The following is a 56,612-nucleotide window of genomic DNA, read 5'->3' as shown; positions in this document are numbered from 1 at the left end:
GTAGCAAAGGGCGCAGGAGTCGGCGCGACCGCAGCAGCGGCGGCCGCGACGACTTCGTCGACCGGCAGGGGCGCGAGCGTCGCGGCATCGATGCCGCGGTCGGCTTCGATTTCGGCGACGACCGAGCGGACGTTCTGCGCGGTGATGCGGGTCATCTGCTCGACCGCACCGTACAGCAGCAGGCGGCTCACCAGCACGTTGAGCTTGCGCGGCACGCCTTCGCTATAGTCGAAAATTTCCTCGAAGGCGTCGGGGCTGAAGCTGGGATTGCCCGTCCAGCCCACCTTGCGGAGGCGGTGCAGGATATAGGGTTCGACCTCTTCGGGCTCCATCGGGTCGAGATGGTGCGTCGCGATCACGCGCTGGCGTAGCTGTTCGAGCGTCGGCGAATGGAAGAGAGTCTGGCGGAACTCGGGCTGGCCAAGCAGGAAGATTTGCAGCAGCGAGTGGCCGCCGAGCTGGAAGTTCGACAGCATGCGCAGCTCTTCGAGCGCCGAGATGGCAAGATTCTGCCCTTCGTCGACGATCAACAGCGTGCGGCGGCCGGCGCGGGCCTGTTCGCGCAGATATTGTTCCATCGCGCGGAGCAGTTCGGCCTTGCTCTGCCCCTCCCACTCGATGCCGAACTGTTCGGCAACGAGGCGGAGAAGGTCATCGCCTTCGACCTGCGTCGACACCAGCTTGACCGCGGTCAGGCGGTTCGGGTCGATCGTGTTCATCAGGTGGCCGACGAGCGTCGTCTTGCCTGCCCCCACGTCGCCGGTGATGACGATGAAGCCTTCGCCCTGAGCCAACCCATAGCCGAGATAGGACATCGCCTTGCGGTGCGTTCCGCTCTCGAAATAGAAATGCGGGTCAGGCGTCAGCTGGAACGGACGTCCGGTGAAACCATAGAACTGATCGTACATCGTAATATTTCCCGTTGCTTGGTCAGAAGTTGTAACGCAGTCCCACCAAAGCTGAACCGATAAGCTGGCTGTCGAAGCCTTCCTGATCATAGGCGTTGAGGCTGGCCGCGGCCGTCCCCGTCAGGCCGCGCCAGAAGCGCCGCGAGTAAGCGGCCGAAAGCCCGGCCGACTGGACGTCGCTCGCATTCGGCGCGCCATTGTCGAAATAATTGACGTAGCCCGACAGGCTGAGGTCCGAATCGACGTCGAGCTGGCGGCCCGCCGACAGGAAGAGATAATAGCTCTCGTCCTTGATGCCGTTGAGGTTGGCGATCGGCGACAGCTGCGGCACGAGCAGCTTGCGTTGGTCGTAACCGAGACCGATGCCATAGGCCCAGCCGCCGAAGCGCGACGACAGCGTCGCCTGCACACCGCGGCTGCGATATTGCGCCGAGGTCGCATTGCCGAGTTGGTTGTTGAGGCAACCGCCGCCTTCCTGCCCAAAGACGCACGGATTGATCGTGCCGCCGATCGGGTTGCGCGTCGGGTCGAACTGCGTCGGCAGCGCGGCGAGCCCGCCCGACAGCCCGCGGCCCAGGCTCGACAGCCCGTCATAGACGCCGATCTGGATCGAGGTCGCATGATCGGCGCGATAGGAAAAGCTGCCCGTATAAATCGTATCGCCATAACGGCGTCCAACGCGCGCGGTCAGCGAGGTGCGGCGGCTGGGCTGCCACATCACGCCCGCGTCCCAGATCAGGCCGTCGGTATCGAACGACAGCCGGCGCGGCTGCGACTTGTCGGTGACGAAGCGGCCACTGGCGTCGCGAACGGGAACGCCATTGGTGTCAAGCACCGGATCGCGCTGCCCGATTTCGATATCTTCGTAACCGACGCCGCCGAGCAGCGCGACCGTCGGACCGATCGGCATCGTCACATCGGCGCGGGCATATTTGCCCTCGAATTTCTGATCGAGCTGACTCGCATCCTCGCGTTCGTAGCCGCCGGAAAGCTGCCAGCCGAACGGCAGGTCGCCCGGCCGCGCGCCGACGCTGGCCCATGCGATATGGTTGGTCGAGCTGTCGAAAATATCCTGCGGCTGGCTGCCGGGACCGAGGATCGCCGGCTCGTCGACATCGACCTTGGTATAGCCGAAGCGATATCCCGCCCCGACGTCGAGGCCACCGATACGTCGGGCAAAAGTCGGCCCGGCATAAAGCGAATAGAGGTTCGCGACGTTGCTGGCGTCGCCGATGAACAGCCCGCTGTCGGCGCCCTGACCATCGGCGCGCGTCCGTGTCGCGAGCGCGCCGCCTTCGAGGTTCAGCCCGCGCGTCAGTTCGTAGCGGCCGCGTGCAAGGCCGCTGATGACGTCGGTGTCGCCCTGCCGGCCCCAGCCGAATTGATGTTCGTAGCGCAGCGTCGCCGCCAGTTCGGCGCGGCGCGTGACGATCGCGGCGTCGACCCCGGCCGCCACGGTCGAATAGGTGAGGACGTCGCCGCCATTTTTGAGGTCGGCAGTCAGCACCTGCCCGACTTCCAGATAGGGGCTGACATCGACCCGGCGTTCCGTACGCCGGCCTTCGCGCTTGCCCGAACGGCCGGTTTCGGATCCCGCGGGGGCGCCTGCCGAGGGCGCATCGCCCCCGCCGGAAGCCGGATCGCCCGAGAATTGCGCATGCGCGCCCGTCGCCGTCCCGGCGAGCAGCAGGGCCGCCAGCGTCCCCACATGACGCATGGTGGTTGTGGTGCGCATCACGCGCCTCCTTGTCCGTAATAGGTCCCGAAGCGGCGACCGCCGGGCGAGTATTTCACTCCGTTGAGGAGCAGCTGGATATGCGGGCACGCGCCCATCAGGCCGATCGCATCGCGCAGCGCGGATTCGAGCGTCGTGTCGGCACGCACGACCATGATGGTCTGGCCGACATGGCCGGCGAGCACTGCAGCGGGCGACGCCGCAAGCACCGGCGGAGAATCGAGGATCAGGATGCGCCCGGGTGCGCCGGCCTCGAGCTGCGCCAGCAGCGCTTCGGTCCGCGCCGAGGCGAGGAGTTCGGTGTCGTGCATGTGACCGGTGCCGGCGGGCATGACCTTCAGCCCCGGAATATCGGTCTGGATCAGGCATTCGCCGAGCGGCAGGTGCGGATCGGCGAGCGCGTCCATCAGGCCGGGGCCATCCTCCAGCCCCAGCGCTTCGAGCACGCTCGGTTTGGCGATGTCGGCATCGATCAGCAGCACGTCGTGATCAGCCTCGACCGCAAGGCTGAGCGCGAGATTGACGGCCGAGAAGGTCTTGCCTTCGCCCGGATTCGCTGACGCGATCAGCACGCGGTGTCCGCGCGGCAGGATCGGGCGATTGCCCGTACCGCCAAAGTTGCGGATCAGCTCGCGCTTCACGATGCGATATTCTTCCGAAATGCCGGTGACGGGCGTGCCGGGCACGATCATGCCGCGCGCCGCGAGACGGTCGCGGTCGATCGTTCCCTGCCGCGCGGGTGCGACGGCGGGCGCGGCCTTTGCGATATCCTTGCGCGGCGACGGCTTGGGCGCAGGCGCCGGCTCGACCGCGGGCGCAGCCTCGACGACGGGGTCGAGGATTTCGGGAAGCGGCGCTTCGGCTGCGGGCTCGGCCTTGACCCTTTTCGCCTTCTTCTCGGGTTCGGGCGGCAGGTTCGACAGATCGATCGTCGGCGCATTGGCTGCGGGATCGAGGCCGAACATGTCGGCCGCGCGTTCGAGGAGCGAGGGCGGGCGCTTGACTTTGCGTTGGTCGTTCATGTCATCGTCCCCCGTCACGCAACCATGCCGCGCTGGATGAATTCGGCGACCAGCAGCAAGGCGTAGAGGCCGACAAGCGCGCCCCCTCCCCCGGCCAGCCAGACGAGTTTCTTGCGCCGGTCGAGGTGACGTTCGGGCGTCACCACTTCGGTGATCGAACCGATGACCGGCAGGCCGCTGGCGCGTTCGAGCTTGGCCGCGGTCGCATAGCTGGTGCGCACCTGGCCAAGACCGAAGGCAACGCCGATCCCGCCGCCGATGCCCGCGAGCAGGACGAGCGTCAGGAACAGCGGACGGTTGGGCGCCGCGGGGCTGGTCGGCTTCGACGGCGGATCGAGCAGTTCGACCTTGATCGCGTCGGTTTCGGTCTGCACCTCGCCGCGCAGGCGAACCTGTTCGCGCTGCGCGAGCAGCTTGTCATATTGGGCCTTGAACGCCGTATATTCGCCGTTGATCCGGTCATATTCGGCGGCAATGCCGGGATTCTGGATCTGCTGCGCGGTGATCTTGGCGATATCGCCCATCAGCTGGCTCTTGCGCGACGACAGCGCGCTGACCGTTGCCTGCCGCTCGGCGCGCATCGCGGCGAGCGAGGCATAAGCGGGGTTCTGCATCCCGCCGCCACCGCCGCCATTACCTTCGCGGTCGGCCATGGCTTTGAGCGACGCAATCTGGCTCTTCAACGCGATGACGTCGGGGTGCGCATCGGTCAGGCCGCGCGAACGCATCGACGAAAGTTCGTTCTGCGCGCCCGCGAGCTGCTGGCGCGCGACGCCACCACCGACGCCGCCACCGCCGCCTGGGATCGACTGCGGCGTCGAAGCAAGCTGGCCATTGGCGGCCGCAAGCTGCGCCTGCGCCGATACGAGCTGCGAGTCGATCTGGCTGAGTTCGGCGCGCGCGGCTTCGACGCGCTGCGCCGGCGAACCCGAACCGCCAGGGATCAGGCCGATATTCTGCGCCTCGAACGCACCGCGGCGCGCCTCGACTTCGCGCAGCGCCTTTTCGCGGTCGGCGATCTGCGCGTCGAGGAACTTCAGCCCCTCGCGTGCATTCATCCGGCCGCCGCGCAGCTGGTCGTCGCGAAACACGGTGATCAGGCTGTCGAGCACGCCCGATGCGAGCTTGGCATTGTCGGCGTCCGAGAGACTGCCCACCGCGACGCTCGAGGTGATTTCGAAGATGTTATCCTGCTGCGGAACGACCTTGATATTCTTTTGCAACATCGCGACCGCGCCGGCCTTTTCGCGCTCGCCGGCGCCAGCGGGAAGCAGGCCGGTGGTCGCCGCGACCTTTTCGAGGTTGCGCGCGCTGGTCAGCGTTTCGCGGATCTGGTCGATCTGCTGACGCCCGCCCATCGATCCGCCCTGCACATCGTCGGGCAGGATTTCGTTGATGTCGACCAGTAGTCGCGCCCGCGAGTCATAACGGTTGGGGATCGAAGCGATCGCGAGCCATCCGAGGATGCAGATACCCCAGGCCACCGCGAGCACGAGCCACCGGCGCGTCCAGACGCTGTGCAGCGCCACCCGGAATTCGTCGTAAAGGCTGGTCATCGCTTCGTTTCAGTCCTTGGGAGATGGTTGATCGGCCGCCGGCAGGTCAGAACATGCTTTCGGGGATGATGATGACATCGCCGGGCTGCAACCGCACATTCGCCTTGATATCGCCGCGCTTGATCAGGTCGTTGAGCCGCAGGCCGAACTCCTGCTGCTTGCCGCTGCCCTTGTCGAAACGGACGAGTCGCGCCTTGTTTCCAGCCGCATATTCGCCAAGGCCGCCCACCGCAATCATTGCGTCGAGCACGGTCATGTTGGCGCGGAAGGGAATCGACGCCGGTTTCTCGGTCGCGCCGACGATGCGCACCTGCTGCGAGAAGGTGCTGTTGAAGCTGGTGACGATCACGCTGACGATGGGATCGGTGATATATTGGCTGAGCTGCAGCTTGATATCCTGTTGCAGCATCGTCGGCGTCTTGCCCACTGCCGGCATGTCGGTGATCAGCGGCGTGGTGATCCGGCCGTCGGGCCGCACCTGCACCTTCCCGCCGAGTTCGGGGTTGCGCCACACGAAAATCTGGAGCTCGTCGAGCGGCCCGATGATATATTCCTCGCCGGGCCCTTCCTGGTTCTGGACGAAGGTCGCGCTGGGCAGTTGCGGCGCGGGGCCGCCGGCGCCGGCGCAGCCGGTCAGCGCGGTCGCGGCGATGCCCGAAACGAGCGCGGCGCGGGCAACGCGGAGCGAGGAGAACGAAGCCATAATCAATCAACCTTTCGAGCCGCCGGGGGTTGCCGCGGTCCGCATCCCCGCGACGACAGCTGTTGCGTCAGCATCAGCCATTGCTCGAAAAGGGTGAACATAATGTTAGTATTGACCTAAGTTTGGACCGCGCTGTCACAAAAATGTCCCGATAAGGAACAGGTTTGGCGGCGTCAGACGAGCATTTCGCGCGCCGGCCCCTGTCCGAGGAACGCCGCGGGGCTCGCGCTCGCACCATAGGCGCCCGCCTGGAAGATCGCGATCAGGTCGCCGACGTCGGCGTGCGGTAGCGCCACCTGGTCGCCGAGGCGGTCGAGCGGGGTGCAGAGGCAGCCGACGACCGAGACCGTTTCGGTTGCCTCGGCGCCGAAACGGCCGGCGACCGCGATCGGATAATTGCGGCGAATGACCGTCCCGAAATTGCCGCTCGCGGCAAGCTGGTGATGGAGCCCACCGTCGGTGACGAGGAAGGTCTCGCCATGGCTGGTCTTGCGGTCGACAATGCGCGTCAGATAAACGCCCGCCTCCGCCACGAGCCAGCGGCCGAGTTCCATCGCGAAATGGCTCTTGGCGAGGATCGGATCGCGCGCTGCCAGGGTCTCGGCGAGCGCGGCGCCGACCGCCTGCACATCGACCGGCGTGTCGCCGGGGAAATAGGGCACGCCCATCCCGCCGCCGAGATTCACCAGCGGCGGCGGCGCGCCGATCCGGTTCGCGAGACGGGCTGCGAGTTCGACGGTCTGCGCCTGCGTGTCAGCGATTGCGGTGGCGTCAAGCGCCTGTGACCCCGCAAAAATATGGAATCCCTGCCAGTCGGCACCGGCATCGATCAGGCGGCGGACGAGCGCCGGCACCTCTTCGGCGTCGACGCCGAAGGGCTTGGCACCGCCGCCCATTTTCATGCCCGATCCCTTGAGATCGAAGTCGGGGTTCACGCGCACGGCAAGACTGGGCGCGATGCCGAGATGCTCCGCGATCGACAGCGCACGTTCGGCTTCGCCGGCGGATTCCAGATTGAGCGTCGCGCCCGCGGTGATCGTCGCCTCGAGTTCGCGGTCGCGCTTGCCGGGACCGGCGAAGCTGATGTCACCGGCGGGCATGCCGCTGGCGAGCGCGGCCTTGAGTTCGCCGCCCGATGCGACGTCGAAACCGTCGACCAGCCGCGCCATGAAAGCGAGCAGCGGCGCATAGGGGTTGGCTTTCATCGCATAATGAAGCTGGACCTCGGCGGGCATCGCGGCGCGCCATTCGGCGACGCGCGCAGTCAGCATCGCGCTGTCGTAGACGAACAGCGGGGTGTCGCCCGCAGCGTCGACAAGCGCCTCGGCGCGATCTCCTCCGATCAGCAGCATGCCGCCCGCATCGGCCCGGAAACCGGGTGGGACCGGACCGTGGGGCTTCATACCGTCACCTCGTGCGCCCAATCGGCGGCGATCGCCACGCGATCGAGCTTGCCGTTCGGATTGCGCGGCAGTTCGCCGCGCCATTCGATGACCTGCGGCTGCATGAAATTGGGGAGATTCTGGCGAAGATATCCGGCCAGCCCCTCTTCATCGGTCCCGCCGCCCTTGCCGCGTACGATCAATATGATCGCGGCGCCGAGCCGCGCGTCGGGAACGCCGAACGCCACCGCTTCATAGATCAGCCCCGACGCGACCGCGACATCCTCGACCTCGGTCGGGCTGACGCGGTTGCCCGCTGTCTTGATCATCGCATCGTCGCGGCCGACGAAATAGAGCAGCCCGTCCGCGTCGCGGCGCACCGTGTCGCCCGACCATACCGCCGTGCCGCCATAACGCGATGCGTGCGGCGCAGGTTTGAAGCGCTGCGCGGTGCGCTCCTCGTCCTGCCAATAGCCCTTAGCGACCAGCGGGCCGCAATGGACGAGTTCGCCGGGCTCTTCGTCGGCGGCGATCGTGCCGTCGGGCCGACATATCAGGATTTCGGCATGCGGGATCGCGCGGCCCATCGAGGTCGGATGATCGGCGACGAGCTTGGGATCGAGGTAGGTCGAACGGAACGCCTCGGTCAGCCCATACATCGGGTAGATATCGGCCTTCGGAAAGGTCCTTCGTATCGCTTCGATCAGCGACGGCGTGAGCGCGCCGCCGCTATTGGTCAGGCGTTTTAGATGCTCCGCGGTTTCGGCGGGCCATTCGGCCTCGACCAGCTGCACCCAGAGCGGAGGCACCCCGGCGAGCGTCGTGACGCCATGCCGCGCGACCGCCTTCACGACGTCGCGCGCGGTCAGATAATCGAGCGGCGCCACCGCGGCACCAGCATACCAGCTCGAAAGCAGCTGGTTCTGGCCATAGTCGAAACTGAGCGGCAGCACCCCGAGCACCCGGTCGCCGGGCGTGATTTCGAGATAGGACGCCACGCTTTCGGCGCCGAGCCAGAGATTGGCGTGGCTGAGCATCACGCCCTTGGGGCGGCCGGTCGAGCCGCTGGTGTACAAGATGGCGGCGAGGTCGCCGGACTCGGCGATCGACGGCGGCAATCCCTGCCCACCCGAATCAATCACTTCCTCGCCGACCTTCAGGTCCTGCAACGCACATTCGACCGGCAGTGCATCGCCCAGCATGTCGGCACGCGCGCCGTTGGTGACAAGCAGCCGTGCGCCGCTGTCGGCAAGGATATGCAAGGCCTGTGGCCCCTTGAGCAGCGGGTTGACGGGCACATGGATCAGCCCGGCGCGCGCTGCGGCGAGCGGCATCAGGCACGCGAGCCGCGTCTTGGCGCTCCAGCTCGCAACGCGCTCGCCGGGACCGCCCACCTGTTCGAGCAGCCAGGACGCCAGCCGTCCGACGCCGGCATCGAGTTCGGCGAAGGTCGTGACCTTCTCGCCGGTCAGCAATGCAGCCGCATCGGGCGCGCCGCGGCGGGCGAGATGGTCGATCGGCATCGAGGATGGGTTTTCGGCTTTGGTCATCGGCTGTTAGGACAAGAGTGATAGAGGGCCGCACCATGCAAGGGAACGGTGAAGATCAGGCTAATGATATTGTGGCGCGTGCCGCAGGCTTTGCCTCGCCCTTCGATCGCGCGTCATGGTTCGACCTGCTCGCCGCGCACGGATTTGCCGGCGACGGCCGGGTCGACGCGCTCGGGGAAGCCGGCGCGACGACCGCCCACCTTCCGCTCCGCATCGACAAGCCAGGGCAACTCGCCGGCCTGACGAACTGGTACAGCTTTGCCATCCGGCCGCTTTACCGGGGCGAAGGCGATCGGGAGGCCGCGCTCTGCCGCCTCTTTCGCGACCTCCGCACACGCGCCGCGCGGCTTTCGCTCTATCCGGTACGCGACGAGGATCGACCGGCCATCGCGTCGGCGCTGCGCGCCGCCGGCTGGTGGATGAAGGAAAGCCGGGCGGGCGATCGTCACTGGCTCGATCTTGGCGATATGGATCAAGATGGCTGGTGGGCCAGCCGCCCCGGCGCGCTGCGCAGCACCGTCCAGCGCAAGGCCAAGAAAGGCATCGTCGATCTCCAGCTCCTGACCGCCTTCGACCCCGGAAGCTGGGCCGCCTATGAACAGATTTATGCGGCGAGCTGGAAACCCGAAGAGAGCCACCCCGCGCTGCTCCGCGCCTTTGCCGAGGTCGAGGGCGCGGGCGGGCGACTGCGCATGGGGATCGCGCGGATCGACGGCATCCCCGTCGCGGCGCAGTTCTGGACGGTCGAGGACGGTACCGCCTTCATCCACAAGCTCGCGCATGTCGAGGACAGTTTGAAAGCCTCCCCCGGCACCTTGCTGTCCGCCGCGCTGTTCCGCCATGTGATCGATGTCGATGGCGTCCGGCGCGTCGATTTCGGCACCGGTAACGACGCGTACAAGCGCGACTGGATGAACCGGCACGATCCGCTGTGGCGTATCGAGGCTTTCAATCCGTCGCGTGTCGCGGCATGGGGACCGGCGTTCAAGGCATTTGCCCGTTCCCTGTTGAGGAAAGAAAAGTGACTGCACCCGATACCGTCGATGCCACCCTCCGCGCCCTGCTCGCCGATGTGCTCGGGCTGGGCGAAGCACGCGCGGCGGCGCTGACCGAGGACAGCGGCCTGTTCGGCGAATTGCCCGAGTTCGACTCGATGGCGGTCGCGACGGTGCTGACCGAGATGGAAGACCGGCTGGGCATCCTGATCGACGATGACGAGATCGACGGCGAAATATTTGAAACCTATGGCAATTTGCTGGCCTTTTCGCTGCACAAAGTGACCGGCTGACCGTCGATGCGCGCATGAGCGAACATCGATTGCATATTCATTCCGCAGGCGCGCCGCGCGCCACGGTGCTGATCGTGCCGCCGCTGTTCGAGGAAGCGAACCGCACGCGCCGCACGTTGGTGCTGGCGATGCGTGCGCTCGCGGCCGGAGGATTCGCAGCGCTGCTGCCCGACCTGCCGGGGCAGAACGAGAGCCTCGTTCCGCTGGCCGAAGTGGATCTGGATCGCTGGCGGGACGCGCTGGCCGAGGTCGCGGCCGAGATTGAGGGACCGGTCGTCGTCGCATCGGTTCGTGGCGGCGCGCTGATCGATCATCGGGCGCAGGCAGCCGCATGGTGGCGCCTCGCCCCCGTCAGCGGCGCGTCGCTGCTCCGCACCTTGATGCGCGCACGCGTCACCGCCGACCGTGAGGCAGGGCTGGCATCGTCGCTCGAGAGCCTGCAGGAAGACGCGAAAGGCGCGCCGCTGCTGCTCGCCGGTAACGCGCTGTCGCCGGCGATGGTCGCGGGGCTGGCGAGCGCCGAGGCGCAGCCCGTCGAACTGCTGCGCAGCGTCGCCCTTGGCGCCGAGGGCATCATGGGTACCCCACTCTGGCTGCGCGCCGAACCCGGCGAGGACGCGGCAATGGCCCAAGCGATCGCCGCCGACATATCCGCATGGAGCACAACATGCGGCATCGGTTGAGCTTTACCTGCGAAGGGGTCGTCCTTGCCGCGACGCACGACGATGCACCGGGCACGGCAGGGTTGCTGATCGTTTCGGGAGGCAACGAAATCCGCAGCGGCGCGCATCGCGGCATGGCGATGCTGGCACAGCGTGTTGCGGCAGCAGGGCATCCGGTATTTCGTTTCGACCGGCGGGGGATCGGCGACAGCGAAGGTGCGAACGGCGGCTACACGGCCAGCGGCCCCGACATCGCGGCCGCCATCGCCGCCTTCCGGCAGGCAGCGCCGCAGGTGACGCGTATCGTCGCCTTCGGCAATTGCGACGCCGCGAGCGCGCTGTTGTTACACCAGCCGCTAGCACTCGATGCGCTGATCCTTGCCAATCCGTGGACCTATGAGGACAGCGAAGAGGAGGCCGACGAGCCGGCGCTACCGCCCGCTTCCGCGATCCGCGCACGATATCTGTCGCGGCTGAAAGACCCCAAGAGCCTGCTGCGCCTGCTGAAGGGCGAGATCGACGTCCGCAAACTGTTCCGCGGCCTTTCCGCGCTGAAACAGGCGCCGCAGGCCCCTGTCCCTGACGGCCTTGCCGACCGGCTCGACAGCACGCTCGCCGAACTGCTCTGTCCGGTGACGATCCTGCTCGCGACAGGCGACCGGACCGCGCAGGCCTTTATGGAGAGCTGCGGCCCGTCGCTCGCCTATATCGACAAGAACCCCGGAACCGTCCGCGTCGAGCGCCTCGCCAGTGCGTCGCACAGCTTTGCCGGCAACGATGGCGAATGGCTCGCGGTACGGATCCTGGCGGCGCTCGCCGCCTAGGCGGTCGCCATCGCGTGATATTCGGCTTCGGCGAGGAAGCGTTCGGCGTCGAGCGCGGCCATGCAGCCCATGCCCGCTGCGGTAACCGCCTGGCGATACACCTTGTCGGTGACGTCGCCCGCAGCGAACACGCCGGGGATCGCCGTCAGCGAGGTGCCCGGGGTCACCTGAAGATAGCCATCATCGTCCAGCGGCAGCTTGCCCTTGAACAATTCGGTCGACGGGCTGTGGCCGATCGCGACGAAGCCGCCGTCGGTGGGCTCGTGGCTCGCCGCGCCGGTGACCGTGTCGATCAGGTCGACGCCGACGAGGCCGATCAGGCCTTCGCCCGCGACGAAGCGCTCGACGCGCTTGTTCCACAGAACCTTGATCTTCGGATTGACCATCAGCCGGTCCTGCAGGATCTTTTCGGCGCGCAGGTGATCGCGGCGGTGGATCAGGGTCACGTCGTCGCTGTGGTTGGTGAGGTAAAGCGCTTCCTCGACCGCGGTGTTGCCGCCGCCGATCACCACGACCTTCTTGCCGCGATAGAAGAAGCCATCACACGTCGCGCATGCCGACACGCCCTTGCCGCCGAGTTCCTGCTCGCCCGGAACGCCGAGCCATTTCGCCTGCGCACCGGTCGCGATCACCAGCGTTTCCGCCATATAGACGTCGCCGCCGTCGCCGGTCAGCTTGAACGGGCGGCGCGACAGATCGACGTCGACGATCGTGTCCCAGATCATGCTGGTGCCGACGTGCATCGCCTGTGCAGTCATCTGTTCCATCAGCCAGGGGCCCTGCACGACTTCGGCAAAGCCCGGATAATTTTCGACGTCGGTGGTGATCGTCAGCTGGCCGCCCGGCTGGAGCCCCTGCACGACGATCGGCATCATGCCCGCACGCGCGGCGTAGATGGCGGCCGACAGGCCGGCGGGACCGGAACCGAGGATGAGCATCTTGGTGTGATGGACGGCAGGCATGGCGATCTTTCATTGACTGTGCGGACAGGCACAGATGGGTGTTGCCAACCGCGCTAGCAAGGCTCACCTTCCGCGCCAAGGGGGAGACCGCGTGACAACGAACGATATGCCGAACGAAACGGCACCGCGGAGGCGTGACAGCTGGAAATTCGTTGCCGCGATCATCGTCGCGCTCGCTGCGGCGCTGGCGGTCTTCATCCTTGCCGAGGCGGGATCGGGTGGGGCCATCGGTTATGCGCTGATGGTCGTGCTGCCCGCTGCGCTGACCGCCTTCATCGCCTGGACCGGCAGCATGGGCCGCAACTGGCAGCGCAGCACCTTCCTGCTCGTTCCCATCTGGCTGGCGCTCGCCGCCACGGTCATCGGCGCCGTTTTCCTTCGCGAAGGTATCGTCTGCCTTGTGATGGCGCTGCCCTTCTGGATCGCCTTCGGCTATCTCGGGCTCTGGCCCGTCTATCTCTATCGGCGCGACCAGCGGCAGGTCGATCCGGCGACCTTTCGCGCCCATGCCCTACTGTTGCTGCCCTTTCTCGCGCTGCTGATCGATCAGCAGGTGCCGCCACCGCGCGAAACGCGCACCGTTGTTCGCGAGATCGTCGTCGATGCCCCCGCGACCGCTGTCTGGCCGCGACTGCTTGCGATCCCGGCGATCGCCGAGGACGAGGGCCGCTGGAACGTCAGTCAGGACCTGCTCCGCCTGCCGCGCCCGGTCGCCGCTCATCTCACGGGCGAAGGCCCCGGCGCGGTGCGCGACGCATACTGGCAGGACGATATCCGCTTTCAGGAAATCATCACCGACTGGCGGCCGGGCGAGGCGCTGCAATGGCGTTTCGCCTTCCCCGACCCGTCGATCCACGAACGCACCGACCGGCATATCGAACCGCACGGACGCCATCTATGGATCGACTCGGGCGGATATCGCCTGATCCCGCTGAGCAATGGCCGAACGAAGATACGGCTATGGACGCACTATCGCCTGAACACCCCGTTCAACGCCTATGCCGGCTGGTGGGGCGAGCGCATATTGGGCGATATTCAGGACAATGTGCTTGCGGTCGTTGCTAGGCGCATCGAGAATGAGGCGGGAGGGACAACGCCATGAGCAGCTGGTGGGAACGTAACGGGGCACCGCGCCTGATCAAATGCGCCTGTTCGCAGGGGCAGATCATGAAGGTGCGCAGCAAGGTCGTGCCCCATGCTCGCGGCCATGTCCTCGAACTCGGCTGCGGCGGCGGGATCAACATGGAATTTTACCGCCCCGGCCAGATCGAGAGCTTCAGCGGGCTCGACCCCTCGCCCGAATTGCTGGCGATGAGCGTCGCGGCGGCGGCGGCTCGCGGGATCGATGCCAATATTCGCGAAGGCGTCGGCGAGGCGATGCCGTTCGAAAGCGGGCAGTTCGATACCGTCGTCACGACCTTCACGCTCTGCTCCGTGGCCGATCAGGCTGCGGTGCTCAGCGAAATCCGCCGCGTGCTGAAACCGGACGGCACCGCGCTGTTCCTCGAGCATGGCGCCGCGCCCGATGCCGGCGTCGCGAAATGGCAGCGGCGGATCGAACCGGTGTGGAAACGCATCGGCGGCAATTGCCACCTGACCCGCCCGATCGCCGATGCCTATGCCAAGGCGGGCTTTGCCGTCGACCGGCAGGCCGCCGCCTATATCCCCAAAACGCCGCGCCCGTTCGGCTGGTATGAATATGGAGCCGCGCGGCCCGCCTGACGAAGAGAGGATTGCGAGATGATCCGTTTCTGGCTGCTCACCGTCACCCTCCTGTTCCTGTTCGCGCCGTCGGCGGCCGAAGCACGCAAGGTCGCGCTGGTGATCGGCAACGGCGATTATGCGAACACCGGCCGTCTGGCGAACCCCGCGAACGATATCCGGATAATCGCGGCGTCGGCGCGGCAGGCGGGGTTCGACGACGTCACCGTCGCGTCGGACCTCGCGGTCAACGATTTCCAGAAGGCGATGCGCGATTTCCGAGCCAAGGCCGACGGCGCCGAGGTCGCGATGGTCTATTATGCGGGACACGGGATCGAGGCGCAGGGCAAGAACTGGCTGATCCCGACCGACGCGCAGCTGAAATCCGACCTCGACCTGCCCTATGAGGCGATCAACCTCGACCGGATGATGGAGGCGGTGTCGGGCGCGCAGATCCGCATGGTGATCCTCGATTCGTGCCGCAACAATCCGTTCGGCCGGTCGTGGCGGTCGGGGACGCGCGCAGTGATGACCGGGCTCGCGGGAGTCGAGGCCGACGATGTGCTCGTCATCTTCGCCGCCGCGCCGGGACAGACCGCCGCCGACGGGACGAGCGGCAATTCGCCCTTTGCCACGTCGCTCGCCAAGCGCCTGCCGCAGCCCGATACGCCGGTGCAATTGCTCGGCGGGCTGATCCGCGACGACGTGCTCGCGGCGACGGGGGGCAGCCAGCGGCCGTTCGTCAGCGCGAGCATCACAGGCACGCCCGTCTATCTGGTCCCGCGCGCGGCGCAGCCCCCGGTGGGTAATCGCGGCCCACTCGAAGACCTGATGTGGAAGGGCGCGGTCGCCGAGAATAATGAAAGTGCGTTCAAGGCCTATCTCGCCGAATTTCCGGCCGGGAAATATGCGGCGCAAGCGAACGAAAGCGTCGCGCGGCTCGCCAAGGACCCGAAGGCGCCGCCGCCCGCCGCGGCCGCGGTGCTGGCGAGTGCACCGGCGTTGAAGAAATATATCCTCTCGAATGTCCGCGTCGAGGCGGTGAAACTGACGGGCCGGCTCGGGCTCGGGCTGCCCGACCAGCTGTTCCTGCGTTTCAACACCGGCGAACGCTTTCCCGAAGGATCGCGCGAAATCTTTTCGATCAAGCGCGGCGAAAGCTGGGTGGTCGACCGCAATTTCGCTTTCGAACAACCGGTGAGCTTCCAGCTCCGCGAGTTTGACGACATCGGCGGCAGCGACAATATCGGGACGATCGATCCCGGCGATACGCCGGGGACCTTCACCAAGACGCTGGACGGCGATGCCAGCGACTATCGGGTCACCTATACGTTGACGGTGGGCTAGCGACCGGTTGCTGCAGGTATAGATGTGCACCCCGGCGAAAGCCGTCTGGCGCTTTGCCTTCGCAGCACCTTGTCGAATTCGCCGCGATGCGAAATAGATAGGGCGCATGTCCGAATCCGTCCCCACCCTGCATCTCCACGACTTCCTCGGTTCTTCGCACGACGAGAATGCGAAGCGGACGCTGTGGGTGGTCGCGCTGACGGCGGTGATGATGGTCGGCGAGATCGCGGCGGGGTATTGGACGGGCTCGATGGCATTGCTCGCCGACGGCTTCCACATGGCGACGCATGCGGGCGCGCTCGGGCTCGCGGCGCTCGCCTATCGCTATGCCAAAAAGCATCGCCACGACCCGCGCTACAGTTTCGGCACCGGCAAGGTCGGCGACCTCATGGGCTTCGCCTCGGCGCTGATCCTCGGCATTTTCTCGATCGGGATCGCGGTCGAATCGTTCCTGCGCCTGATCGATCCCGTGCGCGTCGATTTCGCGAGCGCGACGCTCGTCGCGGTGCTCGGGCTTGTGGTCAACATCGTCAGTGCGCTGCTCCTGATGGGCGGGCACCACCATGGTCACGATCACGGGAATGCGCATGTGCATGATCATCATGGCCATGCCCATCATCATCACGGCCACGACAATAATCTCCGCTCGGCCTATTTTCATGTGCTGGCCGATGCGCTGACCTCGCTCTTCGCCATCGGCGCGCTGCTCGCCGGCCGCTATCTCGGCTGGCACTGGATGGATCCCGCGATGGGGATCGTCGGGGCGATCGTCATCGCGCGCTGGTCGTGGGGGCTGATGCGCGACACCGCCGCCATTCTGCTCGATACCAATGACGACGAAGCCGCCACGGCGATCCGCGCCCGCGTCGAAGCGGCCGGCGCCACGCTGACCGATCTCCACGTCTGGCGCGTCGGCCCCGAAGCGCGCGCCGCCATCGTCGAGGTAAGGGGAGACGTGTCGTGCGAGGAATTGCGCGACCGTCTGAAGGATATCGTGACGGTCGCGCATCTGACGATCGCGCTGCGCTGATCGACGACGGGGATTGCGTCACGGACAAAAGTATATAGAACATAAAGGGTACAAATGGAGCACCCACCATGTCCGCCGCCGTCGATTCCGCCTATCGCCATTATCCGAAGAGGGCCCGCTATCATGCGTGCGTCGATGCGGGCGGTGCAGCGCTCAAGCTGTATCACCTGACCGCCGCCGATGCGCCGGTGCCGGACGATGTCGCGCTGTTATGCGACGCCTGGTTCGCGGAGCGGGCGCACGAAACGCTCGTGGCGGGCGACTGCGGGTTCGTCCTTCTCCATCGCTGCGGCGCCGATTTCTATTTCCTGCTCGTCTCGGTCTGGCGCGGCTCGAACGAGCTGTGGGAGGCGGTCTGGTATCGCGACGGCGACATGCCAGCCTTCGCGCCCTTCGATCCGGCCTGTCCGCCGCAAACGGGTGTCCTGCGACCGACCTTCTGCGTATGGGAGCTCGGAATCGTCGCGCATGAAAGCGGTGCGTGGAGCCGCTATCTGATGTCGCCGCGCGACGATGCAGCGCGCTCGCGCTGGCTTGAGGATGGTTTCGAAGGCACGGTATAGGGCGGCCTTGGTTTACAGGAGTTTTGACGTGCAGATTGCGGTGCTGACCTTTGACGGCTTCAACGAACTCGATTCGTTCGTCGCCGCCGCCATCCTCAATCGTTTGCGGGGACAGGGCTGGGAGGCGCATATCACGTCGCCAACGCCGCAGGTCACATCGATGAACGGCGTGACGATCGAGCGCCAGCAACCGCTCGACTTCGCCGCCAAGGCGGATGCGGTGATCATCGGCAGCGGTATCGAAACGCGCGAGATCGCGGCCGATCCGCTGATGCTCGGCCGCATCCGGCTCGACCCCGCCCGCCAGCTCATCGGTGCGCAATGCTCGGGAACGCTGCTGCTCGCGAAGCTCGGGCTGATCGGAGACCTTCCGGCGTGCACCGACCTCACGACCAAGCCCTGGGTGATCGAGGCGGGGGTCGAGGTGCTCGACGCCCCCTTTGTCGCGCATGGCAATGTCGCGACCGCCGGCGGTTGCCTCGCGTCGCAATATCTAGCGGCGTGGATCATCGCGCGGCTCGCCGGCACGGCGGAGGCAGAAGAAGCCCTCCATTATGTCGCGCCCGTCGGCGAAAAGGCCGCTTATGTCGACCGGGCAATGGCCGCGGTGCGGCCCTTCCTGCCGGTCGAGGCGCTGGCCCGGACCGCATAACTGGCGATCCCGTACAATACAGCTTGCCTGTCCCCGCTATAGCGCGGCATTTTGCGGCGTGCGCAAACAGGGGGCAGGCAATGACGGCACCGTTCAATTTCGGGCAGCTCAGATTTTTGAAAGCGCTGACCGAGGCGCTGTTCCACGGTGCGGACATGGCGATCACGCCCGATCAGGTCGTCACCAACGTCTGCGACCTGTTCGCCAAGGTGGGCGGCACGAAGCTCGACGAGATACGCCTGTCGCTCACCGCGACCGAACTGGTGCTCGGCGGCCCCTTCTTTACCGAGGACGATGTCGCGGGGCGTGCCGAAAAGCTCCGCGACCGGCTCCAGAACAGCCAGATCGACCTGTTTCAGGACATGGCCCGGCTGCGCGGCATCATCTACGCCTGCTATTATGGCCATTGGCAGGCGGGGCTCGAACCCGGCGACCAGGACGCAAACGCCGCCAATCCGGTGCATCGCCAGATCGGTTTTACCCTGCCCAAATTCCGGCAGCGCGGCACCGCAGAGGTGCCGTTGACGCCGGTGCGCGATCGCGAGATCGACCCCACGCATATCCTCGACGCGAACAGCCTCGATGACGAATATGATGTGATTGTCATCGGATCGGGCGCGGGCGGCGGCGTTGCGGCCCATAATGTCGCGGCACAGGGCTATAAGGTGCTGATCGTCGAGGCGGGGCCTTTCTATCCCAGCCATGCGATCACGCATCACGAACTCGACATGATTGCCAATCTCTACAAGCATGGCGCGCTGCAAACCTCGACCAACCGCGATTTCGTGGTGTTTCAGGGGCGCTGCGTCGGCGGGTCGTCGACGATCAACAACGGGATATGCTTGCGCGTCAACGAAGCGGGACGCACCCACCCCGACGCGCAGGACGTGCTCGCCAAATGGGCGAGCATCGGCGCGCCGGTCGACGTCGCCGCCTTTCACGCCAGCTATGATGCGGTGCGCGAACGGCTGGGCATCGCGCCGATCGAACCGCGCAGCGGGCGGCACAATGGCCCGCATCTGATCGAGGGGTGGCGCGCCTACGCCGCGGCATCGAGCGACCCGCGCGAACAGCGCGCCGTCACCGACTGGTTCGCCAAGAATTTCGGGCCGCCAAACACGGTGAATGCCTGCGCCTATTGCGGCTATTGCAATTCGGGCTGCGCTTATGGCCGGCGGATGGGAATCGCGCAGACCTATCTGCCCGATGCGTGCCGCGATCATGGCGCGCGCATCCTGCCGAACACAAAAGCCGACCGCATCGTCTGGCAGACCGCCTATGACGGCCGGCGCGAGGCCGAGGCGGTCAAATTGATCCTGCCCGACGGATCGAAGACGCTCGTGCGCGCCCGCGTCGGCGTCGTCGTCGCGGCGGGGACGATCGCCTCGTCGAAACTGCTCGACCGCAGCGACATCGACGGGACGGGCTACCAGGTCTCGCTCAACGTCGCCTCGCCGGTGGTCGCGCTGATGCCGGGCGGCGTCGGTGGTGACGCGTGGGACGAAGACCAGATGTCGAGCTATGTCGATTGCGGCGACTTCCTGCTCGAAAGCCATTTCCAGCCGCCGATGTCGATGGCGTCGCTGATGCCGGGCTGGTTCGGCGACCATGCGGCGCGGATGAAGAATTTCGGCCGCGTCCATTCGGCGGGCATCTTGTTCCCCGCCGACCGGCGCGGTCGCGTGAAGGACGGAAAGCTCGCCTTCCGGCTCGATGTGCAGGACGATCTCCCGATGCTGCGCCGTGCGATGGCGACGCTGACCAAGGTGCATTTCGCCGCGGGCGCGCTCGAATGCTATCCCGCGCTGGCCAAGGGGCAAAAGATCACGCCCGACATGGACGTCGATGCCTTTTTCCGGGGCGCGATCCGCGAACAGGACGATGTCACCCTGTCGAGCAGCCATCCGCACGGCGGCAATGCGATGAACGAAGATCCGCAGCACGGCGTCGTCGACCTCGATTGCCGCGTCCATGAAACGACCAATGTGTTCGTCACCGACGCGAGCGTCTTCCCGAGCTGCATTCGCGTCAACGCGCAATGGACGACGATGGCGATGGCGCAATATGCCACCGGTCGGCACGATCCCTTTCGCTGAGCCGTAATCGCGCCTATGTGGCGCGCGCATGTTTCAGGTTGCCGCCCTCTATCGTTTTGCGTCGTTCGACGATCCCGCCGTCTTGCGCCAGCCGCTCGTCGACCTGTGCGCCGATCTGGGCGTCATGGGCACATTGCTGCTCGCGCGCGAGGGTGTGAACGGGACGATCGCAGGCAGCGAGGCGGGAATCGCAGCGGTACTGGAGCATATCCGCGGCCTTCCCGACTGCGCCGAACTCGACGTCAAATATTCGACTGCCGCCGCCATGCCGTTCCAGCGGATGAAGGTGCGTTTGAAGAAAGAGATCGTCACGATAAAGGTGCCGGGGCTCGACCCCGCGCGCAATGCCGCGCCCTATGTCGACCCCGCCGACTGGAACGCAGTGGTCGACGATCCGGACACCGTGCTGATCGACACGCGCAACGGCTTCGAGGTCGGCTATGGCAGCTTCGCGGGGGCGATCGATCCCGAAACGAAGAGTTTCGGCGATTTCCCCGACTGGTGGCGCGCCAACGCCGACCGCTTCGCGGGCAAGCGCGTCGCGATGTTCTGCACCGGCGGCATCCGCTGCGAAAAATCGACCGCCTTCCTGCGTCACGAGGGCGTCGAGGATGTCGTTCACTTGAAGGGCGGCATCCTCGCCTATCTGGAGCAGGTTCCTGAAGCCGACAGCCGCTGGCACGGCAGCTGCTTCGTCTTCGACGAGCGCGTGAGTGTCGGACACGGGCTCGTCGAGGTGGGCGAGAAGAAATAGATGGCGGCTTTGGGGTAGTGAGCTTCCCCTTCGTGCACCCCGACGAAAGCCGGGGCCCACTGCGGCAACATTAGGGTCGCGTCGGAGTTCTGGGCCCCGGCTTTCGCCGGGGTTCACATCTCTGTCGGCCGCAACCGATCGTGAGCCGCCGCTCAGGCCGCTTTCTTCATCTGCCGATATTTATGGAGCAGCGGCTCGGTATAGCCCGACGGCTGGGTCACGCCCTCCAAGATCAGCGCGCGCGCGGCGCGATATGCGATGCCGTCGGGGGTCAGCTTTTCGTACAGCGCATCGCCGGCATTCTGCGCGTCGACCTTTGCCGCCATGCGCACCAGCGCAGCGTCGACCTGTGCCTCGGTGCAGACGCCGTGGAGCAGCCAGTTGGCGAGCGCCTGCGAGCTGATACGCAGCGTCGCGCGGTCTTCCATCAGGCCGACATCGTCGATGTCGGGTACCTTCGAGCAGCCGACACCCTGATCGACCCAGCGCACGACATAGCCTAGGATGCCCTGGCAATTATTGTCGAGTTCGCGCGTGATTTCAGCCTCGCTCCAGTTGCGCCCGGTGGCGACGGGGATAGCGAGCAGGCGATCGAGGGATGGCACCGCCTCACCCGCGATTTCCTTCTGCCGCGCGAACACGTCGACCCGATGATAATGAAGTGCGTGGAGCGTCGCAGCGGTCGGCGACGGCACCCATGCGGTGTTCGCGCCGCTCTTGGGATGACCGATCTTCGCGTCGAGCATCGCTTTCATGAGGTCGGGCATCGCCCACATACCCTTGCCGATCTGCGCCTTGCCGCTGAGCCCGCAGGCGAGCCCGATGCGGACGTTGCGATCCTCGTAGCTGGCGATCCAATCGCTCGCCTTCATCTCGCCCTTGGGAATCATCGGCCCCGCGCGCATCGAGGTGTGGATTTCATCGCCGGTGCGATCGAGGAAGCCCGTGTTGATGAAGACGATGCGGTCCTTCACCGCCTCGATGCACGCCGCAAGGTTGGCCGAGGTGCGGCGTTCCTCGTCCATGACGCCGACCTTGATCGTGTGGCGCGCGAGGCCGAGCATATCCTCGACCGCGTCGAACAGGCGGTTCGTGAAGCCGCACTCCTCGGGTCCATGCTGCTTCGGCTTGACGATATAGATGCTGCCCGCGCGGCTGTTGGTGCGCGTGCCGAGCCCCTGGAGATCGTGGAGCGAGCAAAGGCTGGTGATGACGGCGTCGCACAGCCCTTCGGGCGCCTCGGCGCCGTTCGGCAGCTTGATCATCGGCGTCGTCATCAGATGGCCGACGTTGCGCACGAACATCACGCTGCGGCCGTGGAGAGTGAACGCGTCGCCCGACGGCGAAGTCCATTCGCGGTCGGCGTCCATCGCGCGGGTGACGGTCCGACCGCCCTTATCGAAGCTTTCGACAAGGTCGCCGCGCATCAGGCCGAGCCAGTTGGCGTAGCCGAGCGTCTTGTCCTCGCCGTCGACCGCCGCCACACTGTCCTCGAGGTCGATGATCGTCGTCAGCGCGGCTTCGAGCAACACGTCGGCGATGCCGGCGGGGTCGGTCCGGCCGATCGCGCTCGCCGAATCGATCACCAGCTCGATGTGCAGGCCGTTGTGGCGCAGCAATATGCCGCCGGGCTTGCTGCCAACCCATTGCGCCGGATCGGCAAGGGTCAATTGGCCGCCCTGCCAGTCGGCCCAGCTTCCCGATGCGAGCGGCACCGCTTCGTCGAGGAAAGCCTTGGCGCGCGCGATCACCGCCGCGCCGCGCGCTTCATCATAACCGCCGGGCTTCGCCGGCGGCACGTCGAGCGCGTCGGTGCCGTAAAAGGCATCGTAGAGGCTGCCCCAGCGCGCATTGGCGGCGTTGAGCGCGAAGCGCGCGTTCAATGCCGGCACGACGAGTTGAGGCCCCGCCATCGTCGCAATCTCGGGATCGACATTCTGCGTGCCGACCTGAAACGGCGCGGGTTCGGGGACAAGATAGCCGATCTCGCGCAGGAGGGCCTGATAGGCGGCGGCATCATGCGCCTGCCCCTCCCGGCCCTTGTGCCAGGCGTCGATCTGCGCCTGTAAATCCTCGCGTTTTGCCAGCAGGGCCGCATTTTCGGGTGCAAATTTGCCCAGCAGGTCCGCAAAATCATTCCAGAATTTGGTAGCGTCCAGCCCCGTGCCGGGCAGTGCGCGCTGCTCGACGAAATCGGCGAGACGCGAATCGACGGACAGGCCGGAGCGATCGAGAAATTCTGTCATGTAAACACCCTCTGGTCGGCGCGGCTGCGCCAGTGGATCCGGGGAGGAAAGGGCCGCCGCGCTATGCCGCGATTGGTTTTAATTGGCAATGGGTCCTTTCCAATCGCGCCCGTATACAATATGCTGCGGCGCACAACATAACATTCTCTCCCCAAGAACGATCCTGGAAACCATGGACGACACACGATTGAAACTGATGGAAGCCATCGCGCGCAAGCGCATGGTCACCGCCCATTATAACGGTCAGATCCTGACGCTGGCCCCGCACCTGCTCTTCGAACGTCACGGCGACCTGTTTATCAGCGCCCTGAATCTGAACAAGAATTGGCGGTCGGACGAAGATCCGCGGCTTGGCCATTTCAAGCTTGGCGGGCTGGCATCGATCGAATTGACCGAAGAGACGTTCGATCCCCTGCCCGGCTTCGAAGCCGCAGCCCCCCGCGAAGAAGACACGCCGCTCCTCGCCGTCTGAAATCAGGCGACGCCGAGTGCGGGCGCCGGGGCAAGTTCGGCAATCGCAACGCGAACCTGATTCCGGCCACCCGCCTTGGCACGGTAGAGCGCCGTGTCGGCGCGGTGTAGCAGGTCGGGCAAATTTTCGGGCCGCATCAGCTGCGCCACACCGAACGAAGCGGTGAAGTGGCGATCGACGCCGAGCACCGGCAACTGCACCTGTGCAAAGGTCGTGCGAACCGCCTCGGCATAGAGGCGGCCATCGGACAGCAGCGCAGCGGGCAACAGGACCGCGAACTCCTCGCCGCCGACGCGGCCGACGATCGCATCGGGAGGCGCGACCTTCGTCAGCATCGCGGCAAAATGCGCAATGACGCCGTCGCCCGCGGCATGACCGAAGCTGTCGTTGATCTGTTTGAAATGGTCGAGGTCGGCGGCGATCAGCACCATATCGTCGTTGCCGCGCGCGAGCGCGCTTTCGGCATGGCGTTCGAAGCCGCGGCGGTTCAGGACACCCGACAGCGGATCGGTTTCGGAACGGGCGATCATCTCCGCCGTGGTGTCACGCATCGTGACCAGCAGCATAACGAGCCCGGTCGCCATCAGTACCACCACGCTGCCGCTTTGCGAGATGGCCGCATAGGTTGTCTCCATATAGCCCTGCGGCGTTCGGGCGGTTCCCACCATCATCGCGAACAACGGTTTCAGCAGATAGATCAGCGCCGATACCGCCTGAAGCGCCGCCAGGAGCAGATCGAGCGGCTGCCGGCGTCCCGAGCGCCAGATCATGATTCCGAACAGCCCCTGCATCGCGAAATAGGGCAGCTGATAGAGCGCAAGCCGTGGTAGTGTGCCGTAGGTCATGCTGAAGATGACGGGCACCAGCAGTACCGTCGCGATCCAGATCGCGGTCATCGCGGTCCAGGGCGGCTCGACGCGATAGTGACGCGCGACGCCGATCAACGCGAAACTGAGCGCCGACAGGAAGACCAGGAAAATGCCGACACTCACGGGCACCGGGTCCGCCTGTTGTCGAAGCAGGAATTCGAGCCCGACGTTCACGATGCCCATGCTGCAGCCAAGGGCGAGCCACCAAGCCCCGCGGGCCAGACGATTGGTTACGGCGACCACGGCAAAGGCCACGGCAAAAATGCCGGCGACGGACATATTGATGCCAAGCACAAAGGCGGCAGTCATCGGCTCACTCGCTTATCGGTTAAGGCACGGTAACCAAGCGGTTCCGAACTTTTGGTTAATGCGCTGCGCATTGGCGAAATTCGACCGCGTCCCTATCGAAATGGCCGCCAGCGGCAGTGACCTGCCGCACCCCAAAGACAAAAGTGCCGGCCGGGGGTGCCAAAGCCGCTCCCCGCTCGCTATAGCCGCCCGATGACCATTTTGAAGGCGACCGAAATACCGACGCTCGAGCGCGCCGCTGACGCGCCGATGCTCGCACAGGTCGAGCAATGGGCCGCGGTGAACAGCGGAACGGGCAATCTGGCGGGATTGAAAACCGTCGCCGGGTTGCTCGCCGACGCATTTGCCGCATTGCCCGGCGATGTCCGGCTCGTGGCGGCCGATCCGGTCGAGAGCGTCGACAGCGCCGGCCGCGTCAATACGATCCAGCGCGGCGACCATCTGCACGTCCGCGTGCGCCCCAACGCGCCGGTGCAGTTGCTGCTGACCGGGCACATGGACACGGTGTTCGCCGCCGACCATCCGTTCCAGACGCTGAAATGGCTGGAGGACGGCGTACTCAACGGCCCCGGCACCGCCGATATGAAGGCGGGCATTTCGGTGATCCTTGCGGCGCTGACCGCGCTGGAGGCATCGCCGCTCGCGAGCCGCATCGGCTATGACGTGATGATCAACAGCGACGAAGAAACGGGGAGCCAGGCATCGGCGCGGCTGATCGCCGAACTGGCGAAGGGCAAGACCGCCGCGCTGACCTATGAACCCGCGCTGCCCGACGGCACGCTGGCGGGGGCGCGGCCGGGTAGCGGCAATTTCTCGGTGATCGTCCACGGCCGCGCCGCGCATGCCGGGCGCAACCCGCAGGACGGCCGCAACGCGCTGCTCGCCGCCGCCGACCTCGCGTTGCGGCTCGGCGCGCTCAAGTCCGACGTGCTAAAGGTCAACCCGGCGAAGATCGACGGCGGCGGGCCCAATAATATCGTCCCCGATCAGGCAATTCTCCGCGTCAACATGCGTCCGATGACGCCCGATGCGATGGCAGCGGCCGAAGCCGCGATGCGCGACGCGATCGCGGCGATATCGCGCGAGCATGATGTGCATTGCCACGTCCATGGCGGCTTCAACCGCCCGCCCAAACCGCTCGATGCCGCGGCGATGCGCCTGTTCGAACTGGTGCGCGACTGCGGCGCGGCGCTCGGGCTGCCGCCGATCAGCTGGAACGCGACCGGCGGCGTGTGCGACGGCAACAATATCGCCGCGTGCGGCGTGCCGGTAGTCGACACCATGGGTCCGCGCGGCGGCGCGATCCATTCGTCAGACGAATTCCTGATTACGGGCAGCCTCGCCGAACGCGCGCAGCTGTCGGCACTCACCATGACAAGAATAGCGGAACGGGGGACTGTGTGAATTATGTGATCCGGGCGGCCAAGCCGGGCGACCTGCAGAGCATCTACGAAATGGCGAAGCTGACCGGTGGCGGCTTCACCAACCTGCCCCCCGACAAGAAGGCGCTGCGCGCCAAGCTCGAACGCGCCGAAGCCGGTTTCGCGTCGGAAAAGGAATATCCCGCCGACGAGCTTTACCTGATGGTGCTCGAAGACCTCGACAGCGGCGAAGTCCGCGGTACCTGCCAAATCTTCGGGCAGGTCGGCCAGCGCTGGCCTTTCTATTCCTATCGCATCGGCACCGACAGCAAGCATAGCGAACAGCTCGGCCGCACCTTTCACGCGCAGGTGCTGATGCTGAGCAACGATCTCAACGGCGCGAGCGAGGTTGGCGGGCTGTTCCTGCATCCCGCGGCGCGCGCGGGCGGGCTCGGGCTGCTGCTCGCGCGGTCGCGTTACCTTTTCATCGCGTGCCACCGCGCACGTTTCGGCGACCGCATCCTCGCCGAGCTGCGCGGCGTCATCGACGAGGCCGGCGGGTCGCCCTTCTGGGATGGGGTCGCAGGCAAATTCTTCGGGATGAATTTCCAGGAAGCCGACCAGTTCAACGCCGTGCACGGCAACCAGTTCATCGCCGACCTGATGCCGAAGCATCCGGTCTATATCGCGATGCTGGGCGATCATGCGCGCAGCGTGATCGGCGTCCCCCACCCCACCGGGCGCGCCGCGATGCGCATGCTGGAGAATGAGGGCTTCGCGTTCGAAAATTACGTCGACATCTTCGACGGCGGTCCGACGATGACGGCGCGCACCGACCAGGTCGCGAGCATCCGCGATGCGAAACATGTCGAGGTAGCGGGCGTTGCCGAAGGCGGCGAGGATGCGCTGATCGCGACCGGGCGGCTCGCCGATTTCCGTTGCTGTTTCGGCAAGGTCGGTGCCGACGGCACGATCGACGCCGAGACCGCACGCATTTTGAACGTCGAAGCCGGCCACAAAATCAGCTGGATCGGACGCTAGACCATGCTCAACGAGATCAATTTCGACGGGATCATCGGTCCCAGCCACAATTATGCCGGCCTCAGCCGCGGCAATATCGCGTCGGCAAACAATGCCGGCGATGTGTCGGAACCGCGCGCCGCGGCGCTGCAGGGCATCGAAAAGATGCGCCACAATCTCACGCTTGGCCTGCCGCAGGGTTTCTTCATGCCGCTCGATCGTCCCGATGCGAAATGGCTCGAGGCGCTGGGCACGACGACCGAGGAGGCCGAAGGTCATTTGCGCGCGCAGGCCTGGTCGGCTTCGTCGATGTGGGCCGCAAACGCCGCGACCGTCTCGCCCGCCCCCGACAGCGCCGATGGCAAATGCCACCTGACCGTCGCGAACCTCGTCACCATGCCGCATCGCAGCCATGAATGGCCGGGCACGCTGGCGCAGCTTCGTCTGGCTTTCGCGCACGCCGCCTTTGCCGTACATGCCCCTGTCCCAGCGCCCTTCGGCGACGAGGGCGCGGCGAACCATATGCGGCTGTGCAGCGGTCACGACGGGCAAGGCGTCGAAATCTTCGTCTATGGCGTCGGTGGCGGGCGCTTCCCCGCGCGCCAGCATCTCGACGCGTCGAAAGCGATCGCACGCCACCATCGACTCGATCCCGCGCGCACGCTCTTCATCCGCCAGTCGGATACTGCGATCCAGGGCGGCGCGTTCCATAACGATGTCGTTGCGGTCGCGAACGAGCATGTGCTGTTCACCCACGAGACGGCGTTCGAAGACCGCGAGGGCGCACACGCCGAAATCCGCGCGGCCTTCCCTGCGGTCGAGATCGTCGAAGTTCCCGCGAGCGCGGTGACCCTGCCCGACGCGATCAAATCCTATCTGTTCAACGCCCAGCTGGTCAGCCTGCCCGACGGCGGCGGCATGGGGCTGGTGCTGCCGACCGAGGCGCAGGACACGCCCGCCGTGTGGAACTGGCTCAAGGCGCATGTAGCCGGCAATGGCCCGATCCGCCGGCTACTGCCGGTCAACGTCCGTCAGTCGATGGCGAACGGCGGCGGTCCCGCCTGCCTTCGCCTGCGCGTCGTTGCCGATCCAGCGACGGTCGACCCGCGCTTCATCGCCGACGAGGCGAAACTCGACCGGATCGCGGAGGTCGTCGCGAAACATTGGCCCGAGGCGATCGCTCCCGGCGACCTCGCTTCGGCGGCGTTGGCGTCCGATGTCCGCAAGGCGCGCGCGGCGCTGCTCGACCGGCTCGATCTCGGCGAACTCGCCTGATCGCGAATGCCGGAAAAGCGGCCCGTTCCCGTCAGCAGCCCCAGCCTATCGGGCGAAGAGGAGCGGCTGCTGAAGCAATGCCTTGAGGAAGGCTGGATCTCGTCGCGCGGGCCGTGGATCGAACGGTTCGAGGCGGCCGTGGCCGCGCGCGCCGGACGGCGTTTCGGGATCGCGGTCAGCAATGGCAGCGCCGCGCTGGAAGTGGCGCTGGCGGCGCTCGGGATCGGCGCGGGCGACGAGGTCGTGCTGCCGGCACACACGATCATTTCCTGCGCGCTTGCGATCCTGCGCGTCGGCGCGACCCCGGTGCTGGCGGACTCGGAGCCATCGAGCTGGTGCATCGACCCCGCCGACGCCGAACGGCGCATCACGACGCGGACGCGTGCAATCATGATGCCGCACCTTTACGGGCTGCCGGCCGATATGGAGGCGTTCGAGGCGCTCGCGATGCGCCACGGCATCGTCATCGTCGAGGACGCTTCGCAGATGATCGGCGCCACCTGTCGCGAGCGGCCTTGCGGCAGTTTCGGCGCGGTCAGCAGCTTCAGCTTTTTCGCGAACAAGAATGTCACCACCGGCGAAGGCGGCATGGTGCTGACCGACGACCCTGCGATCGCAGCGCGCGCGCGCGCCTATCGCGACCTTGGCGCCCAGCCCGACCGGCGCTTCGTCCATGACGACATCGGGTGGAATTACCGACTTGGCAGCCTTGCCGCAGCGTTCGGGCTCGCCCAGCTCGATGGGCTCGAGGCGCGGCTTGCCCGCAAGCGTGCGATCGGCCTCGCCTATCGCGACCGGCTGCAACATATCGACGAACTCGTCCTGCCGCCGATGGCGCTCGCGCAGGGACCGAACAGCTATTGGGCCGCCGGCATGCTGCTCCGCGATGCGAACCGCGCCGATGTCGACGGCGTGATCGCGCTGCTTGCCGCGCGCGGGATCGAAGCGCGCCCCTTCTTCTGGCCGATGCACCGCCAGCCCGTGTTCGAACGCGAGGGTCGTTTCGCGGGCAATGCCTTCCCGGTTGCCGAGCGGATATCCGACGCCGGATTTTATCTGCCCTGCGGCGCCGACCTCCCCCTCGCAACGGTCGACGAAGTCTGCTCCGCGCTCATCGACATATTGCGAAACCGCGCGGGTTAGGCAAAGTTGCCGCGGGGAGAAACATGATGGGTTTGAATATCCTGGTTGCCGGAGGCGCAGGCTTTATCGGCTCCAGTCTGGTCCGGAATCTCGTATCGCATGGCCACCGGGTCACGGTCGTCGACAATTTCCTCGCCGGGGCGCGGTCCAATCTCGCCGAGGTCGCGGCATCGGTGAACATCGTCGAATGCGACGCATCGATCGCGGAAGATATCCGCGCGGTGGTCATGAAGGTCCAGCCGACGCATGTCGTCAGTTGCATCGGTGATACCTATATCCCCGCCGCCTATCATGCGCCGGCCCGCTTCTTTCGCAATAATCTCGACGCCCATCTCAACCTGCTCCAGGCGTGCCGGCAACCGGGAATCGTCAAATTCCTCTACCTGTCCACGGCCGAGGTCTATGGCAGCCAGAGCATCGCTCTCGACGAGGAAAGCACGCTTGGCGCCGCCAACACCTATGCCGTGTCGAAGCTCGCCGCCGACCGGCTGATGGAGACATTCGCGCTGGAACATGGCGTTCCCACACTGATCGCCCGCATGTTCAACTGCTATGGCCCGCGCGAAACCCACGCCTATATCGTTCCCGAACTGATCGACCAGTTTTACCACTCGGCGGACGTGTCGATCGGCGACATTCGCCCCGTCCGCGACCTGACCTTCGTCGAAGACAGCGCAGAGGCATTGCGCCTGTTGCTGACCGCATCCACCTCCGCCGGCGATGTCGTCAATGTCGGGTCCGGCGTCGGGATCGACATCGGCACGCTCGCGGAGCGCATCGGACGGCTGATGGGACACGAAACCCCGGTCGTGCACAGCGACGAAGCGCGGTTCCGCCGCAACGAGATCGATGTCATCCGGTGCGACAACGGGAAGCTCCGCGCGCTGACCGGCTGGACGCCGCAGGTCCCGCTCGACGAAGGACTGCGCCGGACGATCGGCTGGTTCGCCGACCACGGCGCCCGCTGGCCCTGGCAAAGCCACGACGAGGAATCGGGCCGGCACAGCGAGATCGCGCACCTCCATCGTGCGTGACGGCGCGGCCAGCCGCCCGCAACGCGTGCTGATCGTCTATGACGGGGTGCCGCCCTGGCGAAAGGGCGGCGCCGAGACCCGGCTCGGTGCCATCGCGCAGGGCCTGGCCGCGCGCGGATGGAAGGTCGACTGGCTGGGACTTGTCGGCGACGATGGCGCGGCCGGTCAGATGACGGGCGGCGTGCGTGTCACGGGCGTCGGACGCGAACCGCCGCCGCGTTCGACACCGCGGCGCGGGCTGTGGCGGACCGCGCGTTTCCTGTGGGGACTGTATCGCGCCGACTGGCCCGAGGCCGATGTCGTGCTGCTCGGCCAGACGCCATGGCTGCACTATTTCATCGCCCGGTGGCGCACGCCGCACCATGTCCCTATCATCGTCGATTGCTGGGAGGTATGGGGGGAATTCTGGCGCAGCTATTATGGCGGGGCGATCGGCGGCGTCGGGCGCGCGATCGAGCGCGCGATCTTGCGCCGCGCCGACATGATCGCGTGCATATCGCCGCAGACGCGCACGGCAGCGCTGGAACGGGGGGCCGATCCGGCAAGGCTGCGCGACCTGCCCAATGGCGTCGCGCTGAACGACATCGGCACCGGGCCTACCGTGCGGCGTTTTGGCGAGATCGTCTATTGGGGCCGGCTGGTCCCCCACAAGAATGTGCATCTGCTGATCGAAGCCTTTGCGCTGTTGGCGAGCGGCCATCCCGACGCGCGGTTGACCATTCTCGGCGGCGGGTCCGAGCAAGACCGGCTGGAAGCCCTGGCCGATGCGCTGGGTGTCGCCGGGCGGGTCGAATTTACCGGGACGGTCGAGGATGCCCGCACCGCATTTGCCCGGATGCGCGAGGGATGGATCAGCGTCCAGCCGTCGACGAGCGAGGGGGGCGGCAGCATCGCGGTGCACGAGGCGCACGCCTGCGGCCTTCCCGTGGTCGCCTTCCGGCACCCGCAGGGCATCGACCCCGCGCTCATCGACGAAGGCATGACGGGATATTGGCTCGACCGGGTCGATGCCGCGACGCTAGCCGGGAAACTGGCCGAATTGTTCGCCGACCCCGCCCGCGTCGATGCGCAGCGCCCCGCCTGCCTCGCCGCCGCTGCGTCCCTCGACTGGCCTGTTATCGCCGAACGATATGAAGACGCCCTCCTCGATGCGATCGCCTCGAAGCGGCGGTAGGGATTGCGCGTCACTTCCCTAATTTGTCGGATTAACTTACAGTTTACCATAAGCCCGGCGCGCCGAATCCCGCATTTGCGCCAGTGGCACGGCGCTTGCTTAGGCTATGGTGATGCTGAAAAAGATCGGACGCCTGTTCGTCATCAAGACCCGTTTCGAGGCCTGCCTCATCATCTATGCGCTGGCGGTCGGCGCGATGGCGCGCGGTGCGGCCTATATCCATGAATATCCTGGCACGGGCGGCAAGTTGTTGCTGCTCGCCTGCACCGGTTCGGTATTCCTTGCGGGCGCGAAAATATTCGATTGCCTGCGTTACGAACAGGCGGCCGCCGACGCAGCAAAACGAGCCGGCTGAACCACGACGGCCTTTCGCCTGTCATCAGGATATGCGAAGGCACAGCGCATGAGCAGGATCAGCGGCCGGCCGGCCATCAGCACCGAGCATGTCTACGGCCTGTCGCTGCGGGTCGCACGCTGGCGTGAGGGCACGCCCGGTACGCCGCTGCTGTTCCTGAACGGGATCGGCGCCGATCTCGCGGCCGCCGCTCCGCTGCTCGCCCAGATTCACGGCCGCGAGGTGTGGACACTCGACATGCCCGGCGTCGGCGGATCGCCCGACGCGCTTCTCCCCTACGGCGCGCCGACGATCGCCGCCGTCGTGATGGAGATCGCCGACCGGTTGGGCCACAAGCAGGTCGACCTTGCCGGTTTCAGTTGGGGCGGCGCGCTGGCGCAGCAGATCGCGATCCAGTTTCCGGGCCGCGTGCGCCGGATGATATTGATGGCGACGACCCCCGTCATGGGCGCGCCGGGCATCGGCTGGGCCGCGATGTTCGACGACGACATGCTGGCGAGCGGCCTGAAGATCCAGACCGCGACGCCGCTTGGTATCGCATATCAGACCGCGGCGATGGCGGGTTGGACGAGCGTCGCTTTCCTGTCCGGCCTGAAGAATATTCCGACGCTGGTGCTGGCAGGGAAACAGGATGGCGTGATGCCCGCCTGTTATGGCCAGATGCTGGCCGAGCAGATCGACGGCGCGCTGCTCGAAATGGTGCCGGGATCGCACCTCTTTCCCTTTACCCACGCGGCCGCGATCGCGGCGCGGATCAGCGCGTTTCTGGACCTGCCGGCGACGGCGCAAGCCGCCGCGTAAGGAAATCGGCGATCGTCCGGGCCGTGGCGTCGGGCGCTTCTTCCATTGGCAAATGGCCGATACCGGGCAACAGCACGACCTCCGACCCCGCGATACGTTCGTTGAACGTCTTCGCCGCCGTCGGATTGATCAACCGGTCCTTGTCGCCGAACAGGATCAGCGTCGGCGCCTCGATCTCACCAACCCGCGCCGCCATCGCGGGTTCGCGGTCCATGCGCGCGCGCAGCACCGTCGCCTCGCGATTGCCGGGGAAGCGCAGCAATTCCCAGTAACGATCGATCATCGCATCGTCGACGATCGCCTGTCGTTCGACCGACCCGCGCAGCGATTCCTCGACCAGCGCGCGCGGTGTGATTTGCGTCGCGAGCCAGCGGCCAAACGGATATTCGAGCACGCGGAACCCGATATTCGACGGCGGCGCCTTTTCGCCCTTGCGCAGCGGCATGCCAGCGGCATCGAGCAGCAACAGCGCATCGACACGTCCGGGCTGCGCGAGCGCGTAGCGCCAGGCGACCCAGCCGCCCATCGAATTGCCGCCGAGAATGAAATGGTCGAGCCCGGTTTTCGCCGCGACGACGTCGACCGCGGCTATCATCCCGGCCGCGCTGTAATCCTTGTCGGGCGTGCTGCCGGTCAGGCCATGCCCGGGCAGGTCGAGCGTGACGATCCGGTATGTCCCGCCCAGCCGCTTCACAAGCGGTTCCCATGTATCGAGGCTGCTGTTCGACCCGTGGAGCAGGACGATCGCGGGACCGTCGCGCTTGCCCTGATCGCGGTAATGGATTCGCTGGCCCGCGGGGCCCGAGACGAAGGCCGCGTCGGGTCCGCCATATTTGGCGATCATCTCGTCGCGGTCGGTGTCCGAGGTGCGAAGCGCGAGGAAAGCGGCAAGGATCGCGAGCAACAGCCCGAGCGGGATCAGGACCCGCTTGCGACGGAGCAGCGGGCGCCGCGGTGGCGGCGGATCGAATTCGTCGTCGTCGGCAATCATCACGCCCCCCTCAAGGCTGCCTGCGATGGTAACGCAAGGGCCCGCCTCGTCAATCCAGCTTTAGGGTCATGACCCTAATGATGGATCGAACGGCGGAAGGTTTCGGGCAGGAAGAGCAAGCCGACAATGAGCGTGATCACCGCGATGACGACCGGATACCAAAGCCCGTAATAGATATTGCCCGTCGCCGCGACCATCGCGAAGGCGGTCGTCGGCAGGAAACCACCGAACCAGCCATTGCCGATATGATAGGGCAGCGACATGGCGGAGTAGCGAATGCGGCTCGGGAACAGCTCGACCAACAGCGCGGCGATCGGGCCGTAGACCATCGTCACCAGCAACACGAGGTAGAAGAGGATCGCGACAACGAGCGGCTTGTTGATCGCCTTCGGATCGGCTTTTGCCGGATAGCCAGCGTCGGTCAGCGCATCGGCGAGTTCGGCACGGAATGATGCGATGGCGTTCGCCCGATCCTCCTCGGCCAACCGCCAGGGGTCGGGCGCGGCGAGCACCCGCGAGCCGATCCGTACCCGCGCCGGGTCGCCCGTCATCCGCTCGCGCGTGAAAGCGGTGTAGCTGACGCCCGCCTTTGCCAGCGTCGATTTGATGATGTCGCAGCCAGTGCTTTCGAACTTGTTGCGGCCGATCGGGTCGAACTGGAAGGCGCAGGCATCGGGGTCGGCCGCCATGATCACCGCGGCATTCTGCTGGGCCTTCGCCATCGCAGGGTTCGCGGCGCTGGTTAGCATCTGGAAGGCGGGGAAATAGGTGAGCGCGGCAAGCGCGCAGCCCGCGAGGATGATCGGCTTGCGGCCGACCTTGTCACTCAGCCAGCCGAAGAAGATGAAGAATGGCGTGCCGAGCGCGAGCGCGATGGCGATCAGGATGTTCGCGGTCGCGCCGTCGACCTTCAGCGTCTTTTCCAGGAAGAAGAGCGCATAGAATTGACCCGAGTACCAGACCACCGCCTGCCCCGCGACGGCCCCGAACAGGGCGACGATCACCCATTTCAGATTTTCCCAGCGGCCAAAGGCTTCGGTCAGCGGCGCTTTCGACGTCGTGCCCTCTTCCTTCATCTGCTTGAAGACAGGGCTTTCCTCGAGCTGGAGTCGGATCCAGAGCGACACGCCGAGGAGGATCACCGAAATCAGGAAGGGAATGCGCCAGCCCCAGTCGGCGAAGGCGGTTTCACCAAGAACCGAGCGGATCAGAATCACAACGCCGAGCGCGGCGAACAGGCCGAGCGTCGCGGTCGTCTGGATGAAGCTGGTGAAAAGCCCACGTTTGCCGTCGGGTGCATGTTCGGCGACATAGGTGGCAGCGCCGCCATATTCGCCGCCAAGCGCGAGCCCTTGAACCAGGCGAAGCAGCACCAGCATGATCGGCGCCGCGACACCGATCGAGGCGTAGCTTGGCAGGACGCCGACGAGGAAGGTCGACGCCCCCATCAGCCCCATGGTGACAAGAAAAGTGTTCTTGCGTCCGACGAGATCGCCGATGCGCCCGAACACGAGCGCTCCGAAGGGCCTTACCGCAAAGCCCGCGGCAAAGGCCGCGAGCGCAAAGATGAAGCCGGTAGTCTCGTTGACGCCCGAGAAGAATTGCGCCGAGATGACGGTCGCCAGCAGGCCGTAGAGGTAGAAATCATACCATTCGAACACCGTGCCGAGCGACGAGGCCAGGATGACCTTGCGCTCGCTCTGCCGGGTATCGATTACCGCCCCGTCGTCGCCGTTCGTCATCCGCTACCCCTTCGCCCGTTATCGTGTCGGGCGAAGGGTCTAGCGGATGGACGGCAAGCGTCAACCGACGCGCTTGACCGCGCCCTTGTGCGCGCCGACGCTCTTGTTGCGCGGGCGGAAGCGCCGCTTGCGCTGCGGCTGGCCGTCGGCGGCGGGACCATCGCGGCGCGGACCGCGATCGCCCCTCGGCTGGTTGCCGCCACGACCGCCCTCTCCGCGCCCGGCGAGCGCTTCGTCGCGCTGGCGCTGCGGGTTGCGGCCCTTGCTGCCGGTGTCGCGCGGCGGGGCCGCAGGCTTGGGCAGGTTGCGCACGAGTTCGTTGAAGCCCTCGGGCAGCGCCATCGGTTCGGACTTGGTGCGGGTGACGCGCTCGATATCGCGCAGATAGGTCCGCTCGTCGGGAGCAACGAAGCTGATCGCGATGCCCTCGGCGCCGGCGCGCGCGGTGCGGCCGATGCGGTGGACATATTGTTCGGGAACATTCGGGATCTCGAAATTGATCACATGGCTGACGCCCGACACGTCGATACCGCGTGCGGCGATGTCGGTCGCGACGAGCAGGCGCACCTGGCCCGAGCGGAAGGCCTGCAGCGCGGTCGTGCGCTGCGCCTGGCTCTTGTTGCCGTGAATCGCGAAAGCTTCGATGCCGGCGCCCTTGAGGTGGCGGACGACGCGGTCGGCGCCATGCTTGGTGCGGGTGAAGATCAGCGCGCGGTCGATGTCCGACGTCTTGATGACGTGGTGGAGCAGCGCCTGCTTTTCCTTCTGCTCGACGAAGGTCGAGAACTGGCGGATCTTTTCGGCGGTGGTCGCCTGCGGCGTCACCGACACGGTCACCGGATCCTCGAGGAACTGTTCGGCGAGGTGCGCGATTTCCTTCGGCATCGTCGCCGAGAAGAAGAGGTTCTGGCGGCGCGAGGGCAGCAGCTTCGCGATGCGGCGCAGCGAATGGATGAAGCCCATGTCCATCATCTGGTCGGCTTCATCGAGGACGAAGATTTCGACATCGTCGAGGCGCAGCGCGCGCTGGTCGATCAGGTCGAGCAGGCGACCCGGGGTGGCAACGAGGATTTCGACGCCCTGCGCGAGGTCGCGGATCTGCTTGTTGATCGGCACGCCGCCAAAGACGGTCGAGACGCGCAGCTTGGTAAAGCGGCCGTAATCGCGGCAGCTCTGCGCGATCTGCGCCGCGAGTTCACGCGTCGGCGCGAGCACGAGCATCCGGCAGCTGCGCGGATTGGTCTTGTGCGGATAGGTGATCAGGTGGTGGATCGAGGGCAGCGAAAAGCCCGCAGTCTTGCCGGTACCGGTCTGCGCGATGCCGCACAGGTCGCGGCCCTTCATCAGCGGCGGAATCGCCTGCGTCTGAATCGGGGTCGGCTGGGTATAGTCCTTGGCGGCAAGCGCACGGTTGATGTCGGCGTGCAGGCCAAAGTCGTTAAAAGTCGTCATAAGATACTCACATAGGGCGACGCGCATGACGTCCGTTCGGATCGAACGGACGGCGCACGGCCGCGGGTTCGAAACGACCCGCGTGAAAGGGTGCCTCTGGGGACAAAGCGCTGGTCCGGCTCGCCCGCGCCTGAATATGGGCGGGAAATCACGCTGCCGGTGGTTGCGGCGGGTGATCCCGCCATGCTGCGCTGCACAATATATGGCATATGGGGCGCAATTTTGCAAGTCGGTTACGAATGTAAGTGTCGCGCACCTTGTCGCCGCGCCCTTCTTTCGTCATCAAATGCGAAACAGGGAGAGCATCATGGCCGAGAAGATCATCGTCATCGACGAAGGCACGACGTCGACGCGCACGATGCTTTTCGGCGCCGACGGCACCCCGCTCGGCAGCGCGCAGCGCGAGATCCGGCAGCATTATCCCGCCCCCGGCCTCGTCGAACATGACGCGGCCGAAATCTGGGAGGCGACGCTCGCCTGCACGCGCGAGATGATCGCGCAAGCCGGCGGCGCCCACCAGATCGCCGCAATCGGGATCACCAACCAGCGCGAGACGGTGGTATTCTGGGACCGCGCGACCGGCGAACCGCTGGCGCATGCGATCGTGTGGCAGGACAGGCGCTCGGCAGCCGACTGCGCGGCGTTGAAAAAGGCCGGCCATGAAGCGATGGCACAAGCGAAGAGCGGGCTGCTGCTCGATCCCTATTTTTCGGGAACGAAGATCGGCTGGGCGCTGGAGAACTGGCCGCAGCTTCGCGAGGCCGGCGACCGGCTCGCGGTGGGCACGGTCGAATCCTATCTGGTCTATCGCCTCACCGGCGGCGTGCATGTCAGCGATGCGAGCAATGCATCGCGTACGCTGCTGATGGACATCAACGGCAAGGGCGGCTGGGACAGCGAACTGTGCGACCTGCTCGGCGTGCCGATGGGCCTGCTCCCCGAAATCACCGGCTGTACAACGACGGTCGGCACCACCGATCCCGCGCTGTTCGGCGGCGCCATCCCGATTTGCGGCATGGCGGGCGACCAGCAGGCGGCGACGATCGGGCAGGCGTGCCTGTCGCCGGGGCAAACCAAGGCGACCTTCGGCACCGGCGCCTTCATATTGTCGGCGAGCGGCACCGCGCGCCCCCAATCGACGAACCGCCTGCTAGCAACCGTGCTGGTGCAGGAAGGCGATAGCCGCAGCTATGCGCTCGAAGGATCGGTGTTCGTCGCGGGCAGCTTGATCAAATGGCTCCGCGACGGGCTGGGCCTGCTCGCGAGTGCCGGCGAGAGCGAGGGCCTCGCGCGCTCGGTCGCCGACAATGGCGGCGTCTATCTGGTTCCCGCCCTCGCCGGTCTCGGCGCCCCGCACTGGCGCCCCGATGCGCTCGCGGCGCTGTCGGGCCTGAGCTTCGCCACCGGCAAGGCGCATGTTGCGCGCGCCGCGCTCGAAGCGCAGGCCTATCAGGCGCACGACCTCAAGTCGGCCTTCGCCGCCGACGGCGTCGACTGGGCCGAGGTACGGATCGATGGCGGCATGGCGGCGAACGACTGGATGGCGCAGGATCTGGCCGATATGCTCGATATCGTCGTCGAGCGGCCCGATTTCGTCGAGAGTACGGCGCTGGGCGCCGCGATGCTCGCAGCCACCGGCGCGGGCCTCTATCCCGATCTGGCAAGCGCCGCAAAGGCGATGCGCGGGACCGCAACGCGCTTCACGCCCGCGCTCGACGCCGCCAAACGCAAAACGCGCCTTGCCGGGTGGCAAAGCGCGCTTGCAAAGGTTTTGGGCTGAAGCCGATCCCCCTTTCGCGGGGGCACGGCTTAGCGCTTGAGGGTGAGACCACCGAAGCGCTTGTTGAACTTCGCAACCTGGCCGCCCGCGTCGAGCATACGGCCCGTGCCGCCGGTCCATGCCGGGTGCGCCGTCGGGTCGATTTCGAGCGTCATCACGTCGCCCTCTTTGCCCCAGGTCGAGCGCGTCTGATATTCGGTGCCATCGGTCATCTTGACCGTGATCATGTGATAATCGGGGTGCGTGTCTTTTTTCATGTCTCTTGGCTCCTGCGCCGCCGGTTACCGACCGGCAGCTGAGTCGATGCTTTCCCCGTCACGGGGCCCGCGAAGCGGCTGCCCCTAACGACGAAAGCCTGAATTTGCAAGCGTTGCTTAGTCGCTCGGCGGATCGGCGATCATCGCGGTGAACTGGCATTCGGTCGCCAGCTGGCCGCCCAGCATCGCCTTGCCTTCGAACTTGCAGATATTCCGCTTCGCCTGAAGGATGGTGACGTGCAGGTCGAGCAGCACGCCGGGTTCGACGGGCTTGCGGAACTTCACCCCGTCGATGCCCATGAAATAGACCAGCTTGCCCGAGCCGCCGAGGCCGAGCGATTCAACTGCCAAAATGCCGCCGGCCTGCGCCAGCGCCTCGACGATGAGGACGCCGGGCATGATTGGCCGGCCGGGGAAATGCCCCTGAAAAAAGGGCTCGTTCATCGTCACCGCCTTGACCGCGTGGATCGAGGTATCCTTCACCATCGATTCCACCCGGTCGACGAGCAGCATCGGATAACGATGCGGCAGCAGCGTCAGGATCCGGCGGATATCCACCGGGCCCATCGCCCCTGCCGCGTTTTCCCCGTCCGTCATGGCGTTTAGCGCGTGGTCGGCGCGGTGCCGGCGGGCGCTGCCGGCGTCGCCGGTGCCGTACCCTGCGCAGCGCGGGCCGCGTTAGCGGCGGCCTGATTCTTCTGCTGCATCAACTGGCCGGGCTGATAACCGGCCGGCGGAACGATCTGGACGTTCGGAACAAGCGTGTTGAGTTCGGCGACGATCGCATCGGTGATGTCGACATTCTTTTCGGCGGCGAGAACGATCTGCGGGTTGTAGCTGAGCAGGAGGTCAACCTTGCGCTTGGTCATGCCGGCCTTGACCGCCTCGTCGAGACGCACGCTGATCTGGTCGATCGCGTAGGTACGCGCGACTTCATAGGGCTGCGACAACTGGCCCAGTTCGCGCTGCGCCGCCGCCGACTTGTCCTGGAACGCCTTGACCGCGGCATCGAGAGCCGCCTGATTGCGCGGCGTCTTCTTCGATTCCTCATTGGCCTTTGCACGCAGCACATTGAGTTCGGCTTCGAGCGTCTGGCTGCGCGCTTCGACCTGGTCGATCTGCGTCTTATAGGTCGTGCCGATCTGGGTCACGGCCGTCTTGTAGGCGTTCGACTGGGCGACGGCGACTTCGAGATCGGCGACTGCCGAACCCTTGGTCGACTGAGCCGTCGCCGAAGCGGCGAACATCGGCGAAACCGACACGGCGGCAACGGCAAGAGCCGAAGCGACAAGAATTTTCTTCATTAGAATTGGGTTCCTACGTTGAATGAGAAGCGTTTGGTATCATCGCCCTCTTCTTTGCGAAGGGCGTAAGCGAAGTCGATCCGGAAGGGACCGAAAGGAGAGTTCCAGTTGACACCGGCGCCGATCGAGACGCGCGGCATCCACGTATCACCGAAGAAGCGTTCCTCGAACGGCGACAGGTTCGACGTCGTCCCGTCGGGGCAGTTCGTATAGGCCGTCTGCGGCACCGGCGGCGTGGCCGGGTTGTTGTCGTGGTCGATCGGTGCGCCCAGCGTACCGAAACTGACACTGCCCGTCGTCGAGTTGCGACAGAGATTCTTGGTCAGGCCGTCGGCGGGATCGGTGAAAGTCGCAAGCGTCGTCAGCGTCGGGCGCTTCACGCTGAACACCGACCCGACGTCGAGGAAGATCGACGGCCGCAGGCCCAGTTCCTTGGCACCGGTGCCGAGCGGAATATCGAGTTCGAGACGACCCTGATAATAAGCGCGACCGCCGAGCGCATCGTCGATCTGGCCGCGATCGCTGCCGTCGGTGATGACCTTCGGATTCGCAGGGTCCGTGTTGTCGACGCCGTAGCGGATGACGCGCGGGCCGACGCCGCGGATGTCGAAGCCGCGCATCTGCGGTTCGCCGAGGAAGAAGCGGTCGGTCAGGCGGACCTTGTCGCTGGTCGGCGTCGGACGGCCGCCGAACGGATAGATATAACCGCCCTCGGCCGACAGGTTCAGGATGAAACGACTGCCGAGGTTGAAGTGCTTCGACGCGTTGGCGCGGGTGCGGACATATTTGACGCTGCCGCCGAGGCCCGCGAAATCCTGGCTGAGCGAAAGCGACTGGCCGCGCGTCGGACGCAGGCGGTTATCGCGGTCGTCATAGGCCAGCGTATAGCCGACGAGCGACGTCGTCCGCTTGCCGATCGCGTCGCAGAGATAGCGGCCCGCAACGAAGGGATCGCACTCGCCGCCGAAATAATAGAGGCCGCGGTCGAGCGTTACATCGTCATAATTGAGGCTGTAGCGCGCGAAGAAGGACATGAATTCGGTGAGAGGCACGCCGGCGTTGAGCTGGAAGCCCGTCGTCACCTGTTCGAAGGTCGTGCGGCGATCGTTGTTGATGAAGTTGAACGAGTTCAGATCGCGGCGATAGATGCTGCCGCCGACCGAGATGTTGCGGTCGAACAGATAAGGTTCGGTGAAGCCGAGTTCGATCGACTTCGAATAGCTCGAATAGTTGACCGAGGCCTGCAACTGCTGACCGAGGCCGCGGAAGTTGCGCTGGCGGATCGACGCCTGGAGCAGGAAATTCTCGATCGACGAGAAACCGGCCGACAGCGAAAGTTCGCCGGTCGGCTTTTCCTCGACATTGGTTTCGAGGACGATGCGGTCGGGCGCGCTGCCTTCCTTGCGCTCGATTTCCAGATTTTCCTGGAAATAGCCGAGACTGTTCAGGCGGTTCTCGGTGCGTTTGATACCGAAGCTGTTGAAGGCGTCGCCTTCGTTCAGGCGGAATTCGCGGCGCACGACCTTGTCGTGGGTCAGCGTGTTACCGTTGACGTCGATGCGCTCGACATAGGTACGCGGGCTTTCGGCGACGTTGAAGGTGATCTGCATCGTCCGCGTTTCGGGATCGCGGCGGAATTCGGGATTGATATCGGCAAAGGCGTAGCCGAACAGGCCCGCGGTCTCGCTCAGGCTCTCGACGGTGTCTTCGACCAGCTTCGCGTCGTACCAGTCGTCCTTCTTCATCGGCAGCAGCTTCTTCAGCATTTCGGGCTGGAAGTCGCGCAGCTCGCTCTTCACGTCGACGTCGCCGAACTTGTAGCGTTCGCCTTCCTCGACGACATAGGTGATGATGAAGTCCTGCTTGTTGCTGGTCAGCTCGGCGACCGCCGAAATGACACGGAAATCGGCATAGCCGTTCTGCAGGTAGAAGAGACGCAGCTTTTGCTGGTCATAAGCCAGACGATCGGGATCGTAGCTGGTGTTCGACGACAGGATCGTCAGCAGGCCCGATTCCTTGGTCGCCATCTCGTCCTTGAGGTCGCCGTCGCTGAACTTCTCGTTGCCGATGATGTTGATCTGGCGGACCTTCGACTTCGGCCCTTCGTTGATTTCGAACACGACGTCGACGCGGTTCTGGTCGAGCGACACCATCTTCGGTTCGACCGTCGCGGCGAAGCGACCCTGCCGCTTGTAGAGTTCGATGATGCGCGCGACGTCGGCGCGGACCTTCGAGCGCGTGAAGATCTGGCGCGGCGCGAGCTTGATCTCGGGACGGATCTTGTCTTCCTTGAGGCGCTTGTTGCCTTCGAGGATGACGCGGTTGATCACCGGGTTCTCGGTGACCTGGATCTGCAGCGCACCGGCATTGTCGGTGATCTGGAAATCCTTGAACAATTCGGTTGCGGCGAGGTCCTTGAGCGCCTGATCGAGCGTCGCGCGGTCATAGGGCTGGCCGACGCGCAAACGCAGATAGGACAGGATCGTCTGCGCCTCGAGACGCTGGTTGCCGACAACGGTGATCGACTGGACCGTCGTTGCCGCCGGCGCCGCTTCGGGCGCGGGAGCCGGGACTGTCGGCGGCGCGACCTGCTGCGCCATCACCGGCGCGCTGAGCATCGTACCTGCCATGAGGAAGGCCGACAGCTGGGTCCGCGCCGAGAATTTGTGTGAAGCCACGCTGTTCATCCCGAAAAAATAACTCAAAAGCGACAAACCCGCCTGACCGCGGGTTCGCGCGCAACTCCCTGCCCCAGACTCGCTATCCAATCAAGCGGGCGATCCCGTCCCACACGCCAATTGAGCCCAAATCGTTGAAAGTCACGACCAGCATCAGCGTGACGATCGCTGCGAAACCGAATCGGAACGCCCATTCCTGCGCCTCAGGGGGCGCGGGACGGCGCCGGATCGCCTCATAGGCGTAAAAGACCAGATGACCGCCATCGAGCATCGGCAATGGCAAGAGATTGATGAACCCCAGATTGATGGAAATGAAGGCCGTGAAGAAGATCAGCGTGGCAATGCCGAGCGTCGCCATTTCCCCCGACTGTTTGGCAATCTTGATCGGCCCGCCCATTTCCTTGACCGAACGCTGGCCGGTCACGAACTGGCCCAATATGTCGCCGGTCAGCCGGACGATGCCCCAGGTCTGCGCCGCGCCCGTCTGGAGCGCCGTCAGCGGACCGACCGCGCCATACACCGGCGCGCCCGAACGGATGCCGATAACCGCCCTCTCGCCCCTGTTTCCGAAGCGGTCGGTCTCCGAAATCATGCGCGGCCGCAGCGTCACGGCGACGCGTTCACCGCTGCGATCGATCACGAGATCGGCGGGCTTGCCGAGATCATAGGCGACAGTCTGCGGAATATCGTCGAAAACATCCATCGAGCGGCCGTTGATCGACACGATACGGTCGCCGACCCGAAGCCCCGCTTCCTGCGCCGAACTCTGCGGCTCGACCGCGCCGATCACCGGCGGCGTCTGCGGGATTCCATAGGTCATGTAGAGCGCGGCGAAGATCGCGATAGCGAAGAGAAAATTGGTCACCGGGCCCGCGAGGACGATCAGTGCGCGCTTCCATACCGGCTGCGCCGGGAAGGTGTGCAAGCGCTCGGCGACGGGCAGGTCCTGCCACCCGGCATCGGGCTGGCTGACCGCGTCTCGGTCGCCCGCGAACTGGACATAGCCGCCCAGCGGCAGCCAGCCGATCTTCCATTCGGTACCGCGCTTGTCGGTCCAGCCGAGAATCTTGCGGCCGAAACCGATCGAGAAGGTGTCGGCCTTCACCCCGCACCAGCGGCCGACGATATAATGGCCATATTCATGCACGAAGACGAGCGGGCCGAGGACCGCGAGGAAGGCGACGAAATATAGCCAGATGGGCACATTAGGCATGTTCGTACTGGTCCACAAAATGCTGCGCGGCCGCGCGGGATGCGGCATCGACGCTGAATATGTCCTGAAGCGAGGTCGGCACCGCCGGCGCATCGGCGTCAATCACGCGGTGCACCATATCGACGATCGCAGGGAAGGATATACGGCCGGCGAGAAACGCGGCGACCGCCACCTCGTTCGCCGCGTTGAGCTGCGCCGGGCGCGCGCCGCCCTCGGCGATCGCGGCGCGGCAGAGCGCGGTTGCCGGAAAGCAGACCTCGTCGGGCGCCTCGAAATCGAGCCGTGCGATGCTGGCGAGGTCGAGCGGGGCGCAGGGCGTCGCCATGCGCTGCGGCCAGGCGAGTGCGCTGCTGATCGGGATACGCATGTCGGGCGAGCCGAGCTGGGCGAGGGTCGAGCAGTCGATATATTCGACCAGACTATGAATCACCGACTGCGGATGGACGAGGATTTCGATGCGGTCGAGCCCGACCGGGAACAGGTGATGCGCCTCGATCAGTTCGAGCCCCTTGTTCATCATCGTCGCCGAATCGACGCTGATCTTGGCGCCCATCGACCAGTTCGGATGCGCGACCGCCTGCGCCGGGGTGACGAGGGCCATGTCGGCGGCGCTCATCGTGCGGAACGGCCCGCCGCTCGCGGTCAGGATGATCCGCCGCACCTGATCGATGCGCCCGCCGGCGAGGCACTGGAAAATCGCATTATGCTCGCTGTCGACGGGCAGGATCGTCGCACCCGACCGCCGTGCGGCAGCGGTCATCAGTTCGCCCGCCGAAACGAGCGCCTCCTTGTTCGCGAGCGCCACGTCGGTGCCCGCCTCGAGCGCCGCCATCGTTGGCGCCAACCCCGCGGTGCCGACGATCGCTGCCATCACGAGGTCTGCCGGCCGCTTCGCCGCCTCGACCAGCGCATCGGCGCCCGCCGCGGCCACTATGTCGGTTCCCGCCAGCGCCTCGGCCAGTTCGGCGTAGCGGCTTTCATCGGCGATCACCGCGATGTCGGGGCGAAATTCCTTCGCGAGCTTCGCCAGCTCGGCGACGTCGCTGTTCGCGGTCAACACGCCGACGGTCCACGCCTCGCCGTCGCGGCGCACGAGATCGAGGGTCGATTGCCCGACCGATCCCGTCGCACCGAAGAGCGAGAGGCGGCGTGTCATGTCAGCCAGCCGCCCGCACGGCGATCTGCCCGACGAAGGCCAGCAAGCCGAGCAGCAGCGCGACCGGCAGCACACCGTCGACGCGGTCGAACAAGCCGCCGTGGCCCGGGATGAGCTTGCCCGAATCCTTGACCCCGGCGCGGCGCTTCATCCAGCTTTGCGCAAGGTCGCCGAGCTGCGCGAGCAGCCCCATGAACAAGCCGATCCACAAAGGAACACCGATGATGCCCGCACGGTCGCCGATCGTCGCACTGGCGATCAGCGCCGCGACCATGCCGCCGATGAGGCCCGACCAGGTCTTCGACGGGCTGATTTTCGGCGCGAGGCGTGCCCCGCCAAAAGCGCGGCCAGCGAAATAGGCGCCGATGTCGGTCGCCCAGACCATGCCGAAGACCCAGAGCGCCGCGGTCATGCCCAGATGGTCGCGAATGAACCAGAGCCCCGCCATCGCACCAAGAACGAGGATGGGCCCGAGCAGATTGAGTGCCGCCTTGCCGCCACTGCCGATCGTCATCGCGCGAACCAGCGCGAACCATTCGACGAGGACGAGCGCGCCGCCGACGAGGAGCAGCACACCGAACGCGAGGCCGCCGAACCAGAGCGCGGTCCCCGCGATCGCGAACAGCACGATCGCCGAACCGATGCGTACCCACAGGTCCGATTTGCCCGCCGCCATAATCAAAGTCCCCCGTAACGGCGATCGCGCCGTGCAAATTGATCCAGCGCCGCCTTCAGGTCGGCCGGGCTGAAATCCGGCCATAACTTGTCGGTGAAATAAAGTTCGGCATAGGCCGACTGCCAGAGCAGGAAATTCGACAACCGCACTTCGCCCGAGGTGCGGATAAGCAGGTCGAGCGGCGGCATGTCGGCGGTGTCGAGGTTCGCCTCGATCGCCTCGGCCGTGATTTCACCCTGCGCCGCGGCAGCGGAGGCCGCGCGCACCAGTTCGTCCTGCGCGCCATAGTTGAGTGCGACGGCAAGCGTCGTGCGCTTGTTGCCCGACGTGCGTTCGAGCGCATTGTCGATGAGGCCAACGACGTCGGGCGCAAGCGCGCGCCAGTTGCCGATGACCTTCAGCTTCACGTCGTTCGCGGCGAATTCGTCGAGGTCGGACAGGATGAAACGCTTCATCAGCCCCATCAGGTCGCTGACCTCTTCCTCGGGCCGCTTCCAGTTTTCGGAACTGAACGCGTAAAGCGTCATCGCCTCGATACCGAGGTCGCCCGCGGCGCGCACGATCGTGCGGACGGCCTCGACGCCGGCCTTATGACCCGCGACGCGCGGCAGCAGGCGCTTTTTCGCCCAGCGGCCATTGCCGTCCATGATGATGGCGACATGGCGTGCGACGTGGCTGGCGGCTGAAGTCGTCATGCGATGTACAGCGTCCCGGAAACCGACCGATCCACTAGCCCAGGATTTCCTTTTCCTTGGCGGTCGCGGCGGCATCGATTTCGGCGATCGTCGCGTCGGTCAGCTTCTGGACCTCGGTTTCCGACCGCTTGCGGTCGTCCTCGCTGATTTCCTTCTTATTCTCGTCGGCCTTGAGGTTGTCCATGCCGTCACGGCGGACGTTGCGCACCGCGACGCGCGCCTTTTCGGCATATTGGCCGGCGAGCTTCGACAGTTCCTTGCGGCGTTCCTGCGTCATTTCGGGGATCGGCAGGCGCAGCATCTGGCCGTCGACGATGGGGTTGAGGCCGAGGCCCGCCGAACGAATCGCCTTGTCGACCGGGCCGACGTTCGACTTGTCCCACACCTGCACCGACAACATGCGCGGTTCGGGCGCGCTGACCGAGGCGACCTGATTGAGCGGCATGTGGCTGCCATAGACCTCGACCGTCACCGGATCGAGCAGCGCGGTGTGCGCGCGACCGGTGCGCAGGCCGGCGAGATCGCTCTTCAGCGATTCGACCGCGCCGTGCATGCGGCGTTCGAGGTCGGCCTTGTCATATTTCGCCATCTGTCTTTCCTCTCTTATGCGTTGCCGGCAGCGTCGCTGACGACGGTCGAGACCCCCTCGCCCGCCAGGACACGCGCCAGATTGCCGGGTTCGCGAATGTTGAACACCACGATCGGGATATGATTGTCGCGGCAGAGCGCCACCGCACTCGCATCCATCACCTTCAGATTGTCGGCGAGAACGCGGTCATAACCCAGCGTATCGTAACGGACCGCGGTGGGGTCCTTCTTGGGATCGGCGTTGTACACGCCATCGACGCTCGTGCCTTTCAGCAGCGCATCGCACTTCATTTCGGCGGCGCGGAGCGCGGCACCGCTGTCGGTCGTGAAATAGGGGGCACCGACGCCCGCGGCGAAGATCACCACACGCCCCTTTTCCATATGGCGCTCGGCGCGGCGGCGGATCACCGGCTCGCACACCTTGTCCATTTCGATCGCTGACTGGACGCGCGTTTCGACGCCGAGCTGCTCGAGCGCATTCTGCATCGCGAGCGCGTTCATCACGGTCGCGAGCATGCCCATATAATCGGCCTGCGCGCGGTCCATACCCTTCGCTGCGCCCGCCATGCCGCGGAAGATGTTGCCGCCGCCGATGACGAGGCAGATTTCGAGCCCGCGATCCTTTGCCGCCTTCACTTCGGCGGCCATGCTCGCGACGGTTTCCGGGTCGATGCCGAACGGGCTGGAGCCCATCAGCGCCTCGCCCGACAGTTTCAGCAAGATACGTTTCATGCCGGGCAGAGTCATGATCGGGGGGAACCTCATGCAATCGGTGAATAAGCGAATGGCGCGCACCCTAGAGCGGGCACGCGCCATTGCCAAGCGGACTACCGCGACGGACGCGGCAATCCTTATCTTCTCTTTTAGACGCCAGCGGCTGCCGCGACTTCCGCCGCGAAATCGCTTTCTTCCTTCTCGATGCCTTCACCGAGCTGGAAGCGAACGAAGCCCTTGAGCGTGATCGTCGCACCGACATCCTTGCCGGCAGCGGCCACGACTTCGGCGACCGGGGTCTTGCCGTCCATCACGAACAGCTGCGACAGCAGCGCGTTTTCCTTGCGGTACTTGGCGATCGCGCCGTCGACCATCTTCGAAACGATGTCGGCGGGCTTGCCCGACTGCGCGGCCTTTTCCTCGGCGATCGCGCGTTCGCGCGCGACGAGGTCGGCGTCGAGGTCGTCGCCGTTCAGCGCCAGCGGGTTCGCGGCGGCGACGTGCATCGCGAGCTGCTTGCCGAGCGGTTCGAGAACGTCGGCGCCGGCGGTCGATTCGAGCGCGACGAGCACGCCGATCTTGCCCATGCCGGGCGCGGTCGCGTTGTGGACATAGCCCGTGACGACGCCCGAGTTCACCGAAACGATGACGCTGCGGCGCAGCGACTGGTTTTCACCGATCGTCGCGATGTTGCTGGTCAGCTTTTCGGCGACGGTGCCACCCGACGGATAAGTCGCAGCTGCGAGCGCTTCGATGTCCGAGATGTTGCCGGCGAGCGCAACCTGCGTCACGTCGCGAACGAAGTCCTGGAACTGCTCGTTCTTGCCGACGAAGTCGGTTTCGCTGTTCACTTCGACCATCGCGCCGCGGTTGCCGTCGGTGACGACACCGACAAGACCTTCGGCGGCAACGCGGCCGGCCTTCTTCGCGGCGGCGGCGAGACCCTTGGTACGCAGCCAGTCGATCGACGCTTCGATGTCGCCGTTGTTTTCGGCGAGCGCCTTTTTGCAATCCATCATGCCTGCGCCCGTGCGGTCGCGCAGTTCCTTGACGAGAGCGGCCGTAATTTCAGCCATGGAATCTTCCTTTCAAAAGGGGCGAGCCCTTCTGGCCCGCGGGACGCCCGCGCGCATGGCGGGGCGATAAGTCAAAGGGATGACAGGGACGGCGTGGACCTGCCGCGCCGCCCCGTCATGCCCGAGCGATTATGCGTCGCTCTGACGTTCGGTTTCGGCAGCGGCTTCGGCCGGGACCTGTTCGTCCTCGGTCGCCGGAGCGGCAGCTTCTTCGAGCACCGGCTCGGCGGTCGGTTCGACGGCGGCACCCAGATCTTCGCCGCGGTTTGCGCGGGCCTGCTGGCCGCCACGGGTCGCCGCCTGGGCAACCGCGTCGCAGTAGAGGCGGATGGCGCGCGCAGCGTCATCGTTCGCCGGAACCGGGAAAGCGATGCCATCGGGCGAAACGTTCGAATCGAGGATCGCGACGACGGGGATGCCAAGGACGTTGGCTTCCTTGATCGCCAGCTCTTCCTTGTTCGCGTCGATCACGAACATCACGTCGGGAATGCCGCCCATGTCGCGGATGCCGCCGAGCGACAGTTCGAGCTTGTCGCGTTCGCGGGTGCGGTTGAGCACTTCCTTCTTGGTGAGGCCCGAGGTGTCGCCCGAAAGCTGCTCTTCGAGCGTCTTGAGGCGCTTGATCGAGTTCGAGATCGTCTTCCAGTTGGTGAGCATGCCGCCCAGCCAGCGGTGGTTGACGAAATGCTGGCCCGAAGCGCGGGCCGCATCGGCGATCGGGCCCTGCGCCTGGCGCTTGGTGCCGACGAACAGGACCTTGCCGCCGGCGGCCGAGGTCGAGGCGATGAAGTCGAGCGCGCGCGCAAAGAGCGGCACGGTCTGCGACAGGTCGAGAATGTGGATGCCGTTGCGCGCGCCGAAGATATACGGCTTCATGCGCGGGTTCCAACGATGGGTCTGGTGGCCGAAGTGGGCGCCAGCTTCGATAAGATTCTGCATCGTGACGACAGGTGCCGCCATAGTCTTTCTCCTTCCGGTTAGTCCTCTGGAAGGCAAGAACCGAGGTCCGCACGCGGATGATCCCGGCACCGGTATGTGCGCCTTCCATGTGGAATGGGCGGCCCGTTAACGGCGCGGGCCGGAAAAATCAAGGGGTCTATAACGAACGGGCACGCCATTCACCGCAACGCCGAAGACTCAATTCGACGACAAAGCGACTCCGTTCGTCGCAAAAGAGTTGAGAACAAAACGTGAACATGGAACAAAAAGCCCATGGAAACCGTCGCTGGTTAACAGAAGGTTTCGCACAAGAAAGCCGGAAGGACAAGATCATGGTTCAGGTCGCAGCCGCTCTCCTCTTCGCCCTCGCCGCCGGACTCGGCGTCACGGTGATCCTGGCCATGCTCAAGAATAACGAGAATGCGATTCTCTCGGCACTGCTCGGCGAAGGCGCTTTCCCTGTCGAGACGGCACCGCTTCCCGGTCCGGCATCGCAGAAGGTGACGCTGCGCCGTTCACCGGCGCGCCGCGATGCCCTGCGCCCCGTTCGCGCCGCGGCTCGCATCCAGCCGCAGCTCAGCCGCGCCGCCTGACCTTCGCATAGCTCGCGACCCCGAACGGCAGCGTCGCGGTATAAACGGCGCAGACCGCCAGCAGGGTCGGCCAGGGCGCGGTGACGAGCGCGGCGCCGAGGAGGCCCACCCCCGCCAGGGCGAACAGGCGCCACGAACGGCGCAGGCGGATCGACGACCAGCTGTAGGTGGGAATCGCCGAAATCATCAGCATGGCAACGCCAAGCCCCCACGGCATCACGACATACCATTCGCGGAACAGGTCGTTGCCCGTCGTCAGCCACAGATAGACCGGCACGAACGACAGCCCCGCCCCCGCCGGCGCGGGGATACCCGTATTGAAGCCCGCCGACTTGTGCGGTTGCACCTCGGCATCCATCCGAGAATTGAAGCGCGCAAGGCGCAGCGCGCAGCACACCGCCAGCGCGAGCGCCGCGGTCCAGCCGAACTTGGGAGCATATTGCAGCGACCAGAGGAACAGGATCATCGCTGGCGCGACGCCGAAGGCGATCACGTCGGACAGCGAATCGAGTTCGGCGCCGAACTTGCTCTGCGCGCGGAGCAACCGCGCGATGCGCCCGTCCATGCCGTCGAGCACTCCGGCGAAGATGATCGCCGCGAGCGCCTTTTCCCATTCCTCGCCGATCGCGAAGCGAACGCCGGTCAGACCGAAGCAGAGCGCGAGCGCGGTGATCGCATTGGGTGCGAAGGCCCGCAGGCTGATACCGCCGATGCGGCGCCCGGCGGCATCCGGCGCGACCAGCTCGTCATCCGCCATCCTACTGCCCGATGCCTTCGATCGTTGCGGCGGTGCCGATCCGCGCGATCACGGTTTCGCCCGCAAGGGTCCGCTGGCCGAGCAGCACCTGCGGCGTCGTGCCCGCGGGCAGATAGACATCGACACGGCTGCCGAAGCGGATCAGGCCGACGCGCTGGCCGGTCGACAGTTCGTTGCCCATGGTGACGAACGGCATGATACGCCGCGCGACAAGGCCGGCGATCTGCGTAAATCCGATGCGGACGCCGTCGGCGCGCTCGACGACGAAATGCTGGCGCTCATTCTCTTCGCTCGCCTTGTCAAGATCGGCGTTCACGAACTTGCCGGGACTATAGACCAGCTTGCGCAGCACCCCGGCGATCGGCGTGCGGTTGATATGGACATCGAATACGCTCATGAAAATCGACACGCGCAGCATCGGTGCGGCGCCAAGTCCGTCGACTCCGGCGATTTCGGGCGGCGGCGGAACTTCGGCAATCTGGGTGATCAACCCGTCGGCCGGCGCAACGATCAGCTCGTTGCCGACCGGGGTAACGCGCACCGGGTCGCGAAAGAAGGCACCGACCCAGACCGTGACGCCCAGCATCAGCCAGCCGAGGATTTCCCAGCCGAGCAGCCAGAAGCAGAGGGTCACGATCCCGGCGATTAACAGGAACTTGCGCCCTTCGGGATGCACCGAGGGCCAGTGCCATTTGATGCCGCCACCGGGCCGGTTCGAAGATATGATATTGGACATGACCAGTCTTCTAGGGTGCAGCTTCTATACTGACAATGGATAAGGCAGCCCGATCGTTGCCGGCGTGGAAACCACGGGGCGGTTGATCAATCGCCCCGCTTTGCCTAAGGCCCGCTGCAACTCCGACTCCCCAAGGAAAAAGGCTGAAAGCATGGGCAAGATCAAGGTAGCCAACCCGGTCGTCGAACTCGACGGCGACGAAATGACCCGGATCATCTGGCAATGGATCCGCGAACGCCTGATCCTCCCCTATCTCGACGTCGACCTCCACTATTACGATCTCGGCATCGAGGAACGCGACCGCACCGACGACAAGATCACCGTCGAAGCCGCGAACGCGATCAAGAAATATGGCGTCGGCGTGAAATGCGCGACGATCACCCCCGACGAAGCGCGCGTCGAGGAATTCGGCCTCAAGAAGATGTGGAAGTCGCCGAACGGCACGATCCGCAACATCCTGGGCGGTGTCGTGTTCCGCGAACCGATCGTGATGAAGAACGTGCCCAGGCTCGTCCCCGGCTGGACCGACCCGATCGTCGTCGGCCGCCACGCGTTCGGCGACCAGTATAAGGCAACCGACTTCCGCGTCCCCGGCCCCGGCAAGCTGCGCCTCGTGTTCGAGGGCGAGGACGGCACGCTGATCGACGAGGAAGTGTTCCAGTTCCCGTCGGCGGGCGTCGCGATGGGCATGTACAACCTCGACGATTCGATCCGCGACTTCGCACGCGCCAGCCTGAACTATGGTCTCGCCCGCGAATGGCCGGTGTATCTGTCGACCAAGAACACGATCCTCAAGGCCTATGACGGCCGCTTCAAGGATCTGTTCGAGGAAGTGTTCCAGGCCGAATTCAAGGCGAAGTTCGACGCGCTCGGCATCGTCTACGAACATCGCCTGATCGACGACATGGTCGCCTCGGCGCTCAAATGGTCGGGCAAGTTCGTGTGGGCCTGCAAGAACTATGACGGCGACGTCCAGTCGGACACCGTCGCGCAGGGCTTCGGTTCGCTCGGCCTGATGACCAGCGTGCTGATGACCCCCGACGGCCAGACCGTCGAGTCGGAAGCCGCGCACGGCACCGTCACGCGTCACTATCGCATGCACCAGCAGGGCAAGGCGACCTCGACCAACCCGATCGCGTCGATCTTCGCCTGGACCGGCGGCCTCAAGCACCGCGGCAAGCTCGACGACAATGCGGCGCTGGTGAAGTTCGCCGACGACCTCGAAAAGGTCTGCGTCGCGACCGTCGAGAGCGGCAAGATGACCAAGGACCTCGCGCTGCTGATCGGTCCCGACCAGAATTGGCTGACCACCGAAGGCTTCTTCGAAGCCATCGTCGAAAATCTCGAGAAGAAAATGGGCGCATAACAACCAAAAAGGTTGGGATAGCCATCTAGCCAATCGGGGCCGGCCTGCATAAGGTCGGCCCTTATGGTATCCGAAACAGAAACCTCCGCCATCGGCAACGCGCTGGTGGTGCTCGGCGCGGCCGGCATCGTCATCCCCGCTTTTGCCCGCTTCAAGATATCGCCGGTGATCGGCTTCATCCTTGTCGGCCTGCTTGTCGGGCCGTCGGGGCTCGGCGCGCTCGCGGGCGATTATCCGTGGCTGAAACATGTCACCATTGCCTCGACCGAGGATATCGCGCTGTTCGGCGAGTTCGGGATCATCCTGCTGCTCTTCTCGATCGGGCTAGAGCTTTCGTTCCGCCGCCTGTGGCAATTGCGCAAACTCGTGTTCGGGATCGGCGCGGCAGAACTTTTCATCGCGGGCGCCATCCTCGGGACCGCGCTGCTATTCCTCGGCAATCTTTCGACCGCCGCCGCCTATGGGCTCGGTATCGCGCTCGCGCTCTCTTCGACGGCGCTCGTCCTGCCGATGGCGGGGACGAAATCGGCGGTGGGCCGTGCATCCTTCTCGATGCTCCTTTTCGAGGATCTCGCGCTCGTTCCCATCATCTTCGTCCTCGCCGCGCTTTCGCCGACGGCGTCGGGTGACAGCGCCGAATTACTGCTGACGACGCTGTGGCAAGGTGCGCTGGTGGTCGCCGCGCTCGCGATCGGCGGTTGGTTCCTGCTGCCACGAATCTTCGCGCAAGCGGCGCGCGCCAAGGATCCCGAGCTGTTCCTCGCGGCGAGCCTGCTCGTGGTCATCGTCGCGGCGCTGGCCACCGCCGCGGTCGGCCTGTCGCCGATCGTCGGAGCGCTGCTGGCCGGCCTGATGATCGCCGAGACCGAATATCATGGCGAAGTCGAGGCGATTACCGCACCGTTCAAGGGCCTTGCGCTCGGGGTGTTCCTGATCAGTGTCGGCATGGGGCTGAACCTCCAGACGATCGCCGGCCAATGGCCAGCGCTGGCCGTGGCCGTCGTCGGCGTCGTGCTCGTCAAGGCATTCGTCACCGCCGCGCTGCTGCGGTTCTCGGGCGCAGTACGGCGCGGCACCGCCGCCGAAGTCGGGCTGCTGATGGCGAGCCCGTCCGAAACCACCCTCATCGTGCTCGCGACTGCGCTGCAGGCGCAGCTCATCAGCCGCGAGACCGCCGAGTTCTGGCAGCTCGTCACCGCAATCGGCCTGACGATCACCCCGCTACTCGCGCGTATCGGTCACGATATCGCGCGGCGGATCGAGATGCGCACAGGCGACGTTCAGGCCGATGAAACCCCCGAAGGTCGCACCGTCATCGTCGGCTTTGGCCGCGTCGGGCACACCGTCGCCGAACTGCTGCGCGAACATGACCGGCCCTATATCGCGGTCGACGCCGACATCGACACCGTCGCGGCGGCGCGGCGCGACGGCTTTAGCGTCCGCTTCGCCGACGTTGCGCGCCCCGGCAGCCTCGACAAGCTGGGGATCGAAAACGCCAAGGCGATCGTGCTGACAATGGACGATCCGGTCCAGCAGCTCCGCATGACGCGCCAGCTGCGGCAGAAATATCCCGACCTGCCGATCATCAGCCGCGCGCGCGATGCCGACCATGCGGGCGCGCTCTATCAGGCGGGGGCGAGCGATGCGGTGCCCGAAACGCTAGAAAGCTCGCTGCAGCTCGCCGAAGCCGTGCTGATCGACCTCGGCGTCGCGATGGGGCCCGTGATCGCGTCTATCCACGATGTCCGCGCGAAGATGCGCCACGACATCATGGCGAAGGGCAAGCTGGATCACGAGCCGCGCATCCGCCGCACGCGGCGCCCTGTCGCCGGCAGCGAGTAGGCCCGGCTTTTTACCGCCCGACCGCTGCGGCGGGCGCGACCGGTGCCAACGGTGCGGCTGCGGTACCAAGGGCGGACGCATCGGCCAGCGACATGCCCTTGGGCAGGATCGCCATCGACCATTGGCGACCGGGCGTCAGATATTGCCGCGCCAGTCGCTGAACGTCGGCAGGCGTCACGCCGTTGATGTCCTTCCCGATCGACAGCGCCGCCTCGGTCACCTTCGGATCGCGCGTCGCGCCTTCGAGCAGGAGCATCCAATAGGCATTGCCCGTCGTCGCGCGCGCGACCTGTTCGAAGATCGGGCCCGCGTTGCGCGCCAGTTCGTCGGCCCCCACCGGGTTGGCGACCAGATCCGCGGCAATATCGCGCGCCGTCGCATAGAAACGATCGACGTCCTTGGGCGCGAGGAGGCTGCCGACGAGCAGATACCCCCCGCTGTTGTCGAAACCCGTGGGCCAGTGGCTGTCGACGATGGGGCCATAGCTTGCGCCCTGTTCGGCCCGCAACCGGTCGAAGAGCCGGTCGTTGAAGATTGCCGCCAAAATTTCCATCCCGCGTGCGTCGCGCGAATTGGCCGTGCCCGCGCCGGTCGGCCAGGCGGTCATCGCCGCCGCCTGTCCCTTGTCGCCCCGGTGATAGGCGACCGCGGGCGTGGCATTATGCGTCGCAAAGGCGACCGCCTGCCCCGACGACGGTGCGATCGGCTTGCGCGCCGGCAGCGCGCCGATCGTCTCCGCCAGGATTTTCCGGTAATCGACCGACGACAGGTCGCCGAACAATTGAATCTCGATCGGCCCCGATGCGAGGCGCGGTTCCCAGAAAGCGCGGAAAGCGGCAGGCGTCAGGGCGCTGATTTCCGCCTTGTCGGGCGCCGTCCAGCGCGCGTCGTTATTGGTCAGCCAGCCCTTCAAATTGCGATCGATCACCGCGTTCGGCGTTGCATCATTCAGGTCGTAACCGGTCAGATAACCGACGCGAAGCCGTTCGACCGCCGTCGCATCCCAGCGCGGGAACGCGAGCTTGGCGGCGATCAGCTTCATCTGGTCGGCAAGGTCGGCGGGTTTGCTTTCCGCCGAAAATTCGAACGCATCATCCTCGACCGAGAAATTCATCTGGATCTGGCGACCGTTGGTGATCTGCTCGATCTCGCGCAGCCCCCATGGCCCGATGCCGCTGGCATTCAGCGCATAGTCGCCCGTCCAGAGCAGGTTCGGTGCGTCGGCGGCAACGCTGCGATAACCGGTGCCGAACCGGACATTGA

Annotated in this window: 53 protein-coding genes (2 of these 53 cut by a window edge); 25 read left to right on the top strand and 28 right to left on the bottom strand. The window is 65.5% G+C overall.

The genetic code is table 11. The features are described 5' to 3' along the window. From VGU00_RS12860 to VGU00_RS12830, 7 genes are all read right to left on the bottom strand, one after another. A protein-coding gene (locus VGU00_RS12860) for an XrtA/PEP-CTERM system-associated ATPase (RefSeq protein WP_327469086.1) crosses the window boundary here: on the bottom strand, positions 1-908 show its 5' portion. Its footprint begins 376 nt before the window's first position; 908 of the gene's 1,284 nt are visible here — the first part of the coding sequence; it begins with the start codon at positions 906-908; its stop codon lies off the left edge, out of view. Between the two features lie 22 nt (positions 909-930). Then, positions 931-2,643, bottom strand: coding sequence for a hypothetical protein (locus VGU00_RS12855; RefSeq protein WP_327469085.1), 1,713 nt, complete (start codon positions 2,641-2,643; stop codon positions 931-933). Then, positions 2,643-3,665 (bottom strand): P-loop NTPase, encoded by a 1,023-nt coding sequence (locus tag VGU00_RS12850; RefSeq protein ID WP_327469083.1) that lies wholly within the window; start codon positions 3,663-3,665, stop codon positions 2,643-2,645. Before VGU00_RS12850 ends, VGU00_RS12855 begins: the two co-directional genes overlap by 1 nt. Before the next feature lie 14 nt (positions 3,666-3,679). Next, positions 3,680-5,221, bottom strand: a complete 1,542-nt coding sequence (locus VGU00_RS12845; protein WP_327469081.1) for an XrtA system polysaccharide chain length determinant — start codon at positions 5,219-5,221, stop codon at positions 3,680-3,682. 46 nt (positions 5,222-5,267) lie between these two features. Next, the gene (locus tag VGU00_RS12840) at positions 5,268-5,924 is read right to left on the bottom strand and encodes an XrtA/PEP-CTERM system exopolysaccharide export protein (RefSeq protein WP_058805300.1); all 657 of its coding nucleotides are present in this window, start codon (positions 5,922-5,924) and stop codon (positions 5,268-5,270) included. Between the two features lie 173 nt (positions 5,925-6,097). After that, positions 6,098-7,327, bottom strand: coding sequence for a pyridoxal-dependent decarboxylase, exosortase A system-associated (locus tag VGU00_RS12835; protein ID WP_327469078.1), 1,230 nt, complete (start codon positions 7,325-7,327; stop codon positions 6,098-6,100). Further along, complete coding sequence (locus VGU00_RS12830) at positions 7,324-8,856, bottom strand: acyl-CoA ligase (AMP-forming), exosortase A system-associated (protein ID WP_327469076.1); 1,533 nt, start codon at positions 8,854-8,856, stop codon at positions 7,324-7,326. Before VGU00_RS12830 ends, VGU00_RS12835 begins: the two co-directional genes overlap by 4 nt. 71 nt (positions 8,857-8,927) lie before the next feature. On the opposite strand from VGU00_RS12830, the gene VGU00_RS12825 reads away from it, so the two are divergent. The 4 genes from VGU00_RS12825 to VGU00_RS12810 all read left to right on the top strand — a co-directional run bounded on the left by VGU00_RS12825 (position 8,928) and on the right by VGU00_RS12810 (position 11,630). Next, positions 8,928-9,881 carry a GNAT family N-acetyltransferase gene (locus VGU00_RS12825; protein ID WP_327469074.1) on the top strand — a complete coding sequence of 318 codons (954 nt, stop codon included), beginning with the start codon at positions 8,928-8,930 and terminating at the stop codon, positions 9,879-9,881. After that, positions 9,878-10,144 carry an acyl carrier protein gene (locus VGU00_RS12820; protein ID WP_327469072.1) on the top strand — a complete coding sequence of 89 codons (267 nt, stop codon included), beginning with the start codon at positions 9,878-9,880 and terminating at the stop codon, positions 10,142-10,144. The genes VGU00_RS12825 and VGU00_RS12820 overlap by 4 nt, the downstream gene beginning before the upstream one ends. A gap of 65 nt (positions 10,145-10,209) precedes the next feature. Then, positions 10,210-10,827 carry a hypothetical protein gene (locus VGU00_RS12815; RefSeq protein ID WP_327469070.1) on the top strand — a complete coding sequence of 206 codons (618 nt, stop codon included), beginning with the start codon at positions 10,210-10,212 and terminating at the stop codon, positions 10,825-10,827. Then, positions 10,812-11,630: a hydrolase 1, exosortase A system-associated gene (locus VGU00_RS12810; RefSeq protein ID WP_327469068.1), complete on the top strand. Its 819-nt coding sequence runs from the start codon at positions 10,812-10,814 to the stop codon at positions 11,628-11,630. The genes VGU00_RS12815 and VGU00_RS12810 overlap by 16 nt, the downstream gene beginning before the upstream one ends. Here VGU00_RS12810 and trxB read toward each other — a convergent pair. Next, entirely contained in the window at positions 11,627-12,592 is a 966-nt protein-coding gene (gene trxB / locus VGU00_RS12805) for a thioredoxin-disulfide reductase (protein WP_327469066.1), read from the bottom strand. The two genes, VGU00_RS12810 and trxB, sit on opposite strands and share 4 nt — an antisense overlap. A 91-nt stretch (positions 12,593-12,683) precedes the next feature. Here trxB and VGU00_RS12800 point away from each other — a divergent pair, with 91 nt between their 5' ends. The 8 genes from VGU00_RS12800 (at position 12,684) to VGU00_RS12765 (ending at position 20,735) form a co-directional block, all read left to right on the top strand. Continuing rightward, on the top strand, positions 12,684-13,694 hold the full coding sequence (locus tag VGU00_RS12800; RefSeq protein ID WP_327469064.1) for a hypothetical protein: 1,011 nt from the start codon (positions 12,684-12,686) through the stop codon (positions 13,692-13,694). Then, positions 13,691-14,314 carry a class I SAM-dependent methyltransferase gene (locus VGU00_RS12795; RefSeq protein WP_327469062.1) on the top strand — a complete coding sequence of 208 codons (624 nt, stop codon included), beginning with the start codon at positions 13,691-13,693 and terminating at the stop codon, positions 14,312-14,314. The genes VGU00_RS12800 and VGU00_RS12795 overlap by 4 nt, the downstream gene beginning before the upstream one ends. Before the next feature lie 18 nt (positions 14,315-14,332). After that, positions 14,333-15,640 carry a caspase family protein gene (locus VGU00_RS12790; RefSeq protein ID WP_327469060.1) on the top strand — a complete coding sequence of 436 codons (1,308 nt, stop codon included), beginning with the start codon at positions 14,333-14,335 and terminating at the stop codon, positions 15,638-15,640. Between the two features lie 106 nt (positions 15,641-15,746). Next, a complete protein-coding gene (dmeF, locus tag VGU00_RS12785; protein WP_327469059.1) occupies positions 15,747-16,670 on the top strand; it encodes a CDF family Co(II)/Ni(II) efflux transporter DmeF in 924 nt (307 codons plus the stop codon). Positions 16,671-16,738: 68 nt separating this feature from the next. Then, complete coding sequence (locus VGU00_RS12780; protein WP_327469057.1) at positions 16,739-17,233, top strand: hypothetical protein; 495 nt, start codon at positions 16,739-16,741, stop codon at positions 17,231-17,233. A 28-nt stretch (positions 17,234-17,261) separates the two neighbouring features. Beyond that, the gene (locus VGU00_RS12775; protein ID WP_327469055.1) at positions 17,262-17,885 is read left to right on the top strand and encodes a DJ-1/PfpI family protein; all 624 of its coding nucleotides are present in this window, start codon (positions 17,262-17,264) and stop codon (positions 17,883-17,885) included. Between the two features lie 80 nt (positions 17,886-17,965). Beyond that, positions 17,966-19,981: a GMC family oxidoreductase N-terminal domain-containing protein gene (locus tag VGU00_RS12770; RefSeq protein WP_327469053.1), complete on the top strand. Its 2,016-nt coding sequence runs from the start codon at positions 17,966-17,968 to the stop codon at positions 19,979-19,981. A gap of 28 nt (positions 19,982-20,009) precedes the next feature. Continuing rightward, positions 20,010-20,735: a rhodanese-related sulfurtransferase gene (locus tag VGU00_RS12765; protein ID WP_327469051.1), complete on the top strand. Its 726-nt coding sequence runs from the start codon at positions 20,010-20,012 to the stop codon at positions 20,733-20,735. A 152-nt stretch (positions 20,736-20,887) separates the two neighbouring features. Here VGU00_RS12765 and VGU00_RS12760 read toward each other — a convergent pair whose 3' ends face one another. Then, on the bottom strand, positions 20,888-22,981 hold the full coding sequence (locus VGU00_RS12760; protein WP_327469049.1) for a malate synthase G: 2,094 nt from the start codon (positions 22,979-22,981) through the stop codon (positions 20,888-20,890). 172 nt (positions 22,982-23,153) lie between these two features. Here VGU00_RS12760 and VGU00_RS12755 point away from each other — a divergent pair, with 172 nt between their 5' ends. Beyond that, entirely contained in the window at positions 23,154-23,453 is a 300-nt protein-coding gene (locus tag VGU00_RS12755; protein WP_327469047.1) for a hypothetical protein, read from the top strand. Positions 23,454-23,455: 2 nt separating this feature from the next. Here the strand turns inward: VGU00_RS12755 and VGU00_RS12750 are convergent, their stop codons facing one another. Continuing rightward, positions 23,456-24,631 (bottom strand): GGDEF domain-containing protein, encoded by a 1,176-nt coding sequence (locus VGU00_RS12750; protein ID WP_327469045.1) that lies wholly within the window; start codon positions 24,629-24,631, stop codon positions 23,456-23,458. A gap of 192 nt (positions 24,632-24,823) precedes the next feature. On the opposite strand from VGU00_RS12750, the gene VGU00_RS12745 reads away from it, so the two are divergent. From VGU00_RS12745 to VGU00_RS12710, 8 genes are all read left to right on the top strand, one after another. After that, positions 24,824-26,035 (top strand): hydrolase, encoded by a 1,212-nt coding sequence (locus VGU00_RS12745; protein WP_327469043.1) that lies wholly within the window; start codon positions 24,824-24,826, stop codon positions 26,033-26,035. Continuing rightward, on the top strand, positions 26,032-27,033 hold the full coding sequence (locus VGU00_RS12740; protein WP_327469041.1) for an arginine N-succinyltransferase: 1,002 nt from the start codon (positions 26,032-26,034) through the stop codon (positions 27,031-27,033). Before VGU00_RS12745 ends, VGU00_RS12740 begins: the two co-directional genes overlap by 4 nt. 3 nt (positions 27,034-27,036) lie before the next feature. Continuing rightward, positions 27,037-28,287: an N-succinylarginine dihydrolase gene (locus VGU00_RS12735; RefSeq protein ID WP_327469039.1), complete on the top strand. Its 1,251-nt coding sequence runs from the start codon at positions 27,037-27,039 to the stop codon at positions 28,285-28,287. A gap of 6 nt (positions 28,288-28,293) precedes the next feature. After that, complete coding sequence (locus VGU00_RS12730; protein WP_327469037.1) at positions 28,294-29,430, top strand: DegT/DnrJ/EryC1/StrS family aminotransferase; 1,137 nt, start codon at positions 28,294-28,296, stop codon at positions 29,428-29,430. Positions 29,431-29,453: 23 nt separating this feature from the next. Next, entirely contained in the window at positions 29,454-30,464 is a 1,011-nt protein-coding gene (locus VGU00_RS12725; RefSeq protein WP_327469035.1) for an NAD-dependent epimerase/dehydratase family protein, read from the top strand. Continuing rightward, positions 30,457-31,638, top strand: coding sequence for a glycosyltransferase (locus VGU00_RS12720; protein WP_327469033.1), 1,182 nt, complete (start codon positions 30,457-30,459; stop codon positions 31,636-31,638). Before VGU00_RS12725 ends, VGU00_RS12720 begins: the two co-directional genes overlap by 8 nt. A 112-nt stretch (positions 31,639-31,750) precedes the next feature. Continuing rightward, positions 31,751-31,993, top strand: a complete 243-nt coding sequence (locus VGU00_RS12715) for a hypothetical protein (protein WP_327469031.1) — start codon at positions 31,751-31,753, stop codon at positions 31,991-31,993. 48 nt (positions 31,994-32,041) lie between these two features. Continuing rightward, positions 32,042-32,794 carry an alpha/beta fold hydrolase gene (locus VGU00_RS12710; RefSeq protein WP_327469029.1) on the top strand — a complete coding sequence of 251 codons (753 nt, stop codon included), beginning with the start codon at positions 32,042-32,044 and terminating at the stop codon, positions 32,792-32,794. On the opposite strand, the gene VGU00_RS12705 is transcribed toward VGU00_RS12710, so the two are convergent. From VGU00_RS12705 to VGU00_RS12695, 3 genes are all read right to left on the bottom strand, one after another. Next, positions 32,748-33,785, bottom strand: a complete 1,038-nt coding sequence (locus tag VGU00_RS12705; protein WP_327469831.1) for an alpha/beta hydrolase — start codon at positions 33,783-33,785, stop codon at positions 32,748-32,750. The genes VGU00_RS12710 and VGU00_RS12705 overlap by 47 nt on opposite strands. 74 nt (positions 33,786-33,859) lie before the next feature. Further along, positions 33,860-35,527 (bottom strand): MFS transporter, encoded by a 1,668-nt coding sequence (locus VGU00_RS12700; protein ID WP_327469027.1) that lies wholly within the window; start codon positions 35,525-35,527, stop codon positions 33,860-33,862. A 60-nt stretch (positions 35,528-35,587) separates the two neighbouring features. Continuing rightward, positions 35,588-36,979 carry a DEAD/DEAH box helicase gene (locus VGU00_RS12695; protein ID WP_327469025.1) on the bottom strand — a complete coding sequence of 464 codons (1,392 nt, stop codon included), beginning with the start codon at positions 36,977-36,979 and terminating at the stop codon, positions 35,588-35,590. 307 nt (positions 36,980-37,286) lie between these two features. Here VGU00_RS12695 and VGU00_RS12690 point away from each other — a divergent pair, with 307 nt between their 5' ends. After that, on the top strand, positions 37,287-38,759 hold the full coding sequence (locus tag VGU00_RS12690) for a glycerol kinase (RefSeq protein ID WP_327469023.1): 1,473 nt from the start codon (positions 37,287-37,289) through the stop codon (positions 38,757-38,759). 29 nt (positions 38,760-38,788) lie between these two features. Here VGU00_RS12690 and rpmE read toward each other — a convergent pair whose 3' ends face one another. The 12 genes from rpmE to rpsB form a co-directional block, all read right to left on the bottom strand. Continuing rightward, positions 38,789-39,016 carry a 50S ribosomal protein L31 gene (gene rpmE, locus VGU00_RS12685; RefSeq protein WP_058814783.1) on the bottom strand — a complete coding sequence of 76 codons (228 nt, stop codon included), beginning with the start codon at positions 39,014-39,016 and terminating at the stop codon, positions 38,789-38,791. Between the two features lie 117 nt (positions 39,017-39,133). Then, complete coding sequence (gene fabZ / locus VGU00_RS12680; protein WP_327469019.1) at positions 39,134-39,613, bottom strand: 3-hydroxyacyl-ACP dehydratase FabZ; 480 nt, start codon at positions 39,611-39,613, stop codon at positions 39,134-39,136. A 5-nt stretch (positions 39,614-39,618) separates the two neighbouring features. Further along, positions 39,619-40,320 (bottom strand): OmpH family outer membrane protein, encoded by a 702-nt coding sequence (locus VGU00_RS12675; RefSeq protein ID WP_327469017.1) that lies wholly within the window; start codon positions 40,318-40,320, stop codon positions 39,619-39,621. Continuing rightward, on the bottom strand, positions 40,320-43,007 hold the full coding sequence (gene bamA, locus VGU00_RS12670; protein WP_327469015.1) for an outer membrane protein assembly factor BamA: 2,688 nt from the start codon (positions 43,005-43,007) through the stop codon (positions 40,320-40,322). The genes VGU00_RS12675 and bamA overlap by 1 nt, the downstream gene beginning before the upstream one ends. Positions 43,008-43,080: 73 nt before the next feature. Next, the gene (gene rseP / locus VGU00_RS12665; RefSeq protein WP_414713533.1) at positions 43,081-44,211 is read right to left on the bottom strand and encodes an RIP metalloprotease RseP; all 1,131 of its coding nucleotides are present in this window, start codon (positions 44,209-44,211) and stop codon (positions 43,081-43,083) included. After that, complete coding sequence (locus VGU00_RS12660) at positions 44,204-45,367, bottom strand: 1-deoxy-D-xylulose-5-phosphate reductoisomerase (protein WP_327469011.1); 1,164 nt, start codon at positions 45,365-45,367, stop codon at positions 44,204-44,206. Before VGU00_RS12660 ends, rseP begins: the two co-directional genes overlap by 8 nt. Before the next feature lies 1 nt (position 45,368). Continuing rightward, a complete protein-coding gene (locus tag VGU00_RS12655; protein WP_327469009.1) occupies positions 45,369-46,043 on the bottom strand; it encodes a phosphatidate cytidylyltransferase in 675 nt (224 codons plus the stop codon). Positions 46,044-46,045: 2 nt separating this feature from the next. Beyond that, positions 46,046-46,738 carry a polyprenyl diphosphate synthase gene (gene uppS, locus VGU00_RS12650; protein ID WP_327469007.1) on the bottom strand — a complete coding sequence of 231 codons (693 nt, stop codon included), beginning with the start codon at positions 46,736-46,738 and terminating at the stop codon, positions 46,046-46,048. 34 nt (positions 46,739-46,772) lie between these two features. After that, entirely contained in the window at positions 46,773-47,327 is a 555-nt protein-coding gene (frr, locus tag VGU00_RS12645; protein ID WP_293646677.1) for a ribosome recycling factor, read from the bottom strand. 14 nt (positions 47,328-47,341) lie between these two features. Continuing rightward, complete coding sequence (gene pyrH / locus VGU00_RS12640) at positions 47,342-48,073, bottom strand: UMP kinase (protein ID WP_327469005.1); 732 nt, start codon at positions 48,071-48,073, stop codon at positions 47,342-47,344. Between the two features lie 116 nt (positions 48,074-48,189). Beyond that, entirely contained in the window at positions 48,190-49,116 is a 927-nt protein-coding gene (gene tsf / locus VGU00_RS12635; RefSeq protein ID WP_327469003.1) for a translation elongation factor Ts, read from the bottom strand. Between the two features lie 129 nt (positions 49,117-49,245). Further along, on the bottom strand, positions 49,246-50,076 hold the full coding sequence (rpsB, locus tag VGU00_RS12630; protein WP_327469001.1) for a 30S ribosomal protein S2: 831 nt from the start codon (positions 50,074-50,076) through the stop codon (positions 49,246-49,248). A gap of 311 nt (positions 50,077-50,387) precedes the next feature. Here rpsB and VGU00_RS12625 point away from each other — a divergent pair, with 311 nt between their 5' ends. Continuing rightward, positions 50,388-50,648, top strand: coding sequence for a hypothetical protein (locus tag VGU00_RS12625; RefSeq protein WP_327468999.1), 261 nt, complete (start codon positions 50,388-50,390; stop codon positions 50,646-50,648). Here the strand turns inward: VGU00_RS12625 and VGU00_RS12620 are convergent. Beyond that, a complete protein-coding gene (locus tag VGU00_RS12620) occupies positions 50,632-51,405 on the bottom strand; it encodes a phosphatidylcholine/phosphatidylserine synthase (protein WP_327468997.1) in 774 nt (257 codons plus the stop codon). The genes VGU00_RS12625 and VGU00_RS12620 overlap by 17 nt on opposite strands. A 1-nt stretch (position 51,406) precedes the next feature. Beyond that, positions 51,407-52,141 carry a phosphatidylserine decarboxylase gene (locus tag VGU00_RS12615; protein ID WP_327468995.1) on the bottom strand — a complete coding sequence of 245 codons (735 nt, stop codon included), beginning with the start codon at positions 52,139-52,141 and terminating at the stop codon, positions 51,407-51,409. A 151-nt stretch (positions 52,142-52,292) separates the two neighbouring features. Here VGU00_RS12615 and VGU00_RS12610 point away from each other — a divergent pair, with 151 nt between their 5' ends. Further along, positions 52,293-53,507, top strand: coding sequence for an NADP-dependent isocitrate dehydrogenase (locus VGU00_RS12610; RefSeq protein ID WP_327468993.1), 1,215 nt, complete (start codon positions 52,293-52,295; stop codon positions 53,505-53,507). A 63-nt stretch (positions 53,508-53,570) separates the two neighbouring features. Beyond that, positions 53,571-55,349, top strand: a complete 1,779-nt coding sequence (locus tag VGU00_RS12605; protein WP_327468991.1) for a cation:proton antiporter — start codon at positions 53,571-53,573, stop codon at positions 55,347-55,349. 10 nt (positions 55,350-55,359) lie between these two features. On the opposite strand, the gene VGU00_RS12600 is transcribed toward VGU00_RS12605, so the two are convergent. Then, a protein-coding gene (locus VGU00_RS12600) for a M16 family metallopeptidase (RefSeq protein WP_327468990.1) crosses the window boundary here: on the bottom strand, positions 55,360-56,612 show its 3' portion. The gene runs 1,711 nt beyond the window's last position; 1,253 of the gene's 2,964 nt are visible here — the last part of the coding sequence; its start codon lies beyond the right edge, outside the window — the gene reads right to left on this strand; it ends in the stop codon at positions 55,360-55,362.

Origin of the sequence: Sphingopyxis sp. (genome assembly GCF_035944815.1) — a bacterium.
Taxonomy (GTDB): Bacteria; Pseudomonadota; Alphaproteobacteria; order Sphingomonadales; family Sphingomonadaceae; genus Sphingopyxis.
This window is presented reverse-complemented; position numbering and strand designations above follow the sequence as displayed.

Excerpts from the sequence above, each read along its gene's own strand:
- dmeF (WP_327469059.1), top strand. The coding sequence starts at position 15,747 with ATGTCCGAATCCGTCCCCACCCTGCATCTCCACGACTTCCTCGGTTCT.
- VGU00_RS12715 (WP_327469031.1), top strand. The coding sequence starts at position 31,751 with ATGCTGAAAAAGATCGGACGCCTGTTCGTCATCAAGACCCGTTTCGAG.
- VGU00_RS12760 (WP_327469049.1), bottom strand. The coding sequence starts at position 22,981 with ATGACAGAATTTCTCGATCGCTCCGGCCTGTCCGTCGATTCGCGTCTC.
- VGU00_RS12835 (WP_327469078.1), bottom strand. The coding sequence starts at position 7,327 with ATGAAGCCCCACGGTCCGGTCCCACCCGGTTTCCGGGCCGATGCGGGC.
- VGU00_RS12675 (WP_327469017.1), bottom strand. The coding sequence starts at position 40,320 with ATGAAGAAAATTCTTGTCGCTTCGGCTCTTGCCGTTGCCGCCGTGTCG.
- VGU00_RS12605 (WP_327468991.1), top strand. The coding sequence starts at position 53,571 with ATGGTATCCGAAACAGAAACCTCCGCCATCGGCAACGCGCTGGTGGTG.
- VGU00_RS12755 (WP_327469047.1), top strand. The coding sequence starts at position 23,154 with ATGGACGACACACGATTGAAACTGATGGAAGCCATCGCGCGCAAGCGC.
- VGU00_RS12690 (WP_327469023.1), top strand. The coding sequence starts at position 37,287 with ATGGCCGAGAAGATCATCGTCATCGACGAAGGCACGACGTCGACGCGC.
- fabZ (WP_327469019.1), bottom strand. The coding sequence starts at position 39,613 with ATGACGGACGGGGAAAACGCGGCAGGGGCGATGGGCCCGGTGGATATC.
- tsf (WP_327469003.1), bottom strand. The coding sequence starts at position 49,116 with ATGGCTGAAATTACGGCCGCTCTCGTCAAGGAACTGCGCGACCGCACG.
- VGU00_RS12840 (WP_058805300.1), bottom strand. The coding sequence starts at position 5,924 with ATGGCTTCGTTCTCCTCGCTCCGCGTTGCCCGCGCCGCGCTCGTTTCG.
- VGU00_RS12705 (WP_327469831.1), bottom strand. The coding sequence starts at position 33,785 with ATGATTGCCGACGACGACGAATTCGATCCGCCGCCACCGCGGCGCCCG.
- VGU00_RS12620 (WP_327468997.1), bottom strand. The coding sequence starts at position 51,405 with ATGGCGGATGACGAGCTGGTCGCGCCGGATGCCGCCGGGCGCCGCATC.
- VGU00_RS12710 (WP_327469029.1), top strand. The coding sequence starts at position 32,042 with ATGAGCAGGATCAGCGGCCGGCCGGCCATCAGCACCGAGCATGTCTAC.
- pyrH (WP_327469005.1), bottom strand. The coding sequence starts at position 48,073 with ATGACTCTGCCCGGCATGAAACGTATCTTGCTGAAACTGTCGGGCGAG.
- VGU00_RS12750 (WP_327469045.1), bottom strand. The coding sequence starts at position 24,631 with ATGACTGCCGCCTTTGTGCTTGGCATCAATATGTCCGTCGCCGGCATT.
- rpsB (WP_327469001.1), bottom strand. The coding sequence starts at position 50,076 with ATGGCGGCACCTGTCGTCACGATGCAGAATCTTATCGAAGCTGGCGCC.
- VGU00_RS12855 (WP_327469085.1), bottom strand. The coding sequence starts at position 2,643 with ATGCGCACCACAACCACCATGCGTCATGTGGGGACGCTGGCGGCCCTG.
- VGU00_RS12655 (WP_327469009.1), bottom strand. The coding sequence starts at position 46,043 with ATGGCGGCGGGCAAATCGGACCTGTGGGTACGCATCGGTTCGGCGATC.
- VGU00_RS12615 (WP_327468995.1), bottom strand. The coding sequence starts at position 52,141 with ATGTCCAATATCATATCTTCGAACCGGCCCGGTGGCGGCATCAAATGG.
- VGU00_RS12765 (WP_327469051.1), top strand. The coding sequence starts at position 20,010 with ATGTTTCAGGTTGCCGCCCTCTATCGTTTTGCGTCGTTCGACGATCCC.
- VGU00_RS12735 (WP_327469039.1), top strand. The coding sequence starts at position 27,037 with ATGCTCAACGAGATCAATTTCGACGGGATCATCGGTCCCAGCCACAAT.
- VGU00_RS12625 (WP_327468999.1), top strand. The coding sequence starts at position 50,388 with ATGGTTCAGGTCGCAGCCGCTCTCCTCTTCGCCCTCGCCGCCGGACTC.
- VGU00_RS12770 (WP_327469053.1), top strand. The coding sequence starts at position 17,966 with ATGACGGCACCGTTCAATTTCGGGCAGCTCAGATTTTTGAAAGCGCTG.
- uppS (WP_327469007.1), bottom strand. The coding sequence starts at position 46,738 with ATGACGACTTCAGCCGCCAGCCACGTCGCACGCCATGTCGCCATCATC.
- VGU00_RS12780 (WP_327469057.1), top strand. The coding sequence starts at position 16,739 with ATGTCCGCCGCCGTCGATTCCGCCTATCGCCATTATCCGAAGAGGGCC.
- VGU00_RS12660 (WP_327469011.1), bottom strand. The coding sequence starts at position 45,367 with ATGACACGCCGCCTCTCGCTCTTCGGTGCGACGGGATCGGTCGGGCAA.
- VGU00_RS12830 (WP_327469076.1), bottom strand. The coding sequence starts at position 8,856 with ATGACCAAAGCCGAAAACCCATCCTCGATGCCGATCGACCATCTCGCC.
- rseP (WP_414713533.1), bottom strand. The coding sequence starts at position 44,211 with ATGCCTAATGTGCCCATCTGGCTATATTTCGTCGCCTTCCTCGCGGTC.
- frr (WP_293646677.1), bottom strand. The coding sequence starts at position 47,327 with ATGGCGAAATATGACAAGGCCGACCTCGAACGCCGCATGCACGGCGCG.
- VGU00_RS12745 (WP_327469043.1), top strand. The coding sequence starts at position 24,824 with ATGACCATTTTGAAGGCGACCGAAATACCGACGCTCGAGCGCGCCGCT.
- VGU00_RS12845 (WP_327469081.1), bottom strand. The coding sequence starts at position 5,221 with ATGACCAGCCTTTACGACGAATTCCGGGTGGCGCTGCACAGCGTCTGG.
- VGU00_RS12695 (WP_327469025.1), bottom strand. The coding sequence starts at position 36,979 with ATGACGACTTTTAACGACTTTGGCCTGCACGCCGACATCAACCGTGCG.
- VGU00_RS12795 (WP_327469062.1), top strand. The coding sequence starts at position 13,691 with ATGAGCAGCTGGTGGGAACGTAACGGGGCACCGCGCCTGATCAAATGC.
- VGU00_RS12610 (WP_327468993.1), top strand. The coding sequence starts at position 52,293 with ATGGGCAAGATCAAGGTAGCCAACCCGGTCGTCGAACTCGACGGCGAC.
- VGU00_RS12790 (WP_327469060.1), top strand. The coding sequence starts at position 14,333 with ATGATCCGTTTCTGGCTGCTCACCGTCACCCTCCTGTTCCTGTTCGCG.
- VGU00_RS12730 (WP_327469037.1), top strand. The coding sequence starts at position 28,294 with ATGCCGGAAAAGCGGCCCGTTCCCGTCAGCAGCCCCAGCCTATCGGGC.
- rpmE (WP_058814783.1), bottom strand. The coding sequence starts at position 39,016 with ATGAAAAAAGACACGCACCCCGATTATCACATGATCACGGTCAAGATG.
- trxB (WP_327469066.1), bottom strand. The coding sequence starts at position 12,592 with ATGCCTGCCGTCCATCACACCAAGATGCTCATCCTCGGTTCCGGTCCC.
- VGU00_RS12725 (WP_327469035.1), top strand. The coding sequence starts at position 29,454 with ATGATGGGTTTGAATATCCTGGTTGCCGGAGGCGCAGGCTTTATCGGC.
- VGU00_RS12850 (WP_327469083.1), bottom strand. The coding sequence starts at position 3,665 with ATGAACGACCAACGCAAAGTCAAGCGCCCGCCCTCGCTCCTCGAACGC.
- VGU00_RS12810 (WP_327469068.1), top strand. The coding sequence starts at position 10,812 with ATGCGGCATCGGTTGAGCTTTACCTGCGAAGGGGTCGTCCTTGCCGCG.
- bamA (WP_327469015.1), bottom strand. The coding sequence starts at position 43,007 with ATGAACAGCGTGGCTTCACACAAATTCTCGGCGCGGACCCAGCTGTCG.
- VGU00_RS12700 (WP_327469027.1), bottom strand. The coding sequence starts at position 35,527 with ATGACGAACGGCGACGACGGGGCGGTAATCGATACCCGGCAGAGCGAG.